The sequence below is a fragment of the Vibrio mimicus CAIM 602 genome, assembly GCF_000338875.1.
Lineage (GTDB): Bacteria > Pseudomonadota > Gammaproteobacteria > Enterobacterales > Vibrionaceae > Vibrio > Vibrio mimicus.
This window is the reverse complement of the sequence record NZ_AOMO01000027.1, coordinates 173,014-230,684: the sequence shown is the minus strand read 5'-3', so window position 1 is coordinate 230,684 and position 57,671 is coordinate 173,014. Positions and strand designations below refer to the sequence as shown.

Annotated in this window: 48 protein-coding genes, 2 pseudogenes and 1 riboswitch (2 of these 51 only partly in view); of the genes and pseudogenes, 27 read left to right on the top strand and 23 right to left on the bottom strand. The window is 46.2% G+C overall.

The window, feature by feature from the left end; all coding sequences use genetic code 11:
- A protein-coding gene (locus D908_RS11075) for a methyl-accepting chemotaxis protein (RefSeq protein ID WP_000586212.1) crosses the window boundary here: on the bottom strand, nucleotides 1-597 show its beginning. 1,050 nt of this gene lie to the left of the window's left edge; the window shows 597 of its 1,647 coding nt (coding positions 1-597); it begins with the start codon at nucleotides 595-597; its stop codon lies beyond the left edge, outside the window.
- Nucleotides 598-920: 323 nt separating this feature from the next.
- A complete protein-coding gene (locus D908_RS11080; RefSeq protein WP_005524146.1) occupies nucleotides 921-3,155 on the bottom strand; it encodes a leukocidin family pore-forming toxin in 2,235 nt (744 codons plus the stop codon).
- A gap of 789 nt (nucleotides 3,156-3,944) precedes the next feature.
- On the opposite strand from D908_RS11080, the gene D908_RS11085 reads away from it, so the two are divergent.
- Both D908_RS11085 and D908_RS11090 read left to right on the top strand, forming a co-directional pair.
- Nucleotides 3,945-5,195: an SGNH/GDSL hydrolase family protein gene (locus tag D908_RS11085; RefSeq protein ID WP_005524144.1), complete on the top strand. Its 1,251-nt coding sequence runs from the start codon at nucleotides 3,945-3,947 to the stop codon at nucleotides 5,193-5,195.
- A gap of 127 nt (nucleotides 5,196-5,322) precedes the next feature.
- On the top strand, nucleotides 5,323-6,393 hold the full coding sequence (locus tag D908_RS11090) for a GGDEF domain-containing protein (RefSeq protein WP_005524142.1): 1,071 nt from the start codon (nucleotides 5,323-5,325) through the stop codon (nucleotides 6,391-6,393).
- Here D908_RS11090 and D908_RS11095 read toward each other — a convergent pair.
- Nucleotides 6,384-6,650 (bottom strand): hypothetical protein, encoded by a 267-nt coding sequence (locus D908_RS11095; RefSeq protein ID WP_005516070.1) that lies wholly within the window; start codon nucleotides 6,648-6,650, stop codon nucleotides 6,384-6,386. The two genes, D908_RS11090 and D908_RS11095, sit on opposite strands and share 10 nt — an antisense overlap.
- Before the next feature lie 266 nt (nucleotides 6,651-6,916).
- Between D908_RS11095 and emrD the strand changes: the two genes are divergently transcribed.
- Both emrD and D908_RS11105 read left to right on the top strand, forming a co-directional pair.
- Nucleotides 6,917-8,122: a multidrug efflux MFS transporter EmrD gene (gene emrD / locus D908_RS11100; RefSeq protein ID WP_001276508.1), complete on the top strand. Its 1,206-nt coding sequence runs from the start codon at nucleotides 6,917-6,919 to the stop codon at nucleotides 8,120-8,122.
- A gap of 152 nt (nucleotides 8,123-8,274) precedes the next feature.
- Nucleotides 8,275-8,448: riboswitch (Lysine riboswitch) on the top strand.
- A gap of 78 nt (nucleotides 8,449-8,526) precedes the next feature.
- A complete protein-coding gene (locus tag D908_RS11105; protein WP_005524140.1) occupies nucleotides 8,527-10,107 on the top strand; it encodes a Na+/H+ antiporter NhaC family protein in 1,581 nt (526 codons plus the stop codon).
- A gap of 70 nt (nucleotides 10,108-10,177) precedes the next feature.
- Here D908_RS11105 and D908_RS11110 read toward each other — a convergent pair whose 3' ends face one another.
- Entirely contained in the window at nucleotides 10,178-11,149 is a 972-nt protein-coding gene (locus D908_RS11110) for an ABC transporter substrate-binding protein (protein ID WP_001267869.1), read from the bottom strand.
- 166 nt (nucleotides 11,150-11,315) lie between these two features.
- On the opposite strand from D908_RS11110, the gene D908_RS11115 reads away from it, so the two are divergent.
- Nucleotides 11,316-13,268 carry a sensor histidine kinase gene (locus tag D908_RS11115; RefSeq protein ID WP_005524138.1) on the top strand — a complete coding sequence of 651 codons (1,953 nt, stop codon included), beginning with the start codon at nucleotides 11,316-11,318 and terminating at the stop codon, nucleotides 13,266-13,268.
- A gap of 34 nt (nucleotides 13,269-13,302) precedes the next feature.
- Here D908_RS11115 and D908_RS11120 read toward each other — a convergent pair whose 3' ends face one another.
- Nucleotides 13,303-14,844, bottom strand: coding sequence for a DUF3369 domain-containing protein (locus tag D908_RS11120; protein WP_005524136.1), 1,542 nt, complete (start codon nucleotides 14,842-14,844; stop codon nucleotides 13,303-13,305).
- Between the two features lie 218 nt (nucleotides 14,845-15,062).
- On the opposite strand from D908_RS11120, the gene D908_RS11125 reads away from it, so the two are divergent.
- Nucleotides 15,063-17,060, top strand: coding sequence for a methyl-accepting chemotaxis protein (locus D908_RS11125; protein ID WP_000838793.1), 1,998 nt, complete (start codon nucleotides 15,063-15,065; stop codon nucleotides 17,058-17,060).
- 17 nt (nucleotides 17,061-17,077) lie between these two features.
- Here D908_RS11125 and D908_RS11130 read toward each other — a convergent pair whose 3' ends face one another.
- The gene (locus tag D908_RS11130; protein WP_005524134.1) at nucleotides 17,078-17,605 is read right to left on the bottom strand and encodes a nicotinate-nicotinamide nucleotide adenylyltransferase; all 528 of its coding nucleotides are present in this window, start codon (nucleotides 17,603-17,605) and stop codon (nucleotides 17,078-17,080) included.
- Nucleotides 17,606-17,707: 102 nt separating this feature from the next.
- Here D908_RS11130 and nadE point away from each other — a divergent pair, with 102 nt between their 5' ends.
- The 4 genes and pseudogenes from nadE to D908_RS21840 form a co-directional block, all read left to right on the top strand.
- The gene (nadE, locus tag D908_RS11135; protein WP_005524132.1) at nucleotides 17,708-18,538 is read left to right on the top strand and encodes an ammonia-dependent NAD(+) synthetase; all 831 of its coding nucleotides are present in this window, start codon (nucleotides 17,708-17,710) and stop codon (nucleotides 18,536-18,538) included.
- Nucleotides 18,539-18,788: 250 nt separating this feature from the next.
- On the top strand, nucleotides 18,789-20,117 hold the full coding sequence (locus D908_RS11140; protein ID WP_005524131.1) for an anaerobic C4-dicarboxylate transporter: 1,329 nt from the start codon (nucleotides 18,789-18,791) through the stop codon (nucleotides 20,115-20,117).
- Nucleotides 20,118-20,307: 190 nt separating this feature from the next.
- Nucleotides 20,308-21,663 (top strand): DEAD/DEAH box helicase, encoded by a 1,356-nt coding sequence (locus tag D908_RS11145; RefSeq protein ID WP_005524129.1) that lies wholly within the window; start codon nucleotides 20,308-20,310, stop codon nucleotides 21,661-21,663.
- 42 nt (nucleotides 21,664-21,705) lie between these two features.
- Nucleotides 21,706-21,849 (top strand): annotated as a pseudogene (locus D908_RS21840) (anaerobic C4-dicarboxylate transporter); the annotation flags it as partial.
- Nucleotides 21,850-22,062: 213 nt separating this feature from the next.
- Here D908_RS21840 and D908_RS11150 read toward each other — a convergent pair.
- The gene (locus D908_RS11150; RefSeq protein ID WP_005524127.1) at nucleotides 22,063-23,106 is read right to left on the bottom strand and encodes a GMP reductase; all 1,044 of its coding nucleotides are present in this window, start codon (nucleotides 23,104-23,106) and stop codon (nucleotides 22,063-22,065) included.
- A 523-nt stretch (nucleotides 23,107-23,629) separates the two neighbouring features.
- Between D908_RS11150 and D908_RS11155 the strand changes: the two genes are divergently transcribed.
- Complete coding sequence (locus D908_RS11155; protein WP_005524125.1) at nucleotides 23,630-24,178, top strand: outer membrane beta-barrel protein; 549 nt, start codon at nucleotides 23,630-23,632, stop codon at nucleotides 24,176-24,178.
- Nucleotides 24,179-24,244: 66 nt separating this feature from the next.
- On the top strand, nucleotides 24,245-25,069 hold the full coding sequence (locus tag D908_RS11160; protein WP_005524123.1) for a potassium channel family protein: 825 nt from the start codon (nucleotides 24,245-24,247) through the stop codon (nucleotides 25,067-25,069).
- Nucleotides 25,070-25,083: 14 nt separating this feature from the next.
- Here D908_RS11160 and D908_RS11165 read toward each other — a convergent pair whose 3' ends face one another.
- A complete protein-coding gene (locus D908_RS11165) occupies nucleotides 25,084-26,364 on the bottom strand; it encodes a Na+/H+ antiporter NhaC family protein (RefSeq protein WP_172462073.1) in 1,281 nt (426 codons plus the stop codon).
- Between the two features lie 242 nt (nucleotides 26,365-26,606).
- Here D908_RS11165 and D908_RS11170 point away from each other — a divergent pair, with 242 nt between their 5' ends.
- Nucleotides 26,607-27,602, top strand: coding sequence for a 2-hydroxyacid dehydrogenase (locus D908_RS11170; protein ID WP_005524118.1), 996 nt, complete (start codon nucleotides 26,607-26,609; stop codon nucleotides 27,600-27,602).
- Here the strand turns inward: D908_RS11170 and D908_RS11175 are convergent.
- From D908_RS11175 to D908_RS11200, 6 genes are all read right to left on the bottom strand, one after another.
- Entirely contained in the window at nucleotides 27,591-29,063 is a 1,473-nt protein-coding gene (locus D908_RS11175) for an NAD(P)H-hydrate dehydratase (RefSeq protein WP_032467589.1), read from the bottom strand. The genes D908_RS11170 and D908_RS11175 overlap by 12 nt on opposite strands.
- A 43-nt stretch (nucleotides 29,064-29,106) precedes the next feature.
- Nucleotides 29,107-29,553 (bottom strand): PAS domain-containing protein, encoded by a 447-nt coding sequence (locus D908_RS11180; protein WP_000880546.1) that lies wholly within the window; start codon nucleotides 29,551-29,553, stop codon nucleotides 29,107-29,109.
- Nucleotides 29,553-30,557 (bottom strand): response regulator, encoded by a 1,005-nt coding sequence (locus D908_RS11185; protein ID WP_000010825.1) that lies wholly within the window; start codon nucleotides 30,555-30,557, stop codon nucleotides 29,553-29,555. Before D908_RS11185 ends, D908_RS11180 begins: the two co-directional genes overlap by 1 nt.
- Before the next feature lie 86 nt (nucleotides 30,558-30,643).
- On the bottom strand, nucleotides 30,644-30,883 hold the full coding sequence (locus D908_RS11190) for a hypothetical protein (protein WP_005516095.1): 240 nt from the start codon (nucleotides 30,881-30,883) through the stop codon (nucleotides 30,644-30,646).
- Nucleotides 30,884-31,089: 206 nt separating this feature from the next.
- Nucleotides 31,090-31,467, bottom strand: a complete 378-nt coding sequence (locus D908_RS11195) for a hypothetical protein (RefSeq protein WP_000765284.1) — start codon at nucleotides 31,465-31,467, stop codon at nucleotides 31,090-31,092.
- Nucleotides 31,468-31,891: 424 nt separating this feature from the next.
- The gene (locus D908_RS11200; protein ID WP_005524113.1) at nucleotides 31,892-32,116 is read right to left on the bottom strand and encodes an alternative ribosome-rescue factor A; all 225 of its coding nucleotides are present in this window, start codon (nucleotides 32,114-32,116) and stop codon (nucleotides 31,892-31,894) included.
- Between the two features lie 356 nt (nucleotides 32,117-32,472).
- On the opposite strand from D908_RS11200, the gene D908_RS11205 reads away from it, so the two are divergent.
- Nucleotides 32,473-32,682 (top strand): cold-shock protein, encoded by a 210-nt coding sequence (locus tag D908_RS11205; RefSeq protein WP_000106983.1) that lies wholly within the window; start codon nucleotides 32,473-32,475, stop codon nucleotides 32,680-32,682.
- Between the two features lie 78 nt (nucleotides 32,683-32,760).
- On the opposite strand, the gene hmpA is transcribed toward D908_RS11205, so the two are convergent.
- Nucleotides 32,761-33,945: an NO-inducible flavohemoprotein gene (hmpA, locus tag D908_RS11210; protein ID WP_005524112.1), complete on the bottom strand. Its 1,185-nt coding sequence runs from the start codon at nucleotides 33,943-33,945 to the stop codon at nucleotides 32,761-32,763.
- Between the two features lie 191 nt (nucleotides 33,946-34,136).
- Between hmpA and norR the strand changes: the two genes are divergently transcribed.
- Complete coding sequence (gene norR, locus D908_RS11215) at nucleotides 34,137-35,729, top strand: nitric oxide reductase transcriptional regulator NorR (RefSeq protein ID WP_005524111.1); 1,593 nt, start codon at nucleotides 34,137-34,139, stop codon at nucleotides 35,727-35,729.
- Here the strand turns inward: norR and D908_RS11220 are convergent.
- The 3 genes from D908_RS11220 to D908_RS11230 all read right to left on the bottom strand — a co-directional run bounded on the left by D908_RS11220 (nucleotide 35,726) and on the right by D908_RS11230 (nucleotide 39,509).
- Nucleotides 35,726-36,601, bottom strand: a complete 876-nt coding sequence (locus D908_RS11220) for a mechanosensitive ion channel family protein (protein WP_005524104.1) — start codon at nucleotides 36,599-36,601, stop codon at nucleotides 35,726-35,728. The genes norR and D908_RS11220 overlap by 4 nt on opposite strands.
- Before the next feature lie 175 nt (nucleotides 36,602-36,776).
- Entirely contained in the window at nucleotides 36,777-38,009 is a 1,233-nt protein-coding gene (pepT, locus tag D908_RS11225) for a peptidase T (RefSeq protein ID WP_005524102.1), read from the bottom strand.
- Between the two features lie 291 nt (nucleotides 38,010-38,300).
- Nucleotides 38,301-39,509, bottom strand: a complete 1,209-nt coding sequence (locus tag D908_RS11230) for a NupC/NupG family nucleoside CNT transporter (RefSeq protein WP_005524100.1) — start codon at nucleotides 39,507-39,509, stop codon at nucleotides 38,301-38,303.
- Nucleotides 39,510-40,208: 699 nt separating this feature from the next.
- Between D908_RS11230 and D908_RS11235 the strand changes: the two genes are divergently transcribed.
- A complete protein-coding gene (locus D908_RS11235; RefSeq protein ID WP_005524099.1) occupies nucleotides 40,209-40,862 on the top strand; it encodes a DsbA family oxidoreductase in 654 nt (217 codons plus the stop codon).
- Nucleotides 40,863-40,967: 105 nt separating this feature from the next.
- On the opposite strand, the gene D908_RS11240 is transcribed toward D908_RS11235, so the two are convergent.
- Both D908_RS11240 and D908_RS11245 read right to left on the bottom strand, forming a co-directional pair.
- On the bottom strand, nucleotides 40,968-41,168 hold the full coding sequence (locus D908_RS11240; RefSeq protein ID WP_000997594.1) for a chromosome segregation ATPase: 201 nt from the start codon (nucleotides 41,166-41,168) through the stop codon (nucleotides 40,968-40,970).
- Between the two features lie 59 nt (nucleotides 41,169-41,227).
- Nucleotides 41,228-43,144 carry a methyl-accepting chemotaxis protein gene (locus D908_RS11245; RefSeq protein WP_000475378.1) on the bottom strand — a complete coding sequence of 639 codons (1,917 nt, stop codon included), beginning with the start codon at nucleotides 43,142-43,144 and terminating at the stop codon, nucleotides 41,228-41,230.
- A gap of 301 nt (nucleotides 43,145-43,445) precedes the next feature.
- Between D908_RS11245 and D908_RS11250 the strand changes: the two genes are divergently transcribed.
- From D908_RS11250 to D908_RS11275, 7 genes and pseudogenes are all read left to right on the top strand, one after another.
- Nucleotides 43,446-44,402 (top strand): AAA family ATPase, encoded by a 957-nt coding sequence (locus D908_RS11250; RefSeq protein ID WP_005524096.1) that lies wholly within the window; start codon nucleotides 43,446-43,448, stop codon nucleotides 44,400-44,402.
- Nucleotides 44,403-44,411: 9 nt separating this feature from the next.
- The gene (locus tag D908_RS11255; RefSeq protein ID WP_050557226.1) at nucleotides 44,412-45,338 is read left to right on the top strand and encodes a DUF58 domain-containing protein; all 927 of its coding nucleotides are present in this window, start codon (nucleotides 44,412-44,414) and stop codon (nucleotides 45,336-45,338) included.
- A pseudogene (locus D908_RS0119280) lies at nucleotides 45,335-45,822 on the top strand (DUF4381 domain-containing protein). The gene D908_RS11255 and the pseudogene D908_RS0119280 overlap by 4 nt, the downstream one beginning before the upstream one ends.
- Nucleotides 45,809-46,765 carry a vWA domain-containing protein gene (locus D908_RS11260; protein WP_005524088.1) on the top strand — a complete coding sequence of 319 codons (957 nt, stop codon included), beginning with the start codon at nucleotides 45,809-45,811 and terminating at the stop codon, nucleotides 46,763-46,765. Before D908_RS0119280 ends, D908_RS11260 begins: the two are co-directional and overlap by 14 nt.
- A 1-nt stretch (nucleotide 46,766) precedes the next feature.
- Entirely contained in the window at nucleotides 46,767-48,623 is a 1,857-nt protein-coding gene (locus tag D908_RS11265; RefSeq protein ID WP_005524080.1) for a VWA domain-containing protein, read from the top strand.
- The gene (locus D908_RS11270; RefSeq protein ID WP_005524079.1) at nucleotides 48,617-50,260 is read left to right on the top strand and encodes a BatD family protein; all 1,644 of its coding nucleotides are present in this window, start codon (nucleotides 48,617-48,619) and stop codon (nucleotides 50,258-50,260) included. The genes D908_RS11265 and D908_RS11270 overlap by 7 nt, the downstream gene beginning before the upstream one ends.
- A 141-nt stretch (nucleotides 50,261-50,401) precedes the next feature.
- Entirely contained in the window at nucleotides 50,402-51,118 is a 717-nt protein-coding gene (locus D908_RS11275) for an SIMPL domain-containing protein (protein WP_000183591.1), read from the top strand.
- 150 nt (nucleotides 51,119-51,268) lie between these two features.
- Here the strand turns inward: D908_RS11275 and cspE are convergent, their stop codons facing one another.
- Nucleotides 51,269-51,481 (bottom strand): transcription antiterminator/RNA stability regulator CspE, encoded by a 213-nt coding sequence (gene cspE, locus D908_RS11280; protein WP_000078819.1) that lies wholly within the window; start codon nucleotides 51,479-51,481, stop codon nucleotides 51,269-51,271.
- Nucleotides 51,482-51,726: 245 nt separating this feature from the next.
- Nucleotides 51,727-53,808 (bottom strand): GGDEF domain-containing protein, encoded by a 2,082-nt coding sequence (locus D908_RS11285; RefSeq protein ID WP_005524078.1) that lies wholly within the window; start codon nucleotides 53,806-53,808, stop codon nucleotides 51,727-51,729.
- A 356-nt stretch (nucleotides 53,809-54,164) separates the two neighbouring features.
- On the opposite strand from D908_RS11285, the gene D908_RS11290 reads away from it, so the two are divergent.
- Nucleotides 54,165-54,647, top strand: coding sequence for a L,D-transpeptidase family protein (locus D908_RS11290; RefSeq protein WP_001236303.1), 483 nt, complete (start codon nucleotides 54,165-54,167; stop codon nucleotides 54,645-54,647).
- Nucleotides 54,648-54,666: 19 nt separating this feature from the next.
- On the opposite strand, the gene D908_RS11295 is transcribed toward D908_RS11290, so the two are convergent.
- On the bottom strand, nucleotides 54,667-54,879 hold the full coding sequence (locus D908_RS11295) for a DUF3820 family protein (RefSeq protein ID WP_005524077.1): 213 nt from the start codon (nucleotides 54,877-54,879) through the stop codon (nucleotides 54,667-54,669).
- A 235-nt stretch (nucleotides 54,880-55,114) separates the two neighbouring features.
- Between D908_RS11295 and tnaC the strand changes: the two genes are divergently transcribed.
- From tnaC to D908_RS11305, 3 genes are all read left to right on the top strand, one after another.
- On the top strand, nucleotides 55,115-55,186 hold the full coding sequence (gene tnaC / locus D908_RS23190) for a tryptophanase leader peptide (RefSeq protein ID WP_071908331.1): 72 nt from the start codon (nucleotides 55,115-55,117) through the stop codon (nucleotides 55,184-55,186).
- 357 nt (nucleotides 55,187-55,543) lie between these two features.
- On the top strand, nucleotides 55,544-56,965 hold the full coding sequence (tnaA, locus tag D908_RS11300; protein WP_000427060.1) for a tryptophanase: 1,422 nt from the start codon (nucleotides 55,544-55,546) through the stop codon (nucleotides 56,963-56,965).
- Nucleotides 56,966-57,062: 97 nt separating this feature from the next.
- Nucleotides 57,063-57,671: the 5' portion of an aromatic amino acid transporter gene (locus D908_RS11305; RefSeq protein ID WP_005524076.1), read on the top strand. Its footprint extends 606 nt past the window's final position; 609 of the gene's 1,215 nt are visible here — the first part of the coding sequence; its start codon is at nucleotides 57,063-57,065; the stop codon falls past the right edge of the window.

Here is a 57,671-nt window from a genome sequence, read left to right as displayed (position 1 = left end):
CATCTGTTTCATACGCCCCGCTTCGAAACTCGCCACACTGGCTTGGTTTTGCTGCTCAGCTTGTTGAAGCAAGGTATCAAGGATTTGGTTGGCTTGTTTGCGCATCTCGCCATACGTTTTCGCGTACTTGTCGCGATAAATAATCTGCGCGGTGGTCATATCGTTACTGGCGAATGCTTGCAGCATAGGTTCTAACTCTTCACGCACCATTTGCTCAAAACGTGCCTGAAGTTTTCGCGCTTGTTCTTTCAATTCAGGGTTAACTTGCGAATCAACCGCCAACTGCATGGCTTGGCGCATTTCAGGGATATCTTCGGTGCGCGCTTCTTCCACCCGTTTGAGCACCCCTTTCGCATCTTTCAATGCGGTTTCTTGCAACAACATCATATCGATCCCGACACGCATGCGGGGGATCCGTGAGGTTGCCTCCGCCATGGCACGCATCGGTGCTGCCGTATTGGCATACAAACTGTTGGACTGCGCCTGCATCACTGACATGGTGTTTAAACTGGTTAAAGCAACAAACAAGAGTGCAACAGCCGGAATAGCAACGGCTATTGCCAGCATCCACTTAAGGGAAAACTTATTAATAATCATGACTCATACCTATCGTTCAGAAGAAAATGGTCTACCCACGGATAAGAATGGTAGGGTTGCGGGCAAACACAGAAAGCGCGTTATCGCGCCTTATATACCCAAGCGACTTAACGCTGCTGCTTCAAGCCGAAAGGGATATTGTTATTGAATACCGTTACCTTAATGTTAAAAATCTTACTAATCATCTAAAGAAAATCAGCATTTGTATTGGTATTGCAAAATTATTCTGTTTCTCAGGTTATAAGTCGACAAATCAGTCAATAAGAAACATTAAAAGTATTATGAACATTAATGCCCTGAATTATCAGGGCATTAATCACATTTTAGTTCAGGTCAAACTGCACACCTTTCACCAACCAGTTATCTGCCCAAACTTTCATTTGGGTAATATTGGCTCCTGTCGGTACGTCAAAGCGATCTTCATGAGCATTGCTGATGTGCTCTTTCGAACCGACCATTTGTTGACGCCCATCTTGGTAAGTAAAGGTTAATGCCACCAACTGCTGGCCACCGAAGTTGAAGTCGCCAGAAGTCGCTGTGATAGAACTAAGCCCAGTGAGATCAACCGTTGTGATGCTACCGCCCGTACCACCAACCAACAACTCAGGAGCAGTTCCTAAAGCATCAATGGCGGCACCTGCACGTACGTAGAGTTGGTTATCCTTTTCTACTCGCTGCTGATTCACTTTCCCTTGGGTTAAACCAAGCACGGGTGAGCTTTCCTGTTCATGGAAAACATTGGTGTAAGACGTAATCGTACGTAGGCTCACTGCATCACTGCCTGTTGAATAAAGGCCGAGTTCCCCGGTTTGTTTGTCATGTCCCAATACTTCACCGTTAAACACATTGCTCAGTTCGTCAGAACCTTCACGCCACTCCCAACGTTGGGTCAAGTTCTGGTTACAGGTGTGCAGAGAATCCAGCGCTTCACCATCCAGACAAAGCTTGGTGTTACTTGCACTCACGTAACGACCTTGTTGATCATAGATAAAAGATTGCGCCGCTTGCTGACTGTCACAGGTAGTTGCCATCAAGCGACCTTGATCATCAGCTTCAATACAGCGATTGTTGAAGCTCGCCAGCTGTAAATTCACTGGACGACCACCAGTAAATACAGGGTGATCCCAATCCACAGTAAAGCTTGCCGATTTTGTCACACGACGACGAGGCGTATCTTCAAACCCGTGATAAGACTGATGACTACCCACCACATAATAGTGTTTGTAAGCACCATTATAGATAGGACGGATATTGACCGAAGAGTCGATGACAAAATCGGTGCTCCCCGTCTCTTTCGGTGACGCTTTGTAAATTACATCCATTTTTGGCACAAAACTGGCGTAACTCAGCGGGCTGATGCGGTTCACATCAACAGGATACGTTTCCACCCACAATGCATCCGTTGAACGGTTGAGCAGAGATTCAGCCGTTGCGTACTGCTGGCGGTTCCAAGTAAAGCTAACGTTTTGCGCATTTTTCGCACTCCGCTCAATTCGATAATCTTGCGTGTTGTAGGTCAACCAACGGCTTTGCGTGTAGCTGGCTTTCGCTTCCAACTTAGCTTTCGGGCCATTTTTATCCGCTTCAACACTGCCCGTTACACCAAGCTCAAAACCAGAGACTTCTTTACGCTCAAAGTTTGCGTTGACGTTAGTGACCGGGAAAGTCTTTAAAATCTGCGCCTTATCATTCGAAGCGTTAAAACTGAAGCGATAATCCTGCGCTATCGCATCCGTTGACCACTCACGGAAGTAAGCATCGAGCGTCGTATATCCTGCTTTGAAAAAGCGATAACCAAGTTGATCATTGAGATGGATACCCGCGCCAGTGCTGTCGTCATCTAAGCTGATACGCACAATTTTGGCATCCGGAGTTGCCGAACCCACAATGCCATACTGCAATGAACGCTCTAAGTTCACACGGTAAATCAATGAGATATTGGCATCTTTACAAAATGGACGACTGCCTTTGTCATTTTTCCATAGCCAAGAATTGGCGAAAGTACACTCTTCATCGCTGATTGAACGGTTTACGTTGATGTAAAAAGCAACGTGCGGCAACGTGTTCGTTTCATTGTTGTTAGTGACATTATTGGCAGACACTGAGCGACGTGACCGACTCAACACACGCTCAGAACGTGGGGCCTCCAGCAGTGTTGGATCCACATCCTCCGCACGATCAAACGGTGTAAACAGCAGCTCACCTTTATGCTCAGTGATTACGATGAATGTATTAGCAAACCCAACACCATAGGTTTTTCTAAACTTCACCTGCATTTCGGTTAGGCGATCAGGGTCAGAGATCTGGCTGAAATCGACCAAGATACGCAACTGCTGGTTAATCACCTGCTCACGCAACTCAGCTAAACTGGGTAATTGGCTTTCTTCTGATTGCCAATCTGCAGCGTTGTAATATTTTATTGCGTGGTTATCCGCGACTTGGCTAATAATTTCAACAGCTTCACCAACGGGATCACTGATATTCGCGAACACAGTATGACTAGATATTGCGCTGAATATCGTTAGGATTGCGATTGCACAACGATTGAGTTTTGGCATATAAACCTCACTGATTCAGTTATTTTTAGTGTTATTAGAAGAGAGATTTTCAAACAAAGTGAATTAACTCGAACCACTGAAAGAACAGACTAGCGGGAAATTCATTCATCACTACGCACATAATTAAGCGTTATGCTTTAAGAGGATAAATTTAATCAACACCACAGCAGGTTCAAATCATCGAGCAAACCCAGTTTGAATGCTTCTCGTGGGTTACCGTCGTCATCCTTGATGTTGTGTGTGGCTTGGGGCAGAACTACGCCTTAACACATACCCCTTTGACAGAATATTCAACTTCTTTTATTTGAAAGAATACGTTTATATTCTCCGCCACCACACTTATTGGAATATCCCTAAACATGCCAAAAGTAAATAGTTGTAACAGAAAATAGTAACAGGAGATCACAAATTCACGCTTGAAAACTTATTATTTGGCGAGAATTAATTCTTCACACAACTATTAATTCCCAATTTGTTTTTTGGATATTTACATTATTCATTCGCACTAATTTAATTTGAACTAAATTAGATTGAATTAAATAGATAAAAATAGAAATTCATTAAGTGATTAACTTTCAATCATTAAATATCACTTAAGTCCATTAATATGAAAAATAAAGATCAATTATGAACAGAATAATAGGAGACTTTATACGCAAGGTTGATCTTACTTCCAACCTGAGTAATGACAGAGCACTTCTCATTGACGAGACAAATGTCTCATTCACAATACAAGAGAGATCTGACCAGATCTGCAGTGTGTATTTTCAACCAAATAAGAAGAAAACGATGAAAACAAGACTCTCTCTACTAATAGCTGGCTTGGCTAGCCTTTCTGCCACGGCAGCAACTGAACCATGGGCTGAGGCACAACCCGTGACTCGCGCTCAAGTGGAACAGGCACAAGGCAAACAAACCTACACTTATGTCCGCTGTTGGTATCGTCCGGCTGCAACGCATGATGATCCTTACACCACTTGGGAATGGGCGAAAAATGCTGATGGCAGTGATTACACGATCAATGGCTACTGGTGGTCGAGTATCAGCCATAAAAATATGTTCTATACCGATGCAAAGCCTGACGCGATCAAAGAGCGTTGTAATGAAACGCTTGGTGTCACACACGAGACAGCTGATATCACTTATTTTGCGGCGGATACTCGTGCCTCCTACAACCACACCATCTGGAATAATGATTCAGCTGCCCAACCCAACAAGATCAACAAAGTGATCGTCTTTGGTGACAGTCTTTCCGATACAGGCAACATTTTTAATGCTTCACAATGGCGCTTCCCTAACCCTAACTCTTGGTTCCTAGGGCATTTCTCAAACGGTTTTGTCTGGACTGAATACTTGGCGCAAGGTCTGAATGTGCCTATTTATAACTGGGCGGTTGGTGGCGCGGCTGGGCGTAACCAATATGTCGCACTTACGGGTGTTTATGAGCAAGTCAGCTCTTACCTAACTTACATGCAACTGGCGAAAAATTACCAACCAGAAAACAGCTTGTTTACGTTGGAGTTTGGCCTAAATGACTTTATGAACTACAACCGTTCATTAGCCGAAGTGAAGGCCGATTACAGCTCTGCCTTGATTCGCCTTGTGGATGCAAGGGCAAAAAATATTGTTTTGCTCACTTTGCCTGATGCAACGCGTGCACCACAATTTCAATATTCGACCCAAGAGCAAATCGAAACGGTTCGCAGCAAGATCATCGGCATGAATGCGTTTATCCGCGAGCAAGCCCGTTATTACCAAATGCAAGGTATCCGTATCGCTCTGTTTGATGCCCACGCACTGTTTGACAGCATGACGGCCAACCCTGAGCAACACGGTTTTGCGAATGCAAGTTCACCCTGTTTGGATATTCAACGCAGTTCCGCGGCCGATTACCTGTACTCCCACTCCCTCTCTGCGGAGTGTGCAGCGCAAGGTTCTGATCGTTTCGTGTTCTGGGAAGTCACCCACCCTACTACGGCAACTCACCGTTACATTGCCCAACACATCCTCGCCACTGAAATGGGACAATTCCCACTTTAAGCACCCGGTGTAAGCTTGAGGATAGGATAAACTCCTATCCTTAACACCACGTATTTGCACAAGAATTTTTGCATTATTGCCATTCTGTTCATAGCCTTAAAGAAAAGGGAAAGATGGCACATTTGAGATGACAAAAACCAATCACTCTCCTGCTTTCACCGGCTCAGAATTGCTGAATCTCTACTATCAGCGTCGGGTGTCGCTCTTCATTGCCTTTATTTCCAGTTTGACTTTTTTCCCTCTGGCAATCAAAAACCTGCTGATTGGACAAATTCTGCTTGGCGGTTTGATCATTGTGTTTCAATGCTCATTACTGTTTGAAATTGCGGCCATCTATTACCAGAAGAAAACACCGTGGGGATTTCGTCTGCCACTCTCTTTGGTGGTGATCATAGTCGTGTTGGCCATCCATATTTTTGGCACTCTTGCCAGTTACTGGCTTTTCCCTGTCATCATCGCCATTGCGTTCTTGCTTCCGCAGAAAGATAACTTATTCACTATCTTCATTATCATTCCCGCAAGCATTTGGGCGCTCATCCCACATCAAACCTCTGAGGTGACTTTGCGTTTTAGCCTCGCGATCATCACCAGCGCCGCCATTATGTATGTGGTTGTCGACGCTCTGCGTAAATTGCACGCAGAGCTGTTCTATCTCTCCACTCGTGACGCTTTAACGGGCACACTCAACCGCCATCAGCTTGATAGTTTTTTACGCAAGAGTATTCGGCACTGCCAGTTGGCGAATGAGTTTTCGGTGATTGCGGTGATCGACATCGATAATTTCAAAACCATCAATGATATGTACGGTCATGACACGGGCGATAAAGTGATTACTCAAGTGGTTGAGATCATTAATACAAACAGCCGGGAGTTAGATTTGCTCTTTCGATTAGGGGGAGATGAGTTTCTATTACTCTTTGAAAATACCTCATTGGCGGAAGCCACTATGGTGATGAGCCATATTGGCTGTCGGATCCAGAAAACACACTACCCTAAACATGCAGAAGTGACCGTCAGTGTGGGATTATCGGAAGTGCTGAGAACTGACGACCCTGAGCTATGGTTTAAACGTGCCGACCTTTCTCTGTATCACTCCAAAAAAATGGGCAAAAACCGGGTATGTTCAGACGAAAAGCATGTGATTGAGCTAAACGCTCAACAATGTGATTCTCTCTTGAATTCGCATGGTCATCGTTGATTGATCATGACGATTTGCGCAAGTTGAGGGAGTAAGATTCCGATACCGAACAAGACGCCTTGCCATTTCACCTGTTTTAAAGCAAGCAAAACAGGCGCCATAAAAAACAGCACAACCAACACGGGCAGTAAATTGACGCCCCCTAAACTCCCAAGCAACAGGGAAAACAGAATAAGTCCCGCCAAGATCCAATAATTCATCCTTAACTTGAAACCAAGTAAGCCAATAAAAAGCAGCGGAGCAATAAGTGACAGCATATTAAGTAACATCTTTTTTGTTTATGATATTGATTCTCATTTAATACATCATAGTCCGCTCTGGGTTTAGGTTCAAGTCACAAATCACCCAAAATAATACATTAGAAAAAATAATCCAATCTATAGATTTTTATCGTGAACAAAACATCAGGAATCTGTTGATAGATAAGGCTATCGGCAATAACATCTCGCGCCGAGATAGATGCTCTTCTCGATTTTTTCATTAGCTGATTTTAATAAGATATTGTTTTTATCTGGAGATAACGATGTCTGCCTCGCTTTCTGTAGCAAAATTGACCTTTTTTATCGCTATCTTGGCTGCGGTCGGTCAAGCGACACAAACCATGTACGTGCCTTCTATCGGTTACATGGCGCAAGAATTTTTGGTTTCACCTGCCGCTTTGCAAGCGGTCATGGCTTGCTATCTGATCCCTTATGGTTTGTCGCAATTTGTCTACGGCACGCTGTCTGATCGCATCGGCCGCAAACCAATCATCATTGCCGGATTAGTTATCTACATTCTCGGCTCTCTGATTGCATTGTTTGCACACCAATACTCATGGTTTCTTATCGGTAGCTTTGTGCAAGGCTTAGGTATTGGCTGTGGCGGTGCAATGGCACGAACTCTGTCTCGTGATTGCTTTGATGGTGCAGAGCTACATAAAGTGAATAGCTTAATCAGCATGTGCCTGATTTTCTCACCACTGGTTGCGCCCGTATTAGGTGGTTATTTAACAGAAAGTTTTGGCTGGCGCTCAAGCTACTTATTTTTGTCATTGTTTGCGATTGCTGTGGTCATCACCATGATGACCAGCATGATCGAAACGTTACCTGCTGCCGCACGTAAAAAAGAGCCAGTACTGCGCAGTTATCACTATGTGTTGTCTGATCGCCGCTTCCAAGGCTACTTGATCTGCTTAGTGGCGACATTTGCTGGGCTGGCGGTTTTTGAAGCCGCCGCAGGTGTGTTGTTGGGTGGTGTGCTCGGCTTGCCAGCTACAACCGTCAGCATGCTCTTTGTGTTGCCCATTCCGGGTTACTTGGCGGGTGCTTGGCTTTCTAACATCATTGCACGCCACTGGCGTGAGAAAACCGCAATGCGAGTGGGTTTGATCGCCATCCTAACCGGCTCTTTGGTGATACTGCTGCCCGGTTTACTGGGTCTGACAACGGCTTTGTCTTTGATTGGCGGCGCAACCATTTATTTTCTAGGGGCAGGCATTTTGTTCCCTGCTGCCACCACAGGAGCGCTTACGCCATTTCCTTATCATGCGGGAACGGCAGGGGCAATTTTGGGTGGAATGCAGAATTTAGGTGCAGGTTTAGCAACGTTATTCGCGGCGATGTTCCCCGCGTCGGACCAACTGCCACTGGGTGCCATCATGTTACTGATGTCCGTTGTGGCTTTATGGGGGCTGAAACGTGTTTACACCAAGCAGCCACCGTCTGATGAAATGCCAGTTGCCATCTAACGCGCGAAAATTCTGACATCTCAGCGAATATGCCGGACGAGATCAATTTCGCTGCAGAAATGGGGAAATTAAATCTTGTCGTCACCTGAAAAGGCAGTAATATACGTTGCGTGTCACAGTTTATGAATCGTTCAACTCGTGTGACACAAGTTCCTTTAAGTAGAGGCGCGCTGTTCATGAGTCGCCAGTCGTAGGTTGACCCCGATGAGGACTGGTTAAAGGGTACAGCGCCGAAGTGATCGTTGCGTCATCAACGTTCGCTGGGCCAGCATTGAACAAATGCCGGACTGCCATAGTGTTGTTGTCTATGGAGCGCTACCTTGAAGGATAAGAAGTGTTATTTCGCTGAAATGTGTTTTTTATCCTGCTGGTAGATCTCCACCTGAAAAGGTGATGTGAGATCCATGAATTTAGCCCTTTATTCTGACTCGATTTATTCAGTCATCCCACCGCTGCTCGCGGTGTTACTTGCGATTACCACGCGCCGAGTTCTGCTCTCTCTAGGGGCTGGAATTGTTGCAGGTGCGGTAATGCTTAACCATTTTTCACCTCTCGCAACCTTGCAATACCTGCTCGGTAAAATCAGCGGATTATTCTGGGCTGATGGCGCCGCAAACCACGACAACATCAACATGTTGGTGTTTATGCTGTTGCTTGGTGGCTTGATCAGTTTAATGACTGCTTCTGGCGCAACGCGTGCGTTTGCCGTATGGGCTGAACGTAAGTGTAAAGATCGTCGCAGTGCTAAAGCACTGACGGGTTTAATGGTATTTGCCTTTTTTATTGATGACTTTTTCCATAGCCTGTCCGTTGGTGCCATTTGCCGCCCAGTGACCGATCGTTTCCAGATTTCGCGCGCTAAGCTTGCTTATCTGCTCGACTCCACTGCTGCGCCTGTGTGTGTGATTACACCCATTTCCTCTTGGGGCGCTTACATCATCGCTTTGATTGGCGGCATTTTAACGGCTCATCAGATGACGGAAATCAGCGCCATTTCAGCCTTCGTACAAATGATCCCGATGAACCTGTACGCGGTATTTACGCTGCTTATGGTATTGGCGGTGATTTTCTTGCCGATGGATATTGGCCCAATGCGCCAACATGAAGCATGGGCTCGTGAAGGCAAATTGTGGGATGAAAGTAAAGGCCGCCCAGCAGGGTTGGATATGGAAGGCGGTGAAACCGCACGCGGCACTATGATTGATATGGTTCTACCTATCGCCGTGCTCACTATTACTACGCTGATTTTCATGATTCAAACGGGTAACGATGTGCTTACCGCGAATGGGGAATCTTTTTCTCTGATTGGCGCACTCGAAAACACCAATGTCGCTCAATCTTTAGTGTATGCGGCACTGTGTAGCCTTGCGGTATCGATTGTGCTGTCGCTACGCTTAAAACTGTCTGCGCAAACCTGGTTATCAACCGCACCAAAAGGCGTAATGGCTATGATGCCAGCGATCATCATTCTGCTGTTTGCTTGGACCATTGGCGGTGTGGTTCGTGATCTACAAACCGGTATTTATCTCGCTTCACTGACGCAAGGTAATCTGCCTGTTGAACTACTGCCTGCTCTGGTGTTCGTTCTGTCTTGTTTGATGGCGTTTGCTACCGGTACCAGTTGGGGAACGTTCGGCATCATGCTGCCATTGGCGGGTGATATTGCTGCGGCTTCAGACATCAGCCTGATGTTACCAACACTCTCTGCGGTATTGGCAGGCGCGGTATTTGGTGACCATGCTTCACCGATTTCCAGTACCAGTATCCTTTCCGCTACTGGCGCAGGTAGTCACCATATTGACCACGTTGTAACTCAGCTTCCTTACGCAATCAGCGCTGCGATGGGTGCGTTACTCGGTTATCTTGCGATGGGCTTACTGCACTCAGTCTGGGCTGGTTTAGCAGCGAGCAGCGTGTGGTTTGTGCTGTTCTGCGCCTTTAACTTGCGCCAAAAACGCTGGCAAGAAGCACCGGTTGAAGCCTAGTGCCGCTTAATTCTCATCACTTTACACCGCCCGATACACTGGGCGGTGTTTTTATCTAACACCATCCAAGCTATTCAATTGGCGACCAATCTTTCGGTGGGGTCAGTCCCCAACGCGCAAACTCTTCCGGTTGATAAACTCCACGGCCTTGGCGGTTAATCTGAATCGGAATGTACTTGGCCGATTCTTGGTTATCCAAAATACGTGTCACTAACTCCGCAGCCATTTGGCCTTGTTCTAAACCAAACAGCACAACACCGCCTGCCGCTTTGCCAGCACCAATCGAAAAATCCCAAAAACCAAACAGAGGCAATCGCGAGTTTTGATTCGTCCAACTGAGGATGTTTTCCGCAGGTACATGCCGTCCTGTATCGTCAATCAAGGTTTGGTATAAGCCGATAACGATCGCCCCAAATCCTTGCTCAGGAGCTTGTTGAACCGCCGCCTTCCACTGTATTTCTTTTTCAATCGCCCGGATCACCACATCAATACCAAGATTCTTTTTGATCAGCGCATATTGGCCTTGCATATACTCAAGCGCGATTTTTGACGTATTACCTGAATCAAACAGCACTAGAACACGATGCTTCTCTTTCGGTATTAAGCGCCCAATTTCTGCCATGTTTTTTACAAACAGGGGTTGCTCCAAAATGCCCGTGACTTGAGCAATACCTGAGTATTCATCAAGCAGCTCTCGCGGATTGGAGTTAATTCCCAGAAACACAATCGAGATCGGTTCGTTATAGAGTTTGGGTAACAAATAATAGAGCGCGTTGTCATCACCAAGAACCACTAACTCAGGCTTTAACTGCTGATAGGTTTGATACGCTCGTTCAGCGGCGGCAGCATATTCTCGAATCGGGATGCGCTTGGTATCCATTTCAAAAAAGTGCAGTTGATGTGGTTGTTTTACTCCTTCTTTTAACCCTCTGATGTAGCTGGCATCCCACGCATATCCTGCATGGTAACTCTGAATCACCAGCACATTGGCCGCCCATGTCGGAGCGCACAATAACCAAACAAAAACTATCCACCAGCGCATATCTCTTCCTCCCTGATTCCTAGCAAGTGTAGCCGACACTCAGCAATCCGCTGTGATATGCCCCAACTCATTGATATTTCAGTCTGGTATTCTGTGAAAGGGATGTCCTATATTCGCACTACTCCATCTATACTAAAAATCATGGTTTCTAAAACAATGCTTAATAATGAAAAACCGCGATTTTGAAGAAATGGATTCAAACCCGATGCTCAGTCGAATTGGCCGACGCATCATTCTGATCATGGTGATACTGAGTGGGATTGTGACCTTGCTGATGACCTTGACTCAGACCTACCTCGACTACAATCGAGAATTCAATAATGTCCAAGCTCGTCATAATGAAATCAAAACCATTCACTCTGAACTCCTCGCCAGCTCATTGTGGAATTATGATTTGGTGGTTCTAACCCAAAGACTCGAAGGCTTGGTGAACCTACCGAATGTGGACTACATGGAGATCACCTCCGGTAATTACCATTTTTCTGCAGGGCAACCAGTCAAAACTATGGCCCTCAATAGCCGTTTTCCACTGAACCATATCAATCCCGAAACTCACGTTTCTGAGCAGATTGGTGAACTGTATGTGGAATCGGATGCTCAAGGTATCTACAACTATTTGATTCGCCAATTTCTGGTTACCTTGACGGTTAATGCGCTGAAAACCGCCATTGTTTGTTATCTGATTTTGCTGATTTTCCACGCCAGCGTGAACCAACGGATTTTCGCGATTGCGCAGTTTTTACGCCAATACAATCCTCGCCACCCGAAAAAACCTCTGCGGCTGCCTTACAACCGCTGGATTATGGAGAAAAATGACGAACTGCAATGGCTTGGGTATGAAACCAACAAAATCGCCAATAGCGTGACAACCCTCTATCGCAACATAAAATCTGAGCAAGAGCGCTTGGAGGACTTTGCCCAAGCGGCATCAGACTGGTTATGGGAAACCAATAACGAAGGTGAGCTGATTTATAGTTCCGAAGCCATGGCTAATGCGCTGTCACTGAGTGAAGACGCAAAACCACAGATGAGCGCAATTGAACCTCTCAACTCTTCCAGCGCGCTAATGGAATGCCTGAGCCAGCAACAGGATTTTTCCAACTGTGAAGTTGAGATCCCCCTCCGCGATGGCACACACGCCTATTTACTGTTTCAAGGCATCGCTCGGTATGCCGACCAGCAATTTCTTGGCTTTCGAGGCACGGCGATTAACATTACACCACTGAAATTGGCTCAGTTGAGCTTAGAAATCATGAACCAAGATCTTGAGCAACAAGTCGCCAAACGGACTCAGGATTTAGAATCCAGCTTAAAACGTTTGCAAGAGACTCAAACCCAACTGATCGAATCTGAAAAGCTGGCGGCGTTAGGCGGTTTAGTTGCAGGGGTTGCACACGAAGTGAATACTCCCTTAGGTATTGCCGTCACCGCAACGTCGGTGATTCAGGAAACACGCCAAACCTTGCTTAACGCCTTTAACCAACAAACGTTAACCAGTCATCAGTTTGCCGAACTGATGGAAAGAATGACTCAAAGCACAACCATGTTGGAAACCAACCTCAGTCGCGCCGCTCGACTGGTTCGCGATTTTAAACAAACCGCTGTCGATCAAGTCTCGGAGAGTCGAAGCCAGTTTAACGTTAAGCAAGTCTTGGAGGCTTTGATGGCAAGCCTGCACAGTGAAACACGTAAAGTTCCCGTAGAACCTCAGTTGCAAGGCGATGGCTCCGTGCTGATGAACAGCCTACCCGGCGTGCTTACCCAAATTATGACTAACCTGGTGATGAACAGCATCAATCACGCTTTCGAAGATTGCGCTAACCCAATGATTGAAATTGCTTTTTACCAAAAAGAACAACAGATCATTATTGAATATCGCGATAACGGATGCGGTGTTCCCAAAGAGTTACATCAGAAGATTTTTGAGCCTTTCTTTACCACCAAACGTGGACAAGGTGGTTCCGGTTTAGGGTTGAATCTGGTGTTTAACTTGGTGAAACAGAAACTGCATGGCAACTTAGCTTTCTCATCAGAATCAGGGCAAGGTGTACATTACCTAATCACCTTGCCCCAAGCGTTACCACAAACTCTGTTACCAGAAGCGGCGGCGAAACATTAGAAGCGGCCTGACTAAAGCGCCTCAAACTCGCGCATTAGTCGGGTAATGAAGCGCGAATCGCAATGAACTCATCCCAATGTTCGATGAGCAGTTCAACCAATTTGGGATCAAAATGTCGCCCTTTTTGGGTGAGCAGTTCATTGCGGATCTGCTCATCACTCCACGGTTCTTTATAAGAACGTTTGGCACCTAAGGCATCAAACACATCCGCAAGCGCCGTGATGCGGCCAGAGATTGGTATAGCGTCACCTTGTAACCGATTCGGATAACCACTGCCATCCCACTTTTCGTGGTGAGTAGCTGCAATCTCTTTCGCGACATGGATTAAGCGCCGTTTAGAACGGCTGAGAATATCCACCCCGTATTCGACGTGCTTCTGCATGATCGTCCATTCTTCGGCATCCAACTTGCCGGGTTTATGCAAAATACTGTCTGGAATCGCCACTTTACCGACATCGTGTAGCGGCGCAGCGTTTTTGATCATCTCCACATCCGTATCTGACAAGCCGTACAAAATGGCTAAGCGTTCACTGAACAGTGAAACGCGCTGTACATGCGCCCCGGTTTCTCGGCTACGTGCTTCCACAGCGTTCGCAAGGTTGTAGACCAACTCTTTCGAGGTTTCCCGCAAATCAACCATCAGGTTGATGTTCTCGAAGGTCAGCCCAATGTTGTACATGTAGATTTCGAGTAATTTCCTATCTAGCTCGGAAAGCTCCTGTTCAAGATCAACGTACAACACGCTATCTACGCCACGTTCATCTTGTTTAAAAAACACATAAGCATCGCCGTAATCGCAAGTTCGGCCTTTTTTCAGCACCTCTTTACAACGGGTTTCAACTTCCGCAGGCAGACCTTCAAAGGGTGATTCAACATACAAATCGACACATTCGGCTGTGGTTGCAACGGTTAATGCGCTGTATTCCTCCCCGCCCGGGCGCGGATTGACAACGCAGTAGAAAGCCGAAGCATGCAACTTCAATAATGAAGTCAGTTGGCTCAATACCGCCGTCGCGTAAGTTTGTAAGGTTTTGGTGTTCTGCACATTCGCAGAAGCTTCAATGACATGGCTTAAGCCTCGCTTTTGATCTTCAATCAAGCACAAATCGCGATAGGCACGCAGCATGGAGTAAAGCAAGGTTCTGAGTTTTTGAGTGGTCAACTCGGTTTTTTCTTTGTAATCATCAATCTCATAATCTTTGATCACATTATCTTCCGGAGCTTGCCCAGCTTGGCCGGTGCGTAATACTAACCGAACTTGCCGATTTTGTAATACATCTCGGATGTAGCGAACCAAATCCAGCCCCGCGTGTTCGGTTTCCATCACTACATCAATCAGCGCCAAGGCAATGTCGGATTGCTCCGCCATCACCTTCTGAGCTTCATTACCCGACAACACCGAAATTAACTCTAACGGTCGATTTTGAAACTGAAAACCGCTTAACGCCAATCGCGTTATCTGATGCATCTGTTCGTCATCATCAACCAATAAAACACGCCAAGGTTCTGAGCCATGTGCTGCCACACGCTCCTTCACCATTTCTTCACCTTGTCGCATATCCGCAAACAGATCCATGCCATCTCCAGCTGAAAACCACTATTCCCTAATTTAGTTTTAGCACAATAGTGATATTACGAACGGAGACAGCCCCTATTTTTCAATGATAATTTCGTGAAACAGACCACCATTTCATATCTTTAAAACAAATTTCTTTAAGGATTCACAACACACTGACTATTCCTTGCCTAAACTGATTTGTACAAAAACAAAACAACTAAACGTCAGAGGTAAGCATGAAATCGCTGTTAACCTATTTCCCTTTATACAAGATTGTCACTGTGTTAGCGGGATTACCCATTTTAATTGCCCTGTTGCTCGCCACAAATCACTACCTCGACTATCAATCCCGAGTCACCAGTGCCGAACACGACCAAGAAACCGTAAAACTGATTCTTTTGTACGACAACCTAGCGCACAACTTAGCATTGGAAAGGGGGTTAACGGCGGGGGTGATCGGTGCCAAAGGTCAAGGCCCACAAGTGGAAACGTTAAAGAAACAACGCCAAGAAAGTGATGTTCATATCGCAGCGTTACTGAGTTTTACCCCCAGTTATTTAGATAGCAGTGTCACCAATCAACTGAAAACAGACGTCAATAACCAGTTGGCCAACCTGAAGAATGTTCGTGATCAAGTTGATGCATTAAAGCTCTCGATTTCACCCTTCGCCTATTATTCAAACCTCAACCAACTTGCCATTGATAACAGTTTGATTCTGCTGTCAGTGATCGATAACCCAGTGGTTGCAGAATTGGGCAGCTCTCTGATTTCTGTTGTGATCATGAAAGAACGGGCTGGCCAAGTGCGCGGTGCGCTCAACGGCGCATTCGCCAGCAAATCTTCCGATGCGGCTCAGTACACAGCCATTAATGGCTATATCGAATCGGGTCGTTATGCAGAGCGCTCTGCATTGATGACCATGTCTGATGAGCTGCGCAATAGCCTCAGCCAGATGAAAAACAACAGTGTATGGCAAAGTGTGGTCAACACTCAGCAAAGCTATCTCAACCAAAAAGCCACTTTAGATAAGCTACAAGGCCCTGCACCACAAGAGTGGTTTAGCACGGCAACCGAGCAAATTAAACTCATCAACCAACTGCGTAATAGCATTCAAACCCAAATGATTGATCTCTCTTCGGCACAATCCCAACATGCCATCAGCAACAAATGGTTAATCATGATCTTCAGTATTCTGATTGGTCTAGGCTTGATTTCATCGCTCTATTTCTCAGTACTCAGCCTCAAATCACGCGTCGGCAGCTTAACCAAAGGCTTGGCGCACATGTCTGCTCATCGCGATTTAAGTCAAGAGCTTAAAGATACTGGTAAAGATGAAATGTCTCAGATATCACGTAGCGTCAATGGCTTAACGGAAAGTATTCGTCGAGTGCTGCAACACATTTTGAACACCAATGAACACAGTACGGAACAGCTCGCGCAAATCGTCACCAGTTCTCAGCAACTCGGACGCAGCAGTCAGGAAACCAATGCTAAATGTGCCAATATCGCCGCGGCGATGACTCAGTTATCTCAGTCCAGCGTTGAAATTGCCCAATCTTCTGAACGGGCCTTAGAAGAAACCAAACAGATGACGGATAAAGTCATTGCTTGCCAAACTCAAAGCCTGACGTCATTCCGTTCGGTCGAAGCCTTAGTTGATCAGATTGAACAGACCCAAAAATGCATGAAAGATTTAGAAACGGATGCGGAAAACATCAGCAAAATCGTGGATACGATCAACGGGATCTCAGAACAAACCAATTTGTTGGCGCTGAATGCCGCCATTGAAGCCGCTCGTGCTGGCGAGCACGGTCGCGGTTTTGCCGTGGTTTCTTCTGAAGTACGTGATTTAGCACAGCGCAGTAAGTTAGCCACTGAGCACATCAGCCAGCTACTGGCCAACATCTCCTCTAACACCAATACCGCGGTTAAAAACATGGATAAGAGCCGCGAGGCAACCCACACCACTTTCGATTCCGTCTCCACGGTGAAAACGAGCGTGGCAGAACTCGAATCCGTTATCGAACTGGTCAATCAACACATTAATAGCATTGCGAATGCAACGACCGAGCAATCTACGGCCAGTGATGCGGTAGATCGCGATGTGGATGTGTTAGCCGAAATCGCACAAAACACAGGCTCGCTGGCCACGACCATGAACAGCATCGTGAGTGATTATCAACATGAAATGAATGAGATCCGCCACCAACTGGCTGAGTTCAAATTACAGTAACTCAGCCGAGGAGTGCGTTACTGCTCAGGATCTGAATAGAGCTGATGCTGATACAAAATATGCTCAACCCCTGATGTGGTCATGCCTGTGATGGGTTGCCCATTCTGTAATGAATCGCGAATCGCGGTACTGCGGATCGGCAACCTCTCAGGGCAAGCCATCACTGCCCAGCGCTGCAGTATTTCATCCGCTTTGTAGAACTTCGCGAAATTGAGCAAATTGTCTGGCCCGATAACAAACGTCAACTCATCCTCAGGATATAGGGCTTGCAAGCGGGTGAGCACGGCATAAGTGGTGACGGAGTTTTCTGGTGTGTACAAGGCTTCTTCAACATCCGATCGTTGCACTTTGCTTGAGCCAATATCTTGAATGAACTGATCGACCAATTGATTACGCTGCTCATAATCGAGCATTGTTTTCCCCCAAGCATGGGAAATACTCGGAATCAGTAGAATCAAATCAAAATGGTCAAGCGAATCAATAATGCTTTTATGGCCTAAGGTCGGCGGATTAAAGGCGCTGCCAAACACCGCAATCTTTTTCATTGTGCACCTTGCCGATCAGGAAATGCCCTTTCTCGGTTTTCTAATTCAACGATTGCGGTATCATACACCGAAAAATTGACATTGCTTGCAGGAAAGGAACCTATGGAACACAAGATCCGTGAAGAAATGCGCGTGCTGCCTTCGATTGATCCTCATTTTGAAATCGAACGCCGCGTTGCTTTTATTAAGCGTAAGCTAACAGAAGCTCGCTGCAAATCATTGGTACTGGGCATCAGTGGTGGTGTTGACTCCACGACCTGTGGCCGTTTAGCTCAACTTGCCGTCGAAGAGCTTAATCAGCAACACAATACCTCTGAGTACCAATTTATCGCAGTACGTTTACCTTACGGCGAGCAAAAAGATGAAGCAGAAGCACAACTCGCGCTCTCCTTTATTCGCCCTAGCCACTCAGTTTCCGTGAACATCAAAGCAGGCGTTGATGGTTTACATGTGGCATCACAACAAGCTTTGGCAAATACTTGCTTAGTTCCAAACGATCCCGCCAAGATTGATTTCATCAAAGGCAACGTAAAAGCGCGCGCCCGCATGGTGGCACAGTATGAAATTGCGGGATACGTGGGCGGATTAGTGTTGGGTACCGATCACTCGGCAGAAAACATCACCGGTTTCTACACCAAGTTTGGTGATGGCGCGTGTGACCTCGCCCCTCTGTACGGCTTGAATAAACGCCAAGTTCGTTTATTGGCTGAAACCTTGGGTGCGCCAGCGCAGCTTGTTCACAAAACGCCAACTGCGGATCTTGAAGAATTAGCGCCACTTAAAGCCGATGAAACGGCCCTGAATCTGACTTACGAGCAGATTGATGATTTTCTGGAAGGTAAACCTGTACCTGCCGAAGTCAGCCAACGTTTGATCGCGATTTATAACGCGACTCAACATAAGCGTCAGCCAATTCCAACCATCTACGATTAAGCCGCTTTTTGATGTACATCAAGCCAAGCTTCCAACTTGGCTTGATGTTTGATTTCCCTCTTCCTGTGATGCAACAAACTCGTTACACAAAACCACCAAAAATCTTTACTTTTCAGCGTGATAGTGTGACTACTCCCTGAATATCGATATCCCATTTTTTCCGGCTAGGATTCTGTGAACTCTGCTTCATAATTTTTGCAAATGAAACACGACAATACATACAACTTCATTTAAATATAGGGAACATCGAATGCTGTATGTGGAATTTCTCTTTCTACTTCTGATGCTATATATCGGCTCACGATATGGTGGTATTGGTCTTGGCGTTGTCTCAGGGATCGGGTTGGTCATTGAGGTTTTCATCTTCAAAATGCCACCTACGTCACCACCGATCACCGTTATGCTGATCATTCTCGCGGTCGTCACCTGTGCATCGATTCTGGAAGCCGCTGGTGGCTTAAAATACATGCTGCAAGTGGCGGAGCGTATGCTGCGCAAAAACCCAAAACGTGTCACTTTAATTGCCCCTTTTGTCACTTACACCATGACTTTTATGCTGGGTACCGGCCATGCCGTGTATTCCATCATGCCGATCATTGGTGACGTTGCCCTGAAAAACGGCATTCGTCCTGAGCGTCCGATGGCGGCGGCTTCCGTCGCTTCGCAAATCGCGATTACTGCCTCCCCCATTTCAGCGGCAGTGGTTTACTACTTGGCACAGCTTTCCAACATTAACCATGAAATCACCTTGCTATCGATCTTGATGGTAACGGTGCCTGCCACTCTGTTTGGCACCTTCTTGATGTCACTTTACAGCTTAAGACGCGGTAAAGAGCTGGAAAACGACCCTGAATATCAAGCAAGACTGCAAGATCCGGTTTGGCGTGAAAAAATCCTCAACACGACTGCTACGTCACTGGATGAAACCTTGCCATCATCCGCACGTAATTCCGTGTTGCTGTTTGTCTCCTCAATCTTGGTGATTGTGGTGATTGCGATGTGGCCTGAAATCCGCGTAATTCAAGAAGGAACAAAACCGATCGGCATGGATATGGTGATCCAAATGATCATGCTGTGCTTCGGCGGTATCATTTTGCTCGCCACAAAAACCGATCCTCGCTCTGTTCCTAATGGTGTGGTATTTAAGTCTGGTATGGTTGCTGCCATTGCGATCTTCGGTATCGCTTGGATGTCTGATACTTACTTCCAATACGCCATGCCACAATTTAAATCTGGCATCGTGGAAATGGTGACCAACTATCCTTGGACGTTTGCTCTGGCACTGTTCATTGTGTCGGTGGTGGTGAACTCACAAGCTGCGGTAGCACGTATGATGCTCCCTGTCGGTTTAGGGCTAGGTTTAGAACCCGCACTACTGATTGGCCTGATGCCAGCCCTGTACGGTTACTTCTTTATCCCTAACTACCCATCGGATATCGCAACCGTGAACTTCGATAACACAGGCACCACCAAAATCGGCAAGTGGTATTTCAACCACTCCTTTATGTCGATTGGTCTGATTGCGGTTATCTCTGCCTGCTGTTTGGGATTTGTGCTCAGCAAAATCATCATCGGCTAAACCGAGGTATGTAATAAATAGTAAAGAGCCACGTCATGTGGCTCTTTTTGTTAACAACCACATATTCATTTTCTCTCTACCCAAATGACTTGGCATTGTAGATAGCGGTTGCTACTAATCAATAAAGGCCTCAGAATGGCGGGCTTTGCGCGGATTTGCCGCGTTATTTGATTACTGTTGAGAATGATATATGGGTTTTACCTCGCTCGGTCTGTCTGCGCCAATCCTTAAAGCTATTGAAGAGAAAGGATACAACACACCCTCACCGATTCAGTTACAGGCTATTCCTGCGGTTTTAGCAGGCAAAGACGTGATGGCCGCAGCTCAAACTGGCACAGGAAAAACGGCCGGCTTTACGCTACCAATTTTAGAATTGCTGGCAAAGGGTCCAAGGGTTCGCGCCAATCAAGTCCGCGCTTTGATCCTGACTCCAACGCGCGAACTGGCCGCTCAAATCCAAGATAATGTACTGATCTATGGCCGTCATCTACCGCTAAAGAGCGCGGTTGTGTTTGGTGGTGTAAAAATTAACCCACAAATGCAGCGAATGTGTAAAGGTGCGGATGTCTTAGTGGCAACCCCAGGCCGATTAATGGATCTGTATAACCAAAATGCAGTCAAATTTGATCAGTTGGAAATTCTGGTACTTGACGAAGCAGATCGCATGTTAGACATGGGCTTTATTCGTGATATTCGTAAAATACTGAAATTATTACCCGAAAAGCGCCAGAACCTATTATTTTCTGCAACATTTTCGACCGAAATACGTGAGCTTGCTAAAGGCTTGGTGAATAACCCAGTCGAAATTTCAGTGAGCCCAGCCAACTCAACGGCAAGAACCGTTGAGCAGTGCATTTATCCTGCTGATGTAAAAAAGAAACCTGCCATGCTGGTTAAATTGGTCAAAGAGGGGAATTGGCAACAAGTGCTGGTATTTATGCGTACTAAACATGGTGCCAACCGTTTAGCCACATATCTCAACGAGCAAGGTTTAACCGCTGCCGCGATTCACGGCAATAAAAGCCAAGGCGCACGCACCCGCGCACTAGCGGATTTTAAAGCTGGTGAGGTACGTATTCTGGTCGCAACGGATATTGCTGCGCGTGGTATTGATATCCCACAGCTACCCCAAGTGGTGAATTTTGAATTGCCGAAAATTGCTGAAGATTACGTACACCGAATTGGCCGTACAGGCCGAGCGGGTGAGGTCGGTAAAGCGATATCCTTGGTGAGTGCCATTGAAGCGCCGGAGTTATTTGCGATTGAGCGTTTAACTCAAGCGTTACTGCCTCGTATAAACTTAGCGGGATTTGAGCCAACCAACCTGCTCCCTGAGTCAAAATTAGATACTCGGCCTTTGAAACCGAAAAAGCCCAAAAAGCCTAAAAAAGTAGACGGAGCAGGAGAAAACAAAGGCATCGCAGTTGAAAATAAAGCTAAAGTTGGCCAACGAGGTCAGCCGACCGGGCAAGCTCGCACCGCCAAAAAAAGCAGCGCTCATTCAGCGCCGAAAAAACCAGCAAAGCGTCCCGTTGGAAAGGGATAACTTCTTTTAAACATTCAAGAAGGCAGCAAACCAATTGGCATGGTCGCCACTGTGAACTTTGATAACACAGGCACCACCAAAATCGGTAAGTGGTATTTCAACCACTCATTTATGTCGATCGGCTTGATTGAGGTTATCTCTGCCTGCTGTGTGAGATTTGTGCTCAGCAAGATCATCATCGACTAAACCAACCTCGGTTTGTAGCAAAAAGCTTGATGCTATAGTCAAAAAGCCCAAATAAAGAAGAGTGGCCTTGGTTACTCTGCAGAAAAAACCACACTATGTGGCTTTTTTGTTGTCATCCCTAAACCACCGCTTTCAGCGGTGGTTTAGGGATGACAAAAAAAGAGCCGTCAAAAACGGCTCTTAATCATTCGATTTTTCCGATTAATTTAAGGCCTACTCACGCCCGTAAACGTTGTTCTCTTGCTCTTGAACACGGATAAAAGTTGTACGCTTAGTTAACTCACGAAGCTCTGCCGCACCCACGTAGGTGCAGGTTGAGCGCACGCCGCCGAGGATGTCTTGAATGGTGCCGTGAACGCTGCCACGGTATGGCAATAGTACGGTTTTTCCTTCGGCTGCTCGGTAGCCCGCCACACCGCCGGAATGCTTGTCCATCGCGCTCTTCGATGACATGCCGTAGAACTTCATGAAGGTTTCGCCATCTTTTACTACGAGTTCGCCGCCCGCTTCTTCATGGCCAGCCAGCATACCGCCAAGCATCACGAAATCCGCACCGCCGCCGAAGGCTTTCGCTACATCTCCCGGACACGTACAGCCACCATCACCAATGATGCGACCACCAAGGCCGTGCGCAGCATCAGCACATTCGATAATTGCTGATAGTTGTGGGTAGCCCACACCCGTTTTCACACGAGTAGTACACACTGAACCCGGACCAATGCCGACTTTGACAATATCAGCGCCAGCAAGAATTAACTCTTCTACCATATCGCCTGTCACCACATTGCCGGCAGTGATCACTTTGTCAGGGAATGCAGCACGCACTTTTTGCACGTATTCCACAAGGTGCTCAGAGTATCCATTCGCGATGTCGATACAGATGAAAATCAGCTCATCGGAGAGTGCCATTACATCTTTGGTTTTTTGGAAATCTGCTTCTGATGTGCCTGTCGAAACCATGACGTTGTTCAAAACAGCTTTGTCTGCGCTTTTTACAAACTCAGCCCAATCCGCAACCGTGTAGTGCTTATGTACAGCCGTCATCACACCATGTTCTGCTAATGCTTTAGCCATGGCAAAACTGCCTACCGAGTCCATATTCGCAGCAATGACTGGCACGCCTGACCATTGACGGCCACTATGTTTGAAAGTAAACTCGCGGGTTAAATTTACTTGAGAACGGCTTTTCAGGGTTGAACGTTTCGGGCGAAACAGGACATCTTTAAAACCTAACTTAAGTTCTTGTTCGATACGCATTGTGTAATTCCTTGATTAATTGACCATTTGTGTCTCTTAGCAGAGTGCGTAGTACCTCCGTTGGCAGACGTCAGTACATTTCGGACACAAAAAAACCGGAGCGTTGGCAGACGCTCCGGTTTTCAGCATTATAGGCCGCGTTTTTTTTTCTCTCAAGACTGATATTTGACTTTTTTTTGTGTTACCCTGCCGAAGTTTTCATATCCACCGAACTCATCCTCAGTCATCTATATTTAATTTCATTAATAAACAGCAACTTAACTCTGGCTGTCAAATTTCCGGCAGGGCAAACTCCGTTTAGGAATCGATTACTTTTAGCCTAAAAGTTCATTAATCAGACTTAGATCACTCTCTGCCGTGAGCCTAAAACGACCTATTGCTAAGCTTGCTCGGCCAAATCGATCAAAGTCACACAGTGCGTAAATAATTCACCATAACTATTAATCGGGCGCAGTTATTGCTTATTTTTAAGCCTATTATTGCGTTAGGTGTTGCCCCTTTCAGGGAAAGAAACAGGTGATCTATGGCACGCTCTTACTTTTGGCTACTTCTCTGCTGTTGGTTCGCACTGCCTGCTTATGCAGGTTCCAGCCCTTATTTGTTTTCCTTAAGTACCGGTTTTAACCAAGTGGATAATACATCGAGTAGCGATGAAGCTTGGGTCACTAAATTTGGTTATAACTACCAGTTTTCCCCATTTGTTGGCTTAGACATGGGGTATTCAGGCATGATCGGCAACGGAGCTGAAATGCTGAATAGTCAGCAGCAAAAGGTTGATGTCAAAGTTGAAGGTTTCTACTTCGGTGCTTTTATGGAGCAGCCGATCAACAATGTCACTGTGCTTTACGCCCGAGGCGGTTTGGCACGCATGAAAGTCAAAGAACGCCATGAGTTAGGCTCTATCAGTGATAATCGCCAGTTTTCAGGAACCCATCCCTATTTAGGCGTTGGCACCAAAGTGCAATCGAGCATCGACAAAAGTTTGGCACTGACGATGGAGCTTAACTACCAACCCTTAGAGCAGGATTATTCCAGCCTTTCATTTACTGTCGGCGGGCAATATCGTTTTTAATCAATACCTGATCAGCGTTTTTTGGTAGGCTAAGGCACCTGATTTACATACACCGCAAAAGTTTTTATGAAACAAGGCATTCGAAAAAAGCTATTAGAAAAGGTCGAAAACACGACAGAAACTCCAATGCTGGTTCTTTCTGTCATCTATGTTGTCGTTGCTCTCTTGCCCGACATTGCTGTGTTATCTCCTGAAGATCTTGAATTTCTTGATGGTTTACTCTGGATTGTTTGGGGCATCTTCGCGACAGAACTCTTAGTTAAAATCTTCGTCAGCCCTAAGCCGCTGCAGTACATGGTTCAAAACTGGCCAGATGTACTTATCGTGGCAATGCCATTCCTGCGTCCGCTACGTTTTCTACGCATCTTATTGGTATTACCCAAAGCATGGCGACAAACGCGATCAGTCCTGCGCCAAAAAACGTTTAGCTTTATCGGCCTTACCAGTCTTTCGACTGTATTGCTCTCCGCCGCTTTTGTGTATTTAGTTGAAAAAGGGACACCCAGCCCAATCAACAGTTATTCGGACGCGCTCTGGTGGGCAATGTCGACAATTACGACTGTAGGTTACGGAGATATGTACCCAGTAACAGGTTTTGGGCGTGGCGTGGCGGTATTTTTGATGCTAACGGGGATCACTCTGTTCGGTTTATTAACCGCGAGCGTGGCTTCTTTTTTCGTGGAAGACGACACGGCGAAAAAAGATCATGTGACGATCAATACGTTGCTAGAAAGAAGCGAACAGCTTGAAATGCAATTGAATCAATTGGTTGAGACGCAGAAACCGAGACGGCGTTTTCATCTGGCGAGCTATCGTCAACAGCTCGCCGAACGTGAAAACCAACGGAAGAATCAGAAACCGAAAGCGAAACGCCGTCGGTTATCTCTCTAACTTAGCGGTATCAATTAAGAGCGCATGGTGTGGCGGCGAAATACCGCCACTAATGCTGCAACCGCCAAGAAGAAGCAGTAGTAGGAGTTGCTCACTACACTCAGTGGTGACATGTGGAAAATGGAACCCAGCAGCAAGGCTTGTGCACCATAAGGCAGTATGCCTTGCAGAATACACGAGAAGATATCCAGTAAACTTGCTGAGCGTTTCGCTGTAACGCCATTCTGCTCTGCCAATTCCTTCGCCACACCACCGCTCACAATAATGGCCACCGTGTTATTCGCAGTACACGCATTAGTTAAAGCCACCAAGCCTGCAATCCCTAATTCACTGGCACGCATCTTTTGTACATCGTTGTGTGAACGAGCAAATTTGCTGATCATTCGGCTAATTTGGTGAGTTAAGAATGCCAATCCGCCTTGCTGTTTCATCAGCTCGCCCATACCACCAATCAGCATCGACAGCAGGAAAATCTCCTGCATGTTACCGAAACCCGCGTACACATCTTTGGTTAAAGATGAAAGAGAATAACCATCGCAGAAGGCGCCGACACCAGCCGCCATCATAATGCCGACCAACAGTACAACGAAGACATTCAAACCCATTACCGCGAGTACTAAGATGGTCAAATAAGGCAAAACTTTCAGCCATTCAATGTCCGTAGTTTGAGGTGATTGCGCCGCTTGGCTGCTGAAAGTGAAAACCACCAGCGCAAGTACAGCCGCGGGCAAAGCAATACGGATGTTCTCTTTAAACTTGTCACGCATATGGCAGCCTTGCGAACGTGTGGCTGCAATCGTGGTATCAGAGATGATGGATAAATTGTCACCAAACATAGCACCACTGAGTACTACGCCCGCCGTTAAACCCAAATTCAATTCAGCCGCTTGCGCGATGCCTAAAGCAACAGGAGCAATTGCCGCAATGGTTCCCATTGAGGTACCCATCGCCGTTGCCACAAAAGCGGAGATGACAAACAAACCCGGCAGGATCAGGCTTGCTGGCAACAGTGATAAACCAAGGTTAACCGTGGCATCCACACCGCCTGTCGCTTTCGCAACCGCAGCGAAAGCACCAGCCAGAAGATAGATGATGCACATCGCCATAATGTCGCTATGCCCCACCCCTTTTAAGAATTGTTCAATTGCTCGATTAAGGGATTCTTTACTTAAAGTAATCGCCAATACCACCGCTGGAATCACCGCAACAGGTGCTGGCAATTGATAAAAAGCAAACTCAACTCCTTGCCAAGTGAGATAGCTGCCCACGCCCATAAAGAGCAGTAAAAAGACCATTAACGGCAATAGTGCTAATGCATTGGGCTGTTGAGGTTGGGAAGAAGGAGTGTAGTGCATGCAGGTATCAAATCGTTATAACTAAATAGGGCGCAAAGCCTAAAGGCAAGCCAAATACATGTCAAGCGTCTAGACGTCCAAACATCCATCAGTTGCACATTTACGCCTAATAATTTTGGGGTTTATTTTTTCCTACAATGGGTATATCAATACTGCAGAAACTCTAAGAAACAGGAATTATTATGCTCAACATCGTTTTTTTTAGTGCAAAATCCTACGATATCGCTTCGTTTAATAAAATTGTCGATAATTCACAGTTCACTCTCCACTTCCATGATTTTCGGTTGACCGAAAAAACCGCGCAGATGGCCAAAGCGTGTGAGGCGGTTTGTGCCTTTGTGAACGATGATCTTAATGCCAATGTTTTAGAGCAACTTTACCAAGGTGGAACACGTTTGATCGCGATGCGCTGCGCCGGATTCGATAAAGTGGATCTGGAAGCGGCGAAAAAGTTGGGGATTCAAGTAGTTCGAGTACCCGCTTACTCACCGGAGGCAGTAGCCGAGCATGCAGTGGGGATGATGATGTGTCTAAACCGCCGTTTCCATAAAGCGTATCAACGCACGAGAGATGCCAACTTCTCGCTAGATGGCCTAGTCGGTTTTAACTTTTTCGGCAAAACCGTGGGAGTCATTGGTTCTGGAAAAATTGGCGTCGCCACCATGCGCATTTTAAAAGGCTTAGGCATGCAGATCCTCTGCTTTGATCCATACCCAAATCCAGATGCGATCGCATTAGGTGCTCTCTATGTGGAACTGCCAGAGCTGTTTGCAGAGAGTGACATCATCACGCTGCATTGCCCAATGACAAAAGAAAACTATCATCTGCTCAACGATACCGCATTTGATCAGATGAAAGATGGCGTGATGATCATCAATACAAGCCGAGGTGAATTGCTTGATTCAGCCGCGGCGATCGAAGCATTGAAGCGCGGACGCATCGGCGCGCTGGGATTGGATGTGTATGACAACGAAAAAGATCTGTTCTTCCAAGATAAATCGAACGATGTGATTGTGGATGACGTATTCCGACGCCTCTCGGCTTGCCACAACGTGCTGTTTACAGGTCACCAAGCATTTCTCACCGAAGATGCACTCAACAACATCGCACAAACCACGCTCAATAATGTTCAGCTCTTTTTTAGCCACCAGCCATCAGGTAACGAGCTAATTCAATAGCTCACGCAGATGTGGTAATAAATCGCTGGCCAGAAGCCCTCTCTGGCCATGCGATTTGGCATTTAAATCCGCCGCATTACTGTGTAACCAAACCCCAAGTTTAGCGGCATCTGACAAGCCGATCTTTTGTGCCAAAAGCGCCACAATAATCCCCGTCAACACATCCCCCATGCCACCACTCGCCATTCCCGGGTTGCCTTGTAAGCAGACGGCGATCTCTTTGCCATCATAAACTAAGGTTCCAGCGCCTTTCAGCACCACAACCCCACCATAGCGTTGTTGAAGCGCTCGAATTGCAGCGAAGCGATCCTGTTCAACGTCTTCGACTTCACATCCCAATAAACGAGCGGCTTCTACCGGATGTGGAGTGATAATTCGCTGAGCATCATAGTTAGGCTGATGGGAGAGGAAATACAACGCATCGGCATCCCATACTTTTGGTACCGTTAAAGCACTCAACTGCTGCATGATTTGCTGTGCTTGTTCATCTCTACCTAAACCGGGCCCAAGAGCCAAGGCATCACACCATTTGATCCTATCTTCAAATAAGTGTTGTTTGCTCCAACTGGTGCACATCACTTCCGGAGTATTCGTCAACATAGCAGTCACGTTATCAGAATGAGTCATGGCAGCACTCAGTCCAGCCCCTGTGCGGGCGCAGGCAGAAGCACAGAGGATTAACGCCCCGCCCATTCCTTCATTTCCCCCAACAATCAACGCTTTTCCGTTTTGGCCTTTGTGGGTACAGGCTTGGCGTGGTGGAAGTAATCGATGCCGTAGCTTGCCTTCAATCGCGACCAGAGAAGGCATATTGTGCTGGGAAAATACCTCTTCCACCCCCAATCCTGCATAATGCAGCGTGCCTACGTAACAACGCGCTTGCCCAGTCACTAACCCTTGTTTCAAGCCGATCAAACTTACGGTGTGCTGTGCTTTGATACAACTCCCCAGCACCTGGCCAGTATCGGCACACAAACCTGATGGAACATCAATGGCCACAATAGGTTTGCCGCTTTGGTTTAATTGCTCGACTAAAGGTACGACTTGAGGGCGCAAAGCCTCTTTTAAACCGATACCGAATAGAGCATCAATGATGAGATCAGTCGATTCAGGCAACTCAGATTGTGGTTCGTAAACAACGCCACCCAATTCTATCCATTGTTGATATGCACGATACGCATCTGTCGGAAGTTTTTCAGGATCACCTAACTGCCAGACCGTAACTTCGATACCCATATGCCTTGCCAGAACTGCAACGATGTAGCCATCTCCGCCATTATTTCCGCCACCGCAACAAATTAACCAATGGTGGCTAGTGGGAAACTGAGCAAAGGCGATGGTGAAAACCGCTTGCCCTGCTCGCTCCATCAAATTAAACAGCTCTAGACCTCGCTCTTGGGCGGCCTCTTGTTCGCCCAGCTTGAGCTGTTGCGTTGTATAAAAATGGCTAGGTAACGGCATAATAGTATCCGGCAAAACGGCCATATCCATGGCCGCTTTACATTTATTGAGAGGATGCTTGCAGCGAAATCAGAGCCTCACTGGTGGCATCTTGAATGGATAAGAAGAGTGAATTCACCACGCCTGTTGGCGTTCGCATGGGGTTCAGCGTGACGTTTTGATACATAAATTGCGCTTGTTGTGTCACCGGGCGCACATTGCGGCAATGAAATAAATACGGACGCTGTTGCCAAGTAATAAAACTGCGGCAACCAAGATCGTAAACCGGTTTGGTTTTTAACTTAAACCACTCACGCGGGATCTCAGGAAAAAGCTCAAACAGAGATTTACCAATCGCTTCATGAGCTTGTTTGCCACTGTGGTGAGTCATAAATCCATTCCACACTTGGACGTTATAATCGCGATCAATCACAATCAAACCCATATCGACATTCTGTACCATGTCGACCATCCAGTGGAATTGTTCAAATTCCGCAGGTAACGCTAGCATCAGAAGTCCTCCATTAGGTAGGAAAGTTTGTTGTCCAATAGCGGTAAAGATTCATCCACAAACATAAACAACAAATCACAGCGAATCGATGTTCCTTCGATGTTATAACTGACTTCGAATGTCATGGTCTTACGAAATGAACCTGCTGTAGAGTTGATCACCGAATCGATCGAAATATGTCGACCGAGTAAAACTGGCGAGCTTTGGAAAAAACGCACTTCAGCTTGGTGGCCCAAACCGTTCAAAAATGATCCCACCAGAATGTTGGATACATCCATTAACAGTTCCAATTCTTGTAGATCTTCGCTATCCACAGGCACTTTCATCAACTTCTTCAGGTCGGCCACACTGGAATCGCTCAGTAGCACTAATGCTTCACCCGCAATCCCCTCACCGCTGAATCCCTGACAAACGCCCGACACTTGGCTGTTATCTGCTAAATCACGCAGTGCCATGTGTAACTCACTCACTTCAAAGATGTTGACGTTCGGTAACGGCAATTCGACAAACACATCAAAGTGGCGAGCCAAAGCGTCAGCAGCTCGGCCAATCGAAACGTTCGCTACTTCCATGTAAATATCACGGCGTTTTAAAATCGGCAGTTCAATCGATACGGGAGTAATAATGCGCGGTTGAGTGGGCGGTTCCACCAACATTCTGAGCACATCATTGAGCACATTTTTATCAATCGGTTTTTGAATAAATGCTTTGGCACCAAGCGCGAGCACACGCTCTTTAGCCTTAGGCTGAATATCACCAGAGACTACGACCACAGGCGTCGTATATCCCTTTTTGCTCATGGCTTCTAATGTCTCAAAGCCATCCAGCTCCGGCATGGTGAGATCCAAAAACATGAGCTTAAAACTTTGCTTTTCCAAAATGCTCATTGCATCCAAACCGTGCACCGCAAACGTAATATCAGCATTAAGAGATGCAGGAAGCGAGCGCGCCATTTGTTTGCGCGCAAGTGGAGAGTCATCACAGATGAGAACAGAGAAAGACATGCCACCACCTTAATTATTTTATCAGTAGCTAAAGTGTATACCCAAAATTCATACAACAGCTAGGTAAAAGGTGGTGAGAGTGTAAATCAGATGCTAGGCCAAAAGGTTAGCAGCGCAATGCGCAAAATAACGGCAAAGACAATGAGGCTGATACCTAGTCGGTACCACTTGTATTCATCAATGGTCATCGGGATACGTTTATAGAACATAGTAACGACCCCTTTCCAGTCTTGACTGCGTCGCCCGTAGCGCATCATCCCGGTCAAAACTAGCAAAATTCCACTAACCAGAATCAGTTTCTCAACCCAAAACAGCACAATATCCATGATCATTCCCTCTGATTCACTTTTCCTTATTGTAATCATCGCGCTGGGATTTGGCTGTTGTACAAAGGTCTAAGGTTTGAACGCAATCTCCACACCAGTAATTAGAGAAAAGCAAAGGAAGGAGGAAGCGCTCGACATTGAAATCACATAATGCAAAAAGCAGAGCTCAGTGGCTCTGCTTTTTATGAAATCAACCTAAATCACTTTTAATGAGAGTGTGATTGGGTGTGCGTAGCAGTAATTTTCGCTTTCAACTTCATCGCCAGTTCCCGGTAACGGAACCAGAAATAAGTCGCCACAATGGAGAAGAAGAGATAAGACAATGCAAAAACGAATGGCGATGTCATCAACTCATTTGAGATGCCCCACATCACGCCCACCACTGTCACCGTCACTTTCGCAAAGAAGCCACACAGCAACAAGAATACGGCAAGTTGCGGGAAGCGAGTACTACGAAACGCGAGCCAGTAACAACTACCGACCGCGAGAGAGGCAACGCCAAAACCGAGAATGAAAGAGTGGATATGCTCCGCTGACGCGATGCCACCTGACACAGAAAGCATGAGAATTAAAAACAGTTTCATGATGCACCTACCTCAAATTACCGCAAAAAGCATCCATTCATTTTTGAAAACTCATTTTTAGCTAATTTTGAACCTTCAGAAATTAATTTCAAGCTCAAAAAACATGCACATTTTGTATCCAAATTTTAACGAAACCTATTGTTACACAGAGGTTAAAGACACATCACTTGCGAATTATTGGATGTAAGGTAATTTCAGAAATCAAACGCAACAAAATGCAACACCTGAAACAATTTTATTACAAATTTTGTTTATGAAATTTTCTCTGTTTTGAGATATCAGACTCGTTTTATAAAAACACGGTTAATAGTCATACCAACTCAAGAGAAGCGTTGTTAGCGGTAAACTGGAAGAAGAAGCTGGAGATAAGCTTTTTAAGAGACAGAGAAGATTAGCCTAAGCCAAGTAGAGAAACTAAAAAGCCTTACGCAAATGCGATGAAATCCATCATTTTTGCGTAAGGCTCTTTGCCTTTAAATTTCTCTTTCCGTGTATAACTGCCTTTACCTTTTTTCGCTTTCTCAACTCGGCAACGGAATAAAGAACTCGTTACAACGGCTTTCAGGGCGTTATCTTTAACGGTTCCTCGACCATAATCGGTTTCAAGCACCGACGTAGTCACTGTTGTAGCAACAGATTTTTCTTTCATTGGGTGACTCCATATAATTCATAGCCACATTGGTGTGACGACGATATTTTGTACGTAATTTAGGCATAGTCAACCGATAAATCCACGGAACAAAGAGAAAACTTAGTTACACAGAAATGGCATTAAGCGCATAAAAATGAATTATTTTTGTTAACGGGTGTCGACTCTATTGAAGATTCGATTGACAAGCCAAAGGTTTACTCTAGACTCGATCGCGGCTAGAAAGAGTTCTTTGTATACACATCGCTTGGTTGGATTATTCGTAACCGTCCGTGTCGTACGCAATAGCAAGCAACTTTTCCACGCTATCCGCGCCGTAATCGGCCTACGTTAAAAATGTTTTTAGGATATTTATTATGTCTACTCCAGTTACTGGTACCGTGAAATGGTTCAACGAAACTAAAGGTTTTGGTTTCATCAAGCAAGAAAACGGTCCTGACGTTTTTGCTCACTTCAGCGCAATCCAAGGTGACGGTTTCCGCACTCTGGCTGAAGGTCAAAAAGTGGAATTCGTGATCACTCAAGGCCAAAAAGGTCCACAAGCTGAAAGCATCAAAGTTCTGTAATAGACTTGCCAAAGATTTTAATAGCCAGCCTAACTAGGCTGGCTATTTTTATGCTTATTTTTTATACCTTTAGTTCAGTTATGCTGCTAACTGCGCATGTGGACCAAACACTTCGTAATGAATACGTTCCTTTTCTACTCCAAGTTCCAATAGCTGTTTCACCACGTACTGCATAAACCCAATAGGGCCGCACAAATAGAAATCACCATCCTGGACTGGCAATGAGGCTTGGGTTAACTGCATTTCGCCTTGCAAAGCATGTTCTGATGCTTCATCGCGATACCATACCTGTTGTTGCCAACCGTGCTCAGCGACCAACTTTGCAGTTTCTTGAGCAAAAGTATGCTCCTTAGCACAGTTACACGCATAAAGATAAGTCACTCCCGATTTGTTTTGCTCCGCTAACGTGTGCAAGATGGCTTGCATTGGCGTTGCGCCTACACCAGCGGAAATCAACACGACAGGGCGGTTGCGCTCAACGTAGAAAAAGTCTCCAGCGGGGGCATAGAGTTTTACACTGTCTCCCACTTTCACCTTGTTGTGCAGATAGTGAGAAACCACCCCTGGGTTATCACTTCCTACGCCTTCACGCTTAACTGAAATGCGATAATCTTTGCCATTCGAGCCTTGTGACAACGAGTATTGGCGAATTTCTCGATAATCACTTCCCTTTGGGGTCACCTCAATACCAATGTATTGTCCGGGTTGGTAATCAAGAACAGCCCCACCGTCAGCAGGTACCAGAATAAAACTGGTCACGTATTCCGATTCGGCTCGTTTCTCTTGCACAACAAAGGTTCGTCCATCGCGCCATCCGCCTAGTGCGTGATTGCGTTCTAAGTAAAAAGCACCTTCTCGGTCAATAAATACTTGAGCCAAAAAGAAGTACGCGGCAGTCCAAGCCTCTTCAACTTGTTGAGTGAAAGCCTCTGGAGCTAATTCGCGCAAGGTTTCAAGCAGATGATGTCCGACAATCTGATAGTGCTCAGGTTGAATGTTAAAACTGGTGTGCTTATGAGCAATACGCTCAACAACACTGGTTAAGGCCGCTAAATTATCAATATGCTTGGCATAGGCGGCAATCGCTTCAAACAGCGCCACACTTTGTCGCCCAGTCTTCTGATGAGTCATGTTGAATATATGCTTCAGCTCAGGGTTATGACTGAACATACGTTGGTAAAAATGCTGTGTGAGCGCAGGGCCTGCTGACTCTAGCAAAGGAATGGTGCTTTTGATGATATTAATGTGTTCTTGGGTGAGCATAACTTCTCCTCAATAGGCTAAAACGGTGGCTTAAGCCACTCTAAACAAGCCTTTTCTATGAGCAGATTACGTGCCAGAAGCTAATGTACTGAAAAATATAAATAAACATTTTTTCCATGAGTCAATTAAACACTTTGAGATGCGTCTAATTGACACTACACTATCAAAAAATCCGAACTCAAGAAGCTAAGATGCAAGAATTCTCACTAACCACTTTGTTAGAAATGACGGTTGGGCTCGCCAGCGGAGCGAATAATGAAGAGCGCTTCCACCGATTGTTGGATGCGGTGCGTAAAGCGGTTATTTGTGATTGTGTAGTCTTGATGTCACTGCAAAACGACACCTTAACACCACTGGCAATGCAAGGATTGACTCGTGATACCTTGGGTCGACGTTTTATGGTCAGTGAGCACCCAAGGTTGGCGCAGATTTGCAGTGCTGACCTGCCTGTGCGTTTTGCGGCAGATTGTCCACTTCCAGATCCTTTTGATGGCTTACTGCTTGATATCGACGATGATCTTCCAATGCACTCTTGCATGGGCTTACCACTGCATTTTGGCGACCAGCTGCTGGGCATCTTGACGCTTGATAGCTTAAAACCGGATGCATTTGATCATCTCTCCCCTCGCAGTTTAGAAATGTTAGCGGCGATTGCCGCTGCCACGTTGAAGATGGCTCTCACCTTCTCTGAGCTTGAGAACCAAGCCAAACAAACGCAACAGCGACTCGAAGAGCTTAATGAAGAAGCTTGGAGCCGAGACAACATAGAGATCATCGGTAATAGTGGCGCAATGCTCGCCATGAAAGCGGATATTGATGTCGTTGCACCCTCTCAATTCAATATTTTGATCCACGGTGAAACGGGTGTGGGTAAAGAATTGGTTGCGCGGACGATTCATCACCGTTCCAACCGTAAACGCCAACCACTGGTGTATGTCAACTGCGCGGCTATTCCGGAAAACTTGTTGGAGAGCGAACTATTTGGCCATGTTAAAGGGGCGTTTACGGGGGCTGACCGCCCCAGAATGGGCAAATTCGCTCTGGCCGATGGTGGCACGCTGTTTCTCGATGAAATCGGTGAGTTACCGCTGAGTGCCCAAAGCAAAATTTTGCGAGCACTGCAAAACCATGAAATTCAACCCGTTGGACAAGACCGGGTGCAGACCGTCGATGTGCGTATTCTGGCGGCGACCAATCGGGATTTGAAAAAAGAGGTTGAAGCGGGTCGTTTTCGTGCTGACCTTTACCACAGATTGAGTGTCTACCCGATTTATGTGCCACCACTGCGTGAGCGTAAAGGCGACCTTTCTCTGCTTGCGGGATATTTCGTTGAACAAGCGAGACGTAAGCTGGGCATTACTCAACTTAAACTGCACGCCGAGGCGTTAAGTCAACTCATCCAATACCCGTGGCCGGGCAATGTTCGCGAACTGGAACATGTGATCAACCGAGCGGCACTCAAGGCGAAGGCACGCCAACGCGGACGACCAGTCACAACACTGAAAGCCGAAGACGTGGGTGAATTACAAGGGCCAAGAGCGCCCTTGGCACAACAAACACCACAAGAGGATTTTGTGTTGAGTGAAGCACTCCAAGATTTGGGATTACGAGAAGCGACTGACGAATTCCAACGCCATTTGATCAGCGAAACATTAACCCAAGCCAGCTTTAATTGGGCAGAAGCGGCACGCCGTTTACACACCGATCGTGCCAACCTCACTCGACTGGCGAAACGACTGGGACTCAGCATTTCACGCAGCCATGCGATTGAACGCTCACATTAACTGAGCGAAGATGTCGGGGTGATGTGTGCTGGGGTTGAACGTGGGAATGCGCGTTCATACTCCTGCATAAAATCCCGACGAATCAACTGCTCTAATTGATTGGCGCGTTCTGTGGGGCAAAAAATCATGACGTGTACAACCTGCTCGCCAGTCGATGAGCTGCTGATTTCAATATGCGGCTCTGCACTCGGCAAATCGACACCTGCATGTCGCTCAATCACCGTATTGTAGCGGCGGGCAACTTCCATAAAGTGTGCAAAGTGCTCTTCAATTTTTTCATGCAACACTGGCACCAAAGGGAAAAGATTTACAAATTCAGGAACCACAATTTTGAAGTTATGGAACACATAACGCTTCATGAAATTGAGATTTTTCACTGGGTAAGAGAAAAACATGCTGTTAGGCAAAGTGGCCGTTTTTCCGGTGTAATTGTACTGCCCGTGGTGTAAATCGATCTCTTGGATCACGGTAGCCATCAGGTTGTGCTCAATCACTTCGCCACACACAGTGCCGACTTCAATCCAATCCCCAATGCGAAATGAGCGAGAACTCGCCCGTTGAATTGACCCCGTAAAACACAAAATAATCTCTTTTGAAGCCACGACAATGGCTACTGCAATCGCCGTAACCGACAGCGCAAACTCACTAATTTCAGATTGCCACAGCATGAACATGGCAAGCAAAGTAACCGTAAACACCCCATTTTTAGTACGAGACATCCATTTGCGCTGCTTTTCAGTAATGAGGGGCGCATCTCCACGAATGTTATCCAAAATGATGCGACGCACTGAAATAACGCCAAGTAAAATCAAGGCGGTAAGCAGCAACTTATGTGTGAGCAAAAAATCTACCACCATGCTCAGTTGTTCCATGTCATTCTCCTACTACGGCTTAACCCGCCGCTTTTATCTGATTGTGTTGCTTGTCGCGCTAATTTCAACATTGAATCCTACTGCATGACAAGAAATATCCCAAAACTCTTGGCATATCGAAAAATTTCAGCGTAAAAAAAGCCGCTCGTTGAGCGGCTTATTCTTCTGCAAGTTTTTACTGTCGGTAATGCAGTGCCGTTTTCTCTGCGAGTTTAACAATCACTTGAACCGCAGCCTCCATCCCTTCAATCGTGATGAATTCATGAATACCGTGGAAATTGTATCCCCCAGTAAAAATGTTTGGACAAGGTAGCCCCATGAATGAAAGGCGCGCCCCATCCGTACCACCACGAATCGGTTTAATTTGAGGCTCCACATCACACTCGATCATTGCTTGTTTTGCCAGTTCGATAATATGCGGATGCGGCTCGACCATTTCCTTCATATTGGAATAGCTCTGTTCAAAGCTCACTTCAACGCGGCCTTTTTTGAGCTGCTGGTTTAATTCAGCCACTTTCGCTTGCATCAAGTCTTGGCGCGCTTGTAAACCATTTGCCTCAAAGTCCCGCAGAATGTATTTCAACTCAGATTTAGCCACGCCCATGGTAGCGCTCGAAAGATGATAGAAACCTTGATAGCCCTCAGTGTGCTGCGGTGTTTCACTTTCCGGCATCATCAAAATAAACTGAGCCGCAATGTGCATCGCGTTAACCATTTTGTCTTTCGCAGTCCCAGGATGCACATTCACACCATGACAAGTGACGGTCGCCGTTGCAGCATTAAAGTTCTCATACTCCAATTCTCCGATCGGGCCACCATCAATCGTGTAGGCCCACTGCGCCGCAAACTTCGCAACATCAAAGTGGTTCGCTCCACGACCGATTTCTTCATCCGGAGTAAAAGCAATCGAGATGTCGCCATGTGGAATGGAAGGATCGGCGAGCAACATTTCGATTGCAGTGATAATTTCGGCAATCCCCGCTTTGTTATCTGCACCAAGCAAAGTCGTACCATCGGTCGTGATCAGGTTGTAGCCATGCAACAAATGCAGATCGGGATATTGGATCGGCGACAACACTTCATCACCCTTACCGAGTGCGATGTCACCGCCTTGGTAGTCTTCCACAATTTGAGGTTTGACATGTTTTCCGCACGCATCTGGAGACGTATCCATGTGGGCGATAAAACCAATGGGGGGCACTGGATAATCGACATTCGATTTCAGTTTGGCCATCACATAGCCATGCTCATCCAGCGATACATCACTCAAGCCTAATTCCAAAAGTTCTTCATAAAGAGCCTGAGCAAACACCTTCTGCCCCGTAGAACTCGGGCAATGGTGATTTTTCGGTTTAGATTGGGTATCAAAAGTCACATAGCGCATAAAGCGCCCAACAAGATTTTTCATAAGCAAGCACTCATCATTCAAATACGCAGCGTTGGTGAAACCTCGCTGAAAGGGGCATAAGCAGTGAATTGCATCCCATACTACGTATTCTTGCCGCGGATGAGTTGTTACAAATCAGTTTTTCACCGATTAATCAAAACTCGCTGTGATTCTTAAGTTAAAAAGTGACGGAAGATAGATCGGCATAAAGAAAAAGCCTACCCAGTTGGGTAGGCTCGATATTCTTAACACCTCAACGACTTTGCGTTGTCACCTGTAACATGGCGAATGCATGTCGATGGGGGGATAGATTTATAACGAGATGAAAATACCTGCTAAACAAGCACTCATTAGGTTAGCCAGTGTGCCAGCCATAACGGCTTTGATGCCAAGGTTTGCTACGTCAGAGCGACGCTCAGGCGCAATTACACCAATGGAACCTAGCTGAATCGCGATAGAGCCGATGTTGGCAAAGCCGCACAGCGCAAACGTGATGATCACTTGGCTATGCTCAGAAAGCAGTGCTTTGTGTTCAACAAAGTCAATGAAGGCGACAAACTCGTTCATTACGACTTTCTGACCGATGTAAGAACCCGCCGCCAGAACTTCATGGCTAGGAACACCAATCACCCATGCCAGTGGGGCAAACAAGTAACCAAACAGTGCTTGCAGAGTGATTCCGCTAAAGCCAACCATATCGCCTAGATTTTCAAGGCCAGTGTTCACCATAGCGATCACACTGACAAACGCGATAAGCATGGTGCCTACTGCTACGGCCACTTTCATACCGTTCATCGCGCCGCTGGCGAGAGCATCAATCAAATTGCTGTCTTGGGCTTTGTCCAACTCAACTTGGCTTTGATCAATGGGAGTACCACGCTCAGGAACGATGATTTTTGCCATCATCAAGCTACCTGGTGCAGCCATAAAACTCGCCGCAATCAAGTATTTCAGGTCAACACCTAAACCAGCGTAACCACCAAGCACTGAGCCCGCAACCGATGCCATACCACCCGCCATGACAGCGAATAATTCAGAACGAGTCATGTTGGCTAAAAATGGGCGAACAAGCAGTGGCGATTCACCTTGTGAAAGGAAAATGTTACCTGTTGCAACGAGAGATTCCGCTTTGCTGGTGCCTAAGAAACGTTGGATACCACCACCAATAAACGCAATAACTTTTTGCATTACGCCAAGGTAATAAAGGGCGGAAATAAGAGCACTGAAGAAGATAATGATAGGTAAAACGCGAATCGCAAAGATAAAGCCGGTATCCGCCAGATCACCGAAGAGAAAACGAATACCGATATCCGCAAAGCTCAGCAAGCCTGAAACACCGTTACTTAAACTGCTCAGAGCGGCTTGTCCCAATGGAAAATAAAGCACTAGCGCTGCAAAACCAATTTGCAGTAACAGAGCGCGAGAGACGGTTTTCCAATTAATCGCACTGCGGCTTTCAGAGAGCAGATACGCGCATAGGATCAGTACCGTAACACCGATGATTCCAAACAAAATCGCCATAGTTTACCTAGAAAAATGTGAGTAAAAACAGGGAAACCCAATGGCTTGGTCTAGGTGTAGGCGGAGACAATCTCAAAAGGAGAGAATAAAGCTTTATTGCTCACTAGCCATTCACATCAACAGACCCAAGCTTGGGAATTTAGCTGGTCCGATCCTTGGGGTCATTCACATTTCCTTGTGACGGCTTGTACTGGCAGAGCAACCGGCTCTTAGCCGGGCGCAGAGTATAACGATAAAAAAATGAGTTTCATCACATTTTTTCACGCAAACGTTTATTTATCCTATTTTTCCTCGTAATCGCTATTTTCAAGGGGGTGAGGGTAAGAAGCGACGCCTTATCATGACAGATTGACAACAAGTTACTTACTGGATGGAACACACTTCACAAAGATAAATTCTTTTATTTATTATTCAGGAAACAAGCTGGCATTAGAAACAAAAGGTGCCTAGTTTTAACTGAATTTCTTTTTCCTTTACCGCATAACCATTACTAACAACGTCAGTGTCAACGCCTCACGAGTTTCTTAGGAACCGTGAGGCGTTTTTTCAGCTCCAGCTCACTTTTTGCGTATTTTTCACTCAATAAACCCCTATTCTGCGATCCCCACAGAAATAGATAAGGTTATGATGAGTCGTGACCAACGCAGCAGATTCAAGTACGACAGTTATACTTAAACAACACCAACTAAGGAGAGTGCGATGCACAAGCTAACCATAGATCTTGTCTCGGATGTCGTCTGCCCTTGGTGCGTGATTGGCTACTATAGATTGAACCACGCATTATCCAGACTGCCAGAGATAGAAGTGACACTCAGATGGCACCCTTATGAACTCAATCCACGATTAGCGATGGGGGGAGAAAATTTGCGTGAGCATCTTAGTAAAAAATATGGCACTAACCTTGAAGCTAGCCAGCAAGCTCGAAAAACACTAACCGAGCTCGGCCAAGAAGTGGGGTTTGAGTTTCACTTTTTTGATGAAATGCGGATTTATAACACGCGCAAAGCCCATCAATTGCTCTTGTGGGCCAATCAGCATAATAAGCAATTGCCGCTCACCTTGGCTCTTTGGAAAGCCTATTTTCAAGAGGGTAAAGCAATTGATGATGACGAGATACTGCTTGAACTAGCCCAAAGTGTCGGATTAGAACGTGAAGCATGTCTGCAAGTTTTGGGTGATGACTCTTGGGCGAAAGCCGTTGCTAATACCGAGCAGCAATGGTTGCAGGCAGGCATTCACGCAGTACCAACTTTGATCATTGAACAGAAGTATTTAATTTCTGGCGCACAAACCAGCGATATTTTGTTTGATGTGCTGCAACGAGTTTCCACCGACACCGCGGCTCAACGCTAACCCACTTTCTCAAGGGTTAATGCGATAACTTAGCTACCGTTCAAATCGATACAAATCGAGCCGCAAAGCGGCTCGATAAAATGATTAGCAACGGATGACCATCAATTAGTGAATTGGTGTTTCCGCTTTGGCGTAATACTGACCAAAGTAGGCTTCAAGTACCTCCGGAGTCAGTTTGCCTTCGGCTTCTAACTGTTTGAGTTTTTCTGCAATCGCTTTTTGCTCTTCCAGACTTGGCAGCTTGGTTTCTGGCTCTTCAGCAACCTGCTGAGACATCAACTCCAACTCTTTTTCGAAATCGTTCATCACTCTTTACCTACTTGGTTTTTACTGCCCGGAAGTGTAACTAACTCCCGGCGAGGATTCTAGAGTTTAAAGTTGCCAACCAATTTGTCCAAGCGACCAGAGAGTTCACGCAATGATTTGCTGGCATCAGCCAACTCTTCAGCCGTCGACGTTGTCACTTCATTGATCGCGTTAATCTCTTCGATATTTTGGTTAATGGTATGCACTACGGTTGATTGTTCTTCTGTCGCGGTGGCCACTTGAGTGTTGCGATCTGAGATATCGTGTATGCGTTCAGAAATGCTCATCAACACTTGTACGGCTTCATCAGAAGCAGCAACCCCTTGATGGGTAACCGCTTTACCCGCATCCATCGCTGACACCGCATTTTTCGCGTCAGTTTGCAGTTGGTTGATCATTTTCTGAATTTCTTCCGTTGATGCAGCAGTCCGACTCGCAAGATTACGCACTTCATCTGCTACCACAGCAAAGCCACGACCTTGATCGCCAGCACGCGCAGCTTCAATCGCTGCGTTTAGCGCCAACAAGTTGGTTTGCTCAGAGATGCCGCGGATCGCATCCAAAATCGAGCCGATCTCTTGAGTCGTTGATGCCAACTGCTCAACCACTTTACCTGTATTCTCAATATCGTTGGCTAAGCGGCTGATCGCGTCTTTGGCTTTATTAACCACATTACGACCTTGATCAGCATTACCTGACGCCTGATTGGCCGTTTCTGCTGCGGTTGCCGCATTAGAAGCGATTTCGCTGATGGTCGCCCCCATCTGGTTAATCGCAGTCACAACTTGGATGGTCTGATCACGTTGCTGCTGGCTGTTATCATGCGTCACTAAAGCCTTGCGCGATACACCTTCAGCGGCAACTTGCAGCTCACGGCTGGTTTGTGCCACGTCTTTAATCGATTGATGGATCTTTTCAATAAAACCATTGAAGCCCTTTGAAAGCTGGGCAATTTCATCATTGCCTTGAACTTCAATACGCTGTGAAAGATCGCCATCACCTTTACCGAGATCCGTAAAGCGTTTCGCAATCTGATTGATTGGCATAGCAATGCTGTTGGCAAGGAAAATCCCCATCACGATAAAGACGGCAGCTACAACCAGTGTCGTTATCATCATTCTCTGTGCCACGGCATCTAACTCTGCAAACACTTCATACACAGGCACTGCGCCAACCAAGAACCAATCCATACTTTCGATATACAGGCTCGCGACCATCACCTCTTCGCCTTGGTACTGCGTTGAAATAAGATTAAAACCTGATTTATTAAGCAGTTCACTGGCACTTGAGCCATAGATTTGTTGTAAGGTCGATTTCACATGCGCTTTTTGACGGTGGATTTGCACCACACCTTGCGCATTGGTTAAGAAAACAAAACCTGTATCTTCGATTTGGAACCCGTTCAGCAAGTTGACCATGTCCGCCATCGATTTCGACATGCCAGACATAGTATCGCCATTGACCAACTGATAGTTGGCGAACATTTTGACTTCACCATTAGCCTCTTGGAACATGCTCACCATGGTCGGTTTACCTGAATTGGTAAAGCCGAAGAACCAGCCATCTTGTTGCTGATTGAGCTGACGTAAGAAGCCATCTTGATTCCAGTAATAGGCAGTTTTACGGTTGGCGACTGAAGCATCATTCAGTTGATATTGGTCGCGCAAATTGTTCAATTGCTTAACCAACATAGCTTCAGTGGCAGGATCTCTTTCTGTGGTTGAGATAGCGTGTTGCACAAACTCATTACTGGCAATTTGCTGTGCCGCTGACAATAACTGTATTACCTGACTATCGATATCACTTTTAATCAATTTCAAAATGTCGGGCAATTCTAAATCGACCAAGCGATGTTCTAACACTTCACGTGCCTGACGCTGTGCCATCACACCGACAATTAGGGTTGATGCCAGTACAGCGAGGGTGACCCCTAACACGACTTTTTGTTTGATACTCATCTGATGCAGTTTGAACATATTCTCCGCCTAATCATGGCTATAACCGAAACCTATTCATTATCGGCCTAAGATCACACCACTTAAGAAAACTCATACAAAATCAAAGCATAAACTTGCTCATTGTCACACTTTTTATTGAAATTACTTAAGTGCCATTTATAAATCGTCCTTTCGCATTCATTAAGATAGTCGTTTTTAATCGAGTGTTGGGTGATCATAAGTATTTTTTGACCATCCAGTTGTTCTACGTGATTTTTTATGGAACTTTCTGGCAGGTACACAACACTAACCGCTGAGATATCTAGGAGTGGAAGAATTCATGCCGTTTCAACCCTTTCAAACATTGCAGCACTATTTAAATCAACAGGTGATTGGCCAAGCTGATTTAGTTAACCAACTGCTGATCGCCCTTCTCGCTGATGGACATATTCTGGTTGAAGGCCCGCCGGGGCTTGCCAAAACTCGCGCAGTGAAATCTCTTGCCGAATGTATTGAAGGTGATTTCCACCGAATTCAATTTACCCCTGATTTGCTCCCTGCGGATCTCACAGGTACTGATGTCTATCGCCCAGAAACTGGCGAGTTTGTGTTTCAGTCCGGCCCCATTTTCAATTCGTTAGTACTCGCCGATGAGATAAACCGCGCGCCTGCCAAAGTTCAGGCAGCGATGCTTGAAGCCATGGCTGAGAAACAGATTTCGGCAGGACGTAAAACCTATCGTTTACCCGAACTGTTTTTGGTCATGGCCACGCAAAACCCTATTGAGCAAGAAGGAACTTATCCGCTGCCAGAAGCACAGCTCGACCGTTTTCTGCTGCATTTGGAAGTGAACTACCCCTGTGCACAGGATGAGCTCGCGATTTTGCGCCTTAACCGCGGAGAAGCAAAAGGCGAACAAGCGATAGATAAGCCTTTGATTACTCAGCAACAAGTGTTTAGTGCCCGCCAAGAAGTCCTTAATGTGCATATGGCAGAGAGCATTGAAAACTACCTTGTCCGCTTAATTATGGCGACTCGTCAGCCAGCCAATTACGATGCCAAACTCGCCCAATGGTTAACCATGGGCGTGAGCCCACGCGCGACGATTGCACTCGATCGCTGTGCACGAGCCCACGCTTGGTTGCATGGACGTGATTTTGTCACGCCGGACGATGTTCAGGTAATGGCTTTCTCTGTTTTGCGTCATCGCCTACTGCTCAGTTATCAGGCACAAGCGGAAGGGGTTCATCCTAATCAGATCATCTCCCATTTGCTGTCGCTGGTAGGCAGTGCGTAGGTTTTGACTATGCCGTATTCCCTACCCTTGCACGCAAACGGAGTCTCACTCTGTCTTGAAGAGTTACTCGCTTACGAGCAGCAAGCCGTGCATTTTTTGCCGCCAGCACGACAAGTATGGTCACAGCGTATTGGACAGCATCACAGTCGTCAGCTTGGGCGCGGGATGGATTTTTCAGAAGTTCGTCAATACCAAGCGGGTGATGACATTCGTTCGATTGATTGGCGGGTAACGGCTCGTACGGGCAAACCACACACCAAGCTGTTCAGTGAGGAGCGGGAAAGAGCGGTCGTGCTTTATATCGATCTCAGCCAATCTATGCAGTTTGGCTCCAGTTTACTGCTCAAATCTGTGCAGGCAGCGCATTTAGCCAGCCTACTCAGTTGGCTGGCCGTTAAACAGCAAGATCGAGTCGGTGCTGTGATTGATTTAGGCCACCGTCTGATTGAAATCAAACCCAGTAGTCGTCAGCGCGGAGTGTTGCCTATTTTGGGCGCTTGTATCGAGGCGCAGCAAACACCACCTACACAGCATGCCTCCAGAAGTTTGGCGTTGCATGAGGTCTTTAACACCCTCAATCGGTTATGCCCCAAAGGCAGCGAAGTGGTGCTGATCAGCGATTTTGTCCACTTAAACCCAGAACAGCACGCCTTGCCGCTACGCCAACTCTGTCGCCATAACCGAGTGCGCATGGTGCAAATTCATGATCCTTTAGAGCAAGGAGACACTTCATTTCGTGGTATTGAGCAAGTACAAAATAACCAAGAGACGCGCTGGCTCAACTTTTCGATAAATAGTACGCGTGCAGGTATCAAAAAAGCCTTTGAAACTCAAAAAGAAAAACTAAAATCACTGTGTCTATTATTGGAAATGGACTACCGCTCAGTTTCAAGCGGAATACCCTTGCTGCAACAATTATCGGACCATAAGAAATGAAGGAATCGTCAATCACATCACTGGATCTCAACGCTTTGCATTTGCCTGAGCTTCCCGGCTGGTTTCCACTGGCTTGGGGATGGTGGGCAAGCATAGGCGGCATTCTCATCGTGATGCTCATTATTGGCTTGACTGTGCGTTGGCGTCGCCGTCGGCTGGCCCCTAAAAAACGGCATTACGTCTTTTGAGTTTAAAAGTGACTCCGCAAACGCCCTCTTCAGCGATTGAATTGGTCCGTCAAGCGGCACTCTGTTATTACCCTCGTGAAGATATTGCACATTTAACCGGTAAAGATTGGTACGCCTTTTTAGATGCCGAAGTCGGCCACCCACTTTTTGTACCAAACGAAACCCTGTGGCAGCAAGCCTTATACCAAAAGCAGAAAGTGAACAACGCGGATGAGCTGGTTCACCACTGTTACCATTGGGTAGAAAGCGCCTTGCCGCCGAGAAAGCGGAGAAAATCAGGCATTGGCAAGTTTTGAGTTTATTTGGTGGTGGATGTTTTTACTTCTGCCACTGCCTTGGGTTATCTATTTTTTTGCACCAGCCATAAAACCTAGGGCGGCGATTAAGCTGCCCTATCTCCCTCAAGCATCGGGAATCCAACCCTATTCATGGCTTCCGCGGTTCATCGCCGCTGGATTGTGGCTCCTGTTGCTTGCGGCGGCGGCGAGACCCGTTTGGTATGGCGAACCTGTCAGCACCAGTACGTCCCACCGCGATCTGATGTTAGTGGTCGATCTCTCCTACTCAATGAGCCAAGAGGATATGCAGTCTGGCCAGCAGATGGTGGATCGTTTAACCGCCGTCAAACAGGTACTTTCCGAATTTATCACCAAACGCGAAGGCGATCGGGTAGGACTGATTCTGTTTGCTGACCACGCTTACTTACAAACACCCCTGACCTTGGATCGTCAAACCGTGATCAGCCAACTCAACCAAGCGGTGTTAAAACTGATCGGCACTCAAACCGCGATTGGTGAAGGCATTGGCCTTGCGACGAAAACCTTCATTGATAGTGATGCCCCCCAAAGAGTGATGATTTTACTCAGTGATGGCAGCAACACCGCTGGGGTTTTAGACCCACTCGAAGCCGCCAATATCGCCAAACAGTACCAAACCACCATTTACACTGTGGGTGTGGGTGCCGGTGAGATGATCGTGAAGGATTTTTTGTTCAGCCGTAAAGTGAATACCGCGCAGGATCTGGATGAAAAAACCTTACAGACCATTGCTTCAACGACTGGCGGACAATATTTCCGAGCTCGTAATCAGCAAGATTTACAAAGCATTTATGACACCATCAATCAACTTGAGCCCATCAGCCAAGCAAGCCGGACTTGGCGTCCCCAAACTGAGTGGTTTTTCTACCCACTGAGCCTTGCTCTGCTGCTCTCTGTCGTTCTGGTTTTTGTGAGGAGATAAGATGGCACCATTGATTTTTCTCTATCCACACTGGCTATGGTTGCTCGCACCGCTATTGATGTTGGCATTATGGCTGGGTCTGCGCCAAAACAAGCGCAGTTTGATCGCACCTCATCTTGCGCAGGCTATGGGTATTCATACTTCGTCTTTCCGTCATCTCAGTTGGCTTCTCGCACTTGTTTGGTTGTTTGCGACACTGGCTCTGGCTGGCCCAAGTTGGCAATCAGCCGAGCGACCCAGTGTACAAAACAGTGCTGCGCGAGTGTTAATGATGGATATGTCGCGTTCGATGTACGCCACGGATCTCGCACCCAACCGTCTAACTCAAGCTCGTTATAAAGCGCTCGATCTGCTCAAAGGCTGGCAAGAAGGCACTACAGGTTTGGTTGCCTACGCTGCGGATGCCTATGTGGTAAGCCCACTGACCAGTGACACTGCAACACTCGCCAATTTAATCCCCAACCTGTCACCCGAGATCATGCCCTATCAAGGGGCTAATGCGGCGAATGCCGTTAGCCTAGCGATTTCGATGTTGCAGCAAGCTGGCCATCAACAAGGGGATTTGATTCTGATCGCGGATGATCTCGGCCGTAGCGAGCGAGAAAAAATAACTCAGCAGTTACAAGGCAGCGAGTGGCGACTGGTTTTACTCGCACTGGGCACTCCCAGTGGCGCACCAATTACGTTGAGTGATGGCAGCCTGCTGAAAGATCGACAAGGTCAGACCGTGATTGCAAAAACCGCCTTTGATCAATTCCAGCAGCTTTCACAAAGCATCAATGGTGTATTGACCGCTTACCGTGCCGACGGTGCAGATATTGAGCAGATTTTGCGTATAACCCAGCAACCCACCGAAATTGGCGAGCAATCTTCACGCCAAGCGATTAAGGAAAGAGTCAACAACGGTTATTGGCTGATATTGCCTTTGATCATCGCAGCATTGTTCATGTTTCGTCGTGGCGCATTATTCACTGTGGCGTTGCTTATTGGCACAAGCCTACCGAACCAACATGCTTGGGCATCACCATGGTTGAATCAGGATCAACAAGCAATGCGAGATTTCGAATCTAAACAATATTCTCAAGCCGCAGAAGGATTCAGCGACCCGAGATGGCAAGGCGCTGCTCGCTATAATGCCGGAGATTACCAAGGCGCGATTGATGCTTACTCCCAAGTAGACAACCCGGATTTGGATACGCAATACAACTTAGCGAATGCTTACGCGCAAGCTGGGGATTTATCAAAAGCGCGCAGTTTGTACGAGCAGGTATTGGAGAAAGAACCTAACCATCAAGATGCGTTACACAATCTGCAAGTGGTTAACAAGGCCGAGCAACAGCAACAGCAACAGCAACAGCAACAGCAACAGCAACAGCAACAGCAACAGCAACAGCAACAGCAGGATTCTTTATCTGATTCCTCTGGTCAAGCGCAGCAAGAAAAATCATCTGTAAATCCACCCAACACAAACAAGGGTGAAGAGACGAATCCTCAAACGGAAGGGCAACCTGATCTAGCTCAAAATCAGAGCGAGCAAAACCGCGCTCAACCCAAAGCTGACGAGAAAGATCAAGCAGAATCAAAATCAGAGCACTCTACCAGCGCAGAACAATCGTCAGCGCAAAGTGAACAACAAAAACAAAGCCGTGTCAGCCAAGCAGATAAAAAGACCGATGAGCAAAATGCATCCGAAAAAACAGAAGCGTTGACGTCAACAACGGATCAAAATCTCGACCCAATGCTGCGCAAATTAGAGCAAGTCGAAAGTGCTCGAGATCCTAGCACGCTACTGCGTGCACAATTTATTCTGCAAGCGAAAAGCAAACCTCAACCAACGGAAACCGACCAGCCATGGTAAAGATGCAATCTGTACTTCAATCCGCGTTTTTATGGCTCGCTCTACTTTCGAGCCTACTCGTACTACCCACACAAGCAGCCAATTTAGTGGCCAGTGTCAGCAAGAATAAAGTGGTCAAGAATGAAGTGATCCAATTACGAGTGGTAAGCAGTGATAAGGCGGCTTCCGATGCACTCGATTTTTCCCAACTCGAACCTGATTTCTTTGTTGGTCAACCAAGCTTTGCTTCTTCAACCAACATTATTAACGGCAATTACTCACAACGTAGTGAATGGACAGTGGCAATCGCAGCACAAAGAACCGGGATTATCACCATTCCAAGTTTTCAGTTGGGTAATGCCCAGACAGCGCCAATCGCCATTCAAGTCACCGAAGATGAACGCCAACCTGCGCAAGAAGATCTCGTGGAAGTGCGCAGCAAAATCGAACGCACTCAGCTTTATCCCGATGAAAGTGCCCTATTTCACGCGCAGTTGATTATTAAAGAGGACGTACGCCGTTTACGCGATCCAAACATTACACCTCCGAAAGTTGATGGAATGCGTATTGAATCGGCTAGTGAACCCAAACAGTATCCCAGTGTGCTTAATGGCGTCGAAGTTACAATTGTCGAGCAAACGTTTCGGATCACGGCAGAGCAAGCAGGTGATTTCACCTTAAGTGAACCTGTACTTAAGGGGGCGTTACTGTACGGGAATCAGTACAGCGGCAACACACGTTTGATTCCCCTGCTCACTCAACCTAAGACTTATGCAATAAAAGTGTTAGAGAAACCTGCCGACTATCAGGGTTTCTGGCTTCCTACCCCAAAACTGAGCTTGACTCAAAGCTGGCAAGATGAACAAGAAACGCTGGAATCACAAAGCCAATACACCACTCAGGTCGGCCACGCAATTACACGAGAGCTGCGTTTACAAGTTAGTGGTTTGACTCAGCAACAATTGCCCAATTTCAACATCCATTATCCTGACAGCATCAGTGTGTATGCGGAAAAGCCACAATTTACCACCTTGGATAATGGCGATACCGTAATGACCCTAAAACAGGTACTGATCCCACGCCAAGCAGGGGAAGTAACGTTACCTGAAGTGAGTCTGCGTTGGTGGAATACCCAGACTCAGCAAGAACAAATGAGCCAGGTATCGGGGCTCACCTTGCAAGTACAACCAAGCCAAGAAACACCGCTCTTGCCTACTCCAACAGCGCAACCAACGACTCCCGACGTTAAAACAGTGACAGATGCAGGCTATTGGCCCTATCTGACCCTGCTTTTTGCTTTGCTGTGGCTTGCGAGCAGTATCATTGCCCTCATTCAGTGGAGAGCACGAACTCAACAACCTAAAGTAGATCCGACTCAATGGGTTCCATCATCAACCTATCAAGCTCTTATGTTAGCAATTGAGCGGCAGGATCTTTTGGTTCTCAGCCAAGCTGTGCGCGCTTGGCAAAACGAAGTCACACTGGATAAGGACGAGCAGCAAGTACTAGCCGGGCTTTTACTGAAGTTGCAACAAGCTTGTTACTCTGAGACACCACAAAAACCAGACTTCAGTGAATTAAAAAATTGGATTGTAGCCAAGCAGAAACAACAGCGAAAAGCGAATAACCACAAGCCCTCGGAGTTAGCCCCGTTATGATATTGGTGCAAATTCACATAGCTTGGGGATAGCTTGTTACTCACAGCAGGAGTAATTTATCAGCAAAATGCGTGGAGTTGCAGTCAATGCAAATACAGCTTCGTGTCACAAAGGCTAAGGGTCAACAATGGGAGGAATACCATGACCAACATGAATACCAAAGCCGCAACCGTGCTAGGCCTGAGTTTGATTATCGGACTTGCCACATTAGGCTTTTTGGTACAGCAAATGGCAGTGAAATTTAAAGAGTACGAGCGAGTCGTTACAGTAAAAGGGCTTTCTGAGCGAGAAGTCGTCGCCGATACCGTGATCTGGCCGATCCAGTTTACGGTTGCTGATAATCAGCTTTCATCTTTATTTGAAACCGTAGATCAGCAAACCCAGCTCATTACCAGCTTCTTAGTCGAGAAGGGAATTGATCGCACAGCGATTTCGCTTTCTGCCCCCGCTGTGATCGACAAAAAAGCCCAGCAATACGGTGAAGATCGTGCAGAGTTTCGCTATATAGCGACACAAACTCTGACCGTTTACAGTAAGCAAGTGGAACAAGTGCGAAGCATCATCAGTGAAATTGGTCAGTTGGGTAAACAAGGCGTCGTCTTTAACCAAGATCCGTACAGCAACCGCGTTGAATTCAGCTTTACTGGGCTTAATGGCATCAAGCCAGACATGATCGAAGAAGCGACTAAGCAAGCACGTGAAGTGGCGTTGAAGTTCGCCAAAGATTCACAAAGCACCCTAGGCAAAATTAAAACAGCCTCTCAAGGGCAGTTTTCTATCTCGGATCGTGATAACAATACCCCATACATCAAAAATGTACGTGTGGTCACTACGGTGGAATATTACTTATCGGATTGATTGAGGAACCTTACAGCTCTGCGCGATAAGGAAAGTATCGACTGCTTACGGCTCGAAAGGGCTCTAGAAAAGAGCTTTTGAAACTGAGATGTGAGAAGTAAAAAGGGGCGTGGTTTACACCACGCCCCTTTTCTAATTAATCTGTGCTAATTACAGCGCAGTTACTTGAGCAGCTTGTGGGCCTTTTTTGCCTTGCTCAACAGTGAAGCTTACACGCTGACCTTCAGCCAGAGTTTTGAAGCCTTCAGAAACGATAGACTTGAAGTGTACGAACACGTCTTGACCGCCGTTGTCTTGAGAGATGAAACCAAAACCTTTAGTTTCGTTGAACCATTTTACTGAACCAGTCATTTTCTGAGACATAGTAACCTCTGATGTATATTTGCTATGAGTTTATTTGGCTGATAACGAAAGCTATTGAATGGTATATCAAGACAAAGTTGACGCAGGTTTAACGAGAAATCGATAACGATCTGAGATTGAACTTTCACTGAATTTAACATTAACAACTCTTACCTAAGAGCCGAGATGTACTATACACGTATTTTTCCGAAACGCTACACTTATTTGTGTTATTTGCCGAATAATAAGAAATCTGCTGGATAATGCTACATTTCCGCCTCTAAACAGTCGATATTTTCAACAATAACACCAACCACTTGATTTCGTCCTTGGCTCTTTGCTCGATACAAGGCTTTATCCGCTTCGGCATAAAGTTGGTCAAACTTAATCTCACGCGGTTTATAGCATGATGCAGCATAGCCAATCGAAACCGTCAGCACGGTACCATTAGGATTTTCACAGTGGTCAATGCTCTCTGCTTCGATACTGTGACGAATGCTCTCTGCGAGAGAGCGGATTTCTTCCGCACTACGGTTGGCGATCAGCAATAGGAATTCCTCACCACCAATACGGCAGAAAAGCTCATGCTCAGATTGTGCATGTCGGCTCAGAATGTTTCCAATCCGCATTAAAGCGATATCCCCTTCCAAATGGCCATAACAATTATTGAATAGCCCAAAGTGGTCGATATCCAGCAAGATCACGCCATAATTGACGACGTCTTTAATTGTCTGTTCACACGTCTGTTCAAGCAGATGCTCTAACATGCGGCGATTACCAAGACGCGTTAGAGGGTCTAGCTTCGCCATCAGATCAAGTTTTTCGTTAGCTTTTTGTAAGTCGCGAGTGCGATTTCGCACTTCGAGCTCCAAGGTTTCATTGAGCACGGAAATCGCTTCTTGCGCTTTTGCTCGCATTAACACTTCCGTGAGATTCGAGGCAAACATGCGGATCACTTCACGCAGCTGTGAAGTCAATGGAGAACGTCTGATCAAATTATCAGCGGCGATGAAGGCGATTGGAGTGCCTTTATCAGTCAGCATCGTCATCGCAGTCCAACCATAACCGACAATTTTGCAGTCGTGATAAATAGGCACACCCTCTTTGAAGACAACTTCGTTGGGATGAAGTTTGGCAAGGTCAACGATATCATTTTCATGTGTCGAACCCCGAAAGTAAGATTCATCCACAATATTGCCTTGAATGTCCGTCCCCCAAGTCCCTTGAATGTATGAACAGGCTTCATCCGTCAGAAACACCGCCATACGATCAATCCCCATCCGGTTGATCGCAAAATTCACGGCAGATTTACAGACTTCACTCACTGTCATACAGCGTGACAATTCCACCATGCTGGCGTGCAGCATTCGTACATTCTGCTCTTGGCGTTTACGAATATAGATTTGAGCGAGCAGTGAGCCGAACGACTCCAACATTTGCTTTTGGTATTCCGTGATCGGTTGGCGGTTAATGTAGTTATCAATCGCGAGCCAGCCTATGGTGTCATTACCATCACGCAAGATCAGCATGCCATTCCAACCTTGCCCAACCACCTGCCCAGCAGTGTACAGAGGGGCATCTTCGACCACCATAAGCGTACATTCATCATTGGATAACGCTTCTAGATATTGGGGTTCGACTTGATGTAAATCGTATTGCGTATGATGTTCGTCGACCGTTTTGCCGTGTTCATCCGTGCCATACGTACCACTAAAACAGCGTTTTTTCATATCCAATAATAAAAACGCAGCACGATCAAACCCAAGCCGATGACGCATGGCCTCCACGGATGCCCGATGCAGCTCATCAAGATTGTCCGGGTTAGACAGTTCCACCGCGACCTGATGCACCAACTTCATATTGTCGATGAACTGTTCCCGCTGACTGATTTCATTAAGGTATTTCGCTTCCCGTAGATCGCGATTTTTAAATTCTTTCGATGCTTCAATCTCTGCACGCAAACATTGCCATTTCGCAGCGATCAGTTGTAGGAAATCCAGCTCACCCGATTGCGTCGTTAAGTGCACGTTTTCTGCACATGCGGCTTGAATAACCAAATAAGTGCGGTGCCTTGGGTGGTTATCCAACATGAGGACAAACGACTCACCGCCCATTGTCGGCAGATAGTCCCAACGGCAAGTGTTAATAGCAAAAGGAATTAAGCCATCAGAGGTATCAAACTGTGCAGCCCATGCCCAGAATGCTTCTGGATAAGCCTCTAAATCCACAAAATCTCCATGAGATAAGACTATCTCCACTGAAGATTGCGGCGAAGACGCGCGCACGATCCCAGCCGCTTGTGATTTTAAAAAAGTCGTTAAATATTCAAAGCTGGTATCCGCCAACATTCGATAATTTCGACTTGAGGTAACTCTTCTCAATAGGGTTCGAGGAAACATGCACAGCCTGACGTTATAAACTAGTTTTGCCGAAAATAATGGCTGATTTTGCAATAAGCAATCAATTGGCTATCCTGCTAGCTGTTAACTCTGCCGCACTTTTTCCTGATAACTGGTTACATACTCGGCACAGCCTGCATTTTTGCGATGCTGTTTCCATTTATTGCATCCATAGACGGCTCTTTTTTAATAATTTCTCACTATTGAGTCAAAGTTCAGTTATCGCCGATAAACGCTTGCACCGTAAATTTCTCTCTTTTTATCTGCTAGAATAATGCTCGATTTGATTCAATCGTGGACTCCTTATGCGTCTTTTCTCAACCGTGCTGGTACTACTTCTGTTTTTCCCCAATTTTAGCTTTGCACAAATTGACTTAGTCAAAGTGGATAAATCCAAACGACGTATGTACTTACTCCAAGGCAACGAAGTGATCCGCGAATATCGCATCGCACTGGGTAAATCACCGAAAGGGCATAAACAGCAGGAAGGGGATCAACGCACGCCTGAAGGACATTACTTCCTAGACTTCGTGACTCAAGAATCTCATTTCTATCGCTCGATCCATATCAGTTACCCTAATCAGCAGGATGAGCAATACGCGGCATTATTAGGAGTAAGTCCGGGAGGAGACATCAAGATCCACGGTTTGAAAAATGGCGAAACTGCAGACCCTGCCTTCATTCAAAGTTTTGACTGGACCAATGGGTGCATTGCTTTAACCAATTTAGAAATGGATGAGTTTCTAAGCTTGGTTCTGCCAGGAACGCCCATCAATATTGAATGGTAGGCTTTCACTTTTTAAGACGTCATTGTTTTAGAGGTTTCACTAATGCATCTAGCCCTTCGATTTTAAGGGCTAAACAGATCTCGAGTAATTCGCCCAACTCACCTTCCGGAAACCCTTGTTTTTGAAACCAAAGTAAATAGGGTTCAGGTAAATCAATCAAAATGCGTCCTGCATATTTACCAAATGGCATTTTCATTCGTGCCAATTTTAATAGATGCCTTTTTTCAAACATTGTTATTTTAAGCTTTCTATAAATCAGGGGCGTAGCCTAAATCCAAGCCACGGAAAAGTAAATGATTCTCTGCATCTTGATGCAGGAATAAATAGCCTATTAAATGTGATTTATCACCCATCATTTTATTTTTTGTTAGCAAATTCTCAATTTAATCATCCAGAAGATGACGAATTAATAATTTCATCCATAATCAATCTGGGTTTGAAATGCATCATTTCAAATAGGTGACATTATGAGAACGCACAACAACTCCAGTATTTGGTTTACCCTCGATTATAAAATCGCATTCTTCTTTCCTGCGTAATCCCTTCTCGCATGGATGACTAGGCATGTTTTTGCAGTCAACTTACTGCAATACTGTTTTGTTATTCAGCCTTCTTACAAGCTTGAAGTATGGCTTTCGTAAAGCTTATTGCCTGTTGTAGACAATTATTAAGTCTATTTATTTACTTATATTATTCGTTTATATCCGGTTTTGATTAAGCCATTACAAATAATAATTCGAACATTGTACTTCAAGTTCTGTAAGTATTTAAAAATTCATCTGTTCTGACGTTGATATTATTTTACGTCTCAGCAGCATATTCAATAAATTCAAGCGCTAGGAAATTAAATTATTTCTAGTACGGCTCCGTATTTTTCAAATTTAGGAACATCCATTATGGAAAATTTTAAACATTTACCTGAACCATTCCGTATCCGTGTTATTGAGCCAGTAAAACGTACGACTCGTGAATATCGTGAGCAGGCAATTTTAAACGCAGGAATGAACCCCTTTTTACTGGATAGTGAAGATGTATTTATTGACCTGCTGACGGATAGCGGCACAGGCGCTATTACCCAAGAGATGCAAGCCGCCATGTTCCGTGGGGATGAAGCTTACAGTGGTAGCCGCAGTTACCATGCTCTAGCCAAAGCCGTAAAAACTATTTTTGGCTATGAATACACCATTCCAACACACCAAGGGCGCGGTGCTGAGCAAATTTACATTCCGGTGCTGATCAAAAAACGTGAGAAAGAAAAAGGCTTAGATCGCAGCAAAATGGTGGCCATTTCCAACTACTTCTTCGATACCACTCAGGGCCATACCCAAATTAACTGCTGCGTAGCCAAGAACGTGTATACCGAAGAAGCGTTTGATACCGGAGTGAAAGCCGATTTCAAAGGCAATTTTGACTTAGAAAAGCTTGAACAAGCCATCCTTGAAGCAGGCCCTGCTAACGTGCCTTACATCGTCAGCACCATCACTTGTAACTCTGCAGGCGGCCAGCCCGTTTCAATTGCTAACTTAAAAGCTGTGTATGAGATTGCTCAGCGTTATGAAATCCCTGTCATCATGGATTCCGCTCGCTTTGCAGAAAATGCGTATTTTATTCAGCAACGTGAACGTGACTACCGCAACTGGAGCATTGAAGAGATCACTCGTGAGGCCTACAAATACGCCGATGGGTTAGCGATGTCTGCCAAAAAAGACGCCATGGTGCAAATGGGCGGCTTACTCTGTTTTAAAGACGAAAGCTTCTTTGATGTTTATACCGAATGTCGAACCCTGTGTGTGGTACAAGAAGGCTTCCCGACCTATGGCGGCTTAGAAGGCGGTGCTATGGAACGTTTAGCTGTCGGGCTGTACGATGGTATGCGCCAAGATTGGCTCGCTTATCGAATTAACCAAGTGGAATATTTGGTTAACGGCCTAGAAGCCATCGGCGTAGTTTGCCAACAAGCAGGCGGCCACGCTGCATTTGTGGATGCAGGTAAACTGCTGCCACACATTCCTGCGGATCAATTCCCAGCACATGCTTTGGCTTGTGAACTCTACAAAGTTGCGGGAATTCGCGCTGTAGAAATAGGCTCTTTACTGCTTGGCCGTGACCCGGCAACGGGCAAACAACACCCTTGTCCTGCGGAGTTGCTGCGCTTAACCATACCTCGCGCCACCTATACCCAAACGCATATGGATTTCATCATCGAAGCCTTTGAGAAAGTGAAAGCCAATGCCCGTAACGTCAAAGGATTGGAATTTACTTACGAGCCACCCGTGCTACGCCACTTCACCGCTCGTTTAAAAGAAAAAGCCGAGTAAGACCTCAAAAAAAGCGCAGCCTGCATAGGCTGCCTTTTTTTGGCCTGAGAAAGATAACTACAAAATCAACAATAACGTGAAACCCAAGGATTTTATCATGTCGAAACAACCCTCTCTGTTTGGGGGAGCCTGCATTATTGCCAGCGTCTGCGTAGGTGCTGGTATGCTTGGACTCCCCAGTGCAGGTGCCGGAGCATGGACTCTCTGGTCTATGCTGGCGCTCACTTTAACCATGGCAGTCATGACGCTTTCAGGCTGGATGCTGCTTGAAGCCTTTAAGCACTATGATCTTCGAGTCTCGTTTAATACCGTGACCAAAGACATGCTAGGCAGCCATATCAACCGGTTCAACAACCTCACCGTCTACTTTGTTGGCGGAATTCTGCTGTACGCCTACATCACATCATCTGGCCTGATTTTGCAGGATCTCCTGAACATCAACAGCAAACTCGCTTCGGTGCTTTTTGTGGCGGTATTTTCAGCCTTCGTCTGGCATTCAACCCGCGCGGTTGATCGCATCTCCGTCCTCTTGATCGTGTTTATGGTGCTGAGCTTTATCTTTGGGGTGTCTGGATTAGCGATCAATGTGAAAACCTCCATCCTGTTTGACACTCTTAACCAAAGCGGTGAATACGCCCCCTATGCCATGGCTATGCTGCCTGTGGCGCTGACTTCTTTTGGTTATCACCACTCAGTTTCATCCATG

Coding starts and splice junctions, on each gene's coding strand:
- D908_RS11250 (WP_005524096.1), top strand. CDS start 43,446: ATGCCGTTTCAACCCTTTCAAACATTGCAGCACTATTTAAATCAACAG.
- D908_RS11230 (WP_005524100.1), bottom strand. CDS start 39,509: ATGGCGATTTTGTTTGGAATCATCGGTGTTACGGTACTGATCCTATGC.
- D908_RS11270 (WP_005524079.1), top strand. CDS start 48,617: ATGGTAAAGATGCAATCTGTACTTCAATCCGCGTTTTTATGGCTCGCT.
- D908_RS11195 (WP_000765284.1), bottom strand. CDS start 31,467: ATGAAACTGTTTTTAATTCTCATGCTTTCTGTGTCAGGTGGCATCGCG.
- D908_RS11295 (WP_005524077.1), bottom strand. CDS start 54,879: ATGTTTGAAAAAAGGCATCTATTAAAATTGGCACGAATGAAAATGCCA.
- D908_RS11185 (WP_000010825.1), bottom strand. CDS start 30,557: ATGTCTTTCTCTGTTCTCATCTGTGATGACTCTCCACTTGCGCGCAAA.
- D908_RS11085 (WP_005524144.1), top strand. CDS start 3,945: ATGAAAACAAGACTCTCTCTACTAATAGCTGGCTTGGCTAGCCTTTCT.
- D908_RS11290 (WP_001236303.1), top strand. CDS start 54,165: ATGCGTCTTTTCTCAACCGTGCTGGTACTACTTCTGTTTTTCCCCAAT.
- D908_RS11180 (WP_000880546.1), bottom strand. CDS start 29,553: ATGCTAGCGTTACCTGCGGAATTTGAACAATTCCACTGGATGGTCGAC.
- norR (WP_005524111.1), top strand. CDS start 34,137: ATGCAAGAATTCTCACTAACCACTTTGTTAGAAATGACGGTTGGGCTC.
- D908_RS11285 (WP_005524078.1), bottom strand. CDS start 53,808: ATGTTGGCGGATACCAGCTTTGAATATTTAACGACTTTTTTAAAATCA.
- D908_RS11080 (WP_005524146.1), bottom strand. CDS start 3,155: ATGCCAAAACTCAATCGTTGTGCAATCGCAATCCTAACGATATTCAGC.
- D908_RS11145 (WP_005524129.1), top strand. CDS start 20,308: ATGGGTTTTACCTCGCTCGGTCTGTCTGCGCCAATCCTTAAAGCTATT.
- D908_RS11095 (WP_005516070.1), bottom strand. CDS start 6,650: ATGCTGTCACTTATTGCTCCGCTGCTTTTTATTGGCTTACTTGGTTTC.
- D908_RS11115 (WP_005524138.1), top strand. CDS start 11,316: ATGAAAAACCGCGATTTTGAAGAAATGGATTCAAACCCGATGCTCAGT.
- nadE (WP_005524132.1), top strand. CDS start 17,708: ATGGAACACAAGATCCGTGAAGAAATGCGCGTGCTGCCTTCGATTGAT.
- tnaA (WP_000427060.1), top strand. CDS start 55,544: ATGGAAAATTTTAAACATTTACCTGAACCATTCCGTATCCGTGTTATT.
- D908_RS11275 (WP_000183591.1), top strand. CDS start 50,402: ATGACCAACATGAATACCAAAGCCGCAACCGTGCTAGGCCTGAGTTTG.
- D908_RS11160 (WP_005524123.1), top strand. CDS start 24,245: ATGAAACAAGGCATTCGAAAAAAGCTATTAGAAAAGGTCGAAAACACG.
- pepT (WP_005524102.1), bottom strand. CDS start 38,009: ATGAAAAATCTTGTTGGGCGCTTTATGCGCTATGTGACTTTTGATACC.
- hmpA (WP_005524112.1), bottom strand. CDS start 33,945: ATGCTCACCCAAGAACACATTAATATCATCAAAAGCACCATTCCTTTG.
- D908_RS11175 (WP_032467589.1), bottom strand. CDS start 29,063: ATGCCGTTACCTAGCCATTTTTATACAACGCAACAGCTCAAGCTGGGC.
- D908_RS11200 (WP_005524113.1), bottom strand. CDS start 32,116: ATGAAAGAAAAATCTGTTGCTACAACAGTGACTACGTCGGTGCTTGAA.
- D908_RS11120 (WP_005524136.1), bottom strand. CDS start 14,844: ATGGATCTGTTTGCGGATATGCGACAAGGTGAAGAAATGGTGAAGGAG.
- D908_RS11165 (WP_172462073.1), bottom strand. CDS start 26,364: ATGGTCTTTTTACTGCTCTTTATGGGCGTGGGCAGCTATCTCACTTGG.
- D908_RS11265 (WP_005524080.1), top strand. CDS start 46,767: ATGGCACCATTGATTTTTCTCTATCCACACTGGCTATGGTTGCTCGCA.
- D908_RS11090 (WP_005524142.1), top strand. CDS start 5,323: ATGACAAAAACCAATCACTCTCCTGCTTTCACCGGCTCAGAATTGCTG.
- D908_RS11170 (WP_005524118.1), top strand. CDS start 26,607: ATGCTCAACATCGTTTTTTTTAGTGCAAAATCCTACGATATCGCTTCG.
- cspE (WP_000078819.1), bottom strand. CDS start 51,481: ATGTCTCAGAAAATGACTGGTTCAGTAAAATGGTTCAACGAAACTAAA.
- D908_RS11220 (WP_005524104.1), bottom strand. CDS start 36,601: ATGGAACAACTGAGCATGGTGGTAGATTTTTTGCTCACACATAAGTTG.
- D908_RS11245 (WP_000475378.1), bottom strand. CDS start 43,144: ATGTTCAAACTGCATCAGATGAGTATCAAACAAAAAGTCGTGTTAGGG.
- emrD (WP_001276508.1), top strand. CDS start 6,917: ATGTCTGCCTCGCTTTCTGTAGCAAAATTGACCTTTTTTATCGCTATC.
- D908_RS11155 (WP_005524125.1), top strand. CDS start 23,630: ATGGCACGCTCTTACTTTTGGCTACTTCTCTGCTGTTGGTTCGCACTG.
- D908_RS11255 (WP_050557226.1), top strand. CDS start 44,412: ATGCCGTATTCCCTACCCTTGCACGCAAACGGAGTCTCACTCTGTCTT.
- D908_RS11150 (WP_005524127.1), bottom strand. CDS start 23,106: ATGCGTATCGAACAAGAACTTAAGTTAGGTTTTAAAGATGTCCTGTTT.
- D908_RS11205 (WP_000106983.1), top strand. CDS start 32,473: ATGTCTACTCCAGTTACTGGTACCGTGAAATGGTTCAACGAAACTAAA.
- D908_RS11190 (WP_005516095.1), bottom strand. CDS start 30,883: ATGGATATTGTGCTGTTTTGGGTTGAGAAACTGATTCTGGTTAGTGGA.
- D908_RS11125 (WP_000838793.1), top strand. CDS start 15,063: ATGAAATCGCTGTTAACCTATTTCCCTTTATACAAGATTGTCACTGTG.
- D908_RS11140 (WP_005524131.1), top strand. CDS start 18,789: ATGCTGTATGTGGAATTTCTCTTTCTACTTCTGATGCTATATATCGGC.
- D908_RS11110 (WP_001267869.1), bottom strand. CDS start 11,149: ATGCGCTGGTGGATAGTTTTTGTTTGGTTATTGTGCGCTCCGACATGG.
- D908_RS11240 (WP_000997594.1), bottom strand. CDS start 41,168: ATGAACGATTTCGAAAAAGAGTTGGAGTTGATGTCTCAGCAGGTTGCT.
- D908_RS11235 (WP_005524099.1), top strand. CDS start 40,209: ATGCACAAGCTAACCATAGATCTTGTCTCGGATGTCGTCTGCCCTTGG.
- D908_RS11130 (WP_005524134.1), bottom strand. CDS start 17,605: ATGAAAAAGATTGCGGTGTTTGGCAGCGCCTTTAATCCGCCGACCTTA.
- D908_RS11105 (WP_005524140.1), top strand. CDS start 8,527: ATGAATTTAGCCCTTTATTCTGACTCGATTTATTCAGTCATCCCACCG.